Annotated in this window: 45 protein-coding genes, 4 pseudogenes and 1 riboswitch; of the genes and pseudogenes, 11 read left to right on the top strand and 38 right to left on the bottom strand. The window is 45.5% G+C overall.

Annotated features, from left to right (window positions below; all coding sequences use genetic code 11):
• Nucleotides 1–137: 137 nt before the first annotated feature.
• The 8 genes and pseudogenes from ACO9K6_RS19900 to ACO9K6_RS19865 all read right to left on the bottom strand — a co-directional run bounded on the left by ACO9K6_RS19900 (nucleotide 138) and on the right by ACO9K6_RS19865 (nucleotide 7,809).
• The gene (locus tag ACO9K6_RS19900) at nucleotides 138–1,118 is read right to left on the bottom strand and encodes a stalk domain-containing protein (protein WP_424769284.1); all 981 of its coding nucleotides are present in this window, start codon (nucleotides 1,116–1,118) and stop codon (nucleotides 138–140) included.
• Nucleotides 1,119–1,145: 27 nt separating this feature from the next.
• A complete protein-coding gene (locus tag ACO9K6_RS19895; protein ID WP_424769283.1) occupies nucleotides 1,146–1,973 on the bottom strand; it encodes a hypothetical protein in 828 nt (275 codons plus the stop codon).
• 25 nt (nucleotides 1,974–1,998) lie between these two features.
• Entirely contained in the window at nucleotides 1,999–2,154 is a 156-nt protein-coding gene (locus ACO9K6_RS19890) for a hypothetical protein (protein WP_424769282.1), read from the bottom strand.
• Nucleotides 2,155–2,201: 47 nt separating this feature from the next.
• Nucleotides 2,202–2,286, bottom strand: a riboswitch (cyclic di-GMP riboswitch).
• 565 nt (nucleotides 2,287–2,851) lie between these two features.
• The gene (locus tag ACO9K6_RS19885) at nucleotides 2,852–3,127 is read right to left on the bottom strand and encodes a hypothetical protein (protein WP_424769281.1); all 276 of its coding nucleotides are present in this window, start codon (nucleotides 3,125–3,127) and stop codon (nucleotides 2,852–2,854) included.
• A 447-nt stretch (nucleotides 3,128–3,574) separates the two neighbouring features.
• Nucleotides 3,575–4,600 (bottom strand): GDP-mannose 4,6-dehydratase, encoded by a 1,026-nt coding sequence (locus tag ACO9K6_RS19880; protein ID WP_424769280.1) that lies wholly within the window; start codon nucleotides 4,598–4,600, stop codon nucleotides 3,575–3,577.
• Nucleotides 4,590–5,951: a UDP-glucose dehydrogenase family protein gene (locus tag ACO9K6_RS19875; protein ID WP_424769279.1), complete on the bottom strand. Its 1,362-nt coding sequence runs from the start codon at nucleotides 5,949–5,951 to the stop codon at nucleotides 4,590–4,592. Before ACO9K6_RS19875 ends, ACO9K6_RS19880 begins: the two co-directional genes overlap by 11 nt.
• Before the next feature lie 31 nt (nucleotides 5,952–5,982).
• Nucleotides 5,983–6,317: pseudogene (locus ACO9K6_RS19870) on the bottom strand (GDP-mannose 4,6-dehydratase); the annotation flags it as partial.
• 52 nt (nucleotides 6,318–6,369) lie between these two features.
• Complete coding sequence (locus ACO9K6_RS19865; RefSeq protein WP_424769278.1) at nucleotides 6,370–7,809, bottom strand: MATE family efflux transporter; 1,440 nt, start codon at nucleotides 7,807–7,809, stop codon at nucleotides 6,370–6,372.
• Nucleotides 7,810–8,060: 251 nt separating this feature from the next.
• Between ACO9K6_RS19865 and ACO9K6_RS19860 the strand changes: the two are divergent.
• Nucleotides 8,061–9,209: pseudogene (locus ACO9K6_RS19860) on the top strand (transposase); the annotation flags it as partial.
• 82 nt (nucleotides 9,210–9,291) lie between these two features.
• Here ACO9K6_RS19860 and ACO9K6_RS19855 read toward each other — a convergent pair.
• The 19 genes and pseudogenes from ACO9K6_RS19855 to ACO9K6_RS19765 form a co-directional block, all read right to left on the bottom strand.
• Entirely contained in the window at nucleotides 9,292–10,410 is a 1,119-nt protein-coding gene (locus tag ACO9K6_RS19855; RefSeq protein WP_424769277.1) for an EpsG family protein, read from the bottom strand.
• A gap of 13 nt (nucleotides 10,411–10,423) precedes the next feature.
• The gene (locus tag ACO9K6_RS19850; RefSeq protein WP_424769276.1) at nucleotides 10,424–11,419 is read right to left on the bottom strand and encodes a WaaS/CpsH family glycosyltransferase; all 996 of its coding nucleotides are present in this window, start codon (nucleotides 11,417–11,419) and stop codon (nucleotides 10,424–10,426) included.
• A gap of 25 nt (nucleotides 11,420–11,444) precedes the next feature.
• Nucleotides 11,445–12,404, bottom strand: a complete 960-nt coding sequence (locus ACO9K6_RS19845; protein ID WP_424769275.1) for a GT-D fold domain-containing glycosyltransferase — start codon at nucleotides 12,402–12,404, stop codon at nucleotides 11,445–11,447.
• A gap of 48 nt (nucleotides 12,405–12,452) precedes the next feature.
• A complete protein-coding gene (locus ACO9K6_RS19840) occupies nucleotides 12,453–13,619 on the bottom strand; it encodes a glycosyltransferase (protein ID WP_424769274.1) in 1,167 nt (388 codons plus the stop codon).
• 39 nt (nucleotides 13,620–13,658) lie between these two features.
• Nucleotides 13,659–14,258, bottom strand: a complete 600-nt coding sequence (locus ACO9K6_RS19835; protein WP_424769273.1) for a DapH/DapD/GlmU-related protein — start codon at nucleotides 14,256–14,258, stop codon at nucleotides 13,659–13,661.
• Nucleotides 14,255–15,391, bottom strand: a complete 1,137-nt coding sequence (locus ACO9K6_RS19830; protein WP_424769272.1) for a glycosyltransferase family protein — start codon at nucleotides 15,389–15,391, stop codon at nucleotides 14,255–14,257. The genes ACO9K6_RS19835 and ACO9K6_RS19830 overlap by 4 nt, the downstream gene beginning before the upstream one ends.
• Nucleotides 15,391–16,260 carry an NAD-dependent epimerase/dehydratase family protein gene (locus ACO9K6_RS19825; protein ID WP_424769271.1) on the bottom strand — a complete coding sequence of 290 codons (870 nt, stop codon included), beginning with the start codon at nucleotides 16,258–16,260 and terminating at the stop codon, nucleotides 15,391–15,393. The genes ACO9K6_RS19830 and ACO9K6_RS19825 overlap by 1 nt, the downstream gene beginning before the upstream one ends.
• Nucleotides 16,257–16,886, bottom strand: a complete 630-nt coding sequence (locus ACO9K6_RS19820; RefSeq protein ID WP_424769286.1) for a sugar transferase — start codon at nucleotides 16,884–16,886, stop codon at nucleotides 16,257–16,259. Before ACO9K6_RS19820 ends, ACO9K6_RS19825 begins: the two co-directional genes overlap by 4 nt.
• A 548-nt stretch (nucleotides 16,887–17,434) precedes the next feature.
• A pseudogene (locus tag ACO9K6_RS19815) lies at nucleotides 17,435–18,249 on the bottom strand (UTP--glucose-1-phosphate uridylyltransferase).
• Between the two features lie 294 nt (nucleotides 18,250–18,543).
• Entirely contained in the window at nucleotides 18,544–19,164 is a 621-nt protein-coding gene (locus ACO9K6_RS19810; protein WP_424769270.1) for a hypothetical protein, read from the bottom strand.
• 32 nt (nucleotides 19,165–19,196) lie between these two features.
• Entirely contained in the window at nucleotides 19,197–21,020 is a 1,824-nt protein-coding gene (locus ACO9K6_RS19805) for a polysaccharide biosynthesis protein (RefSeq protein ID WP_424769269.1), read from the bottom strand.
• Between the two features lie 36 nt (nucleotides 21,021–21,056).
• Nucleotides 21,057–21,749, bottom strand: a complete 693-nt coding sequence (locus ACO9K6_RS19800) for a CpsD/CapB family tyrosine-protein kinase (protein ID WP_424769268.1) — start codon at nucleotides 21,747–21,749, stop codon at nucleotides 21,057–21,059.
• The gene (locus ACO9K6_RS19795) at nucleotides 21,730–22,497 is read right to left on the bottom strand and encodes a YveK family protein (protein ID WP_424769267.1); all 768 of its coding nucleotides are present in this window, start codon (nucleotides 22,495–22,497) and stop codon (nucleotides 21,730–21,732) included. Before ACO9K6_RS19795 ends, ACO9K6_RS19800 begins: the two co-directional genes overlap by 20 nt.
• Nucleotides 22,498–22,655: 158 nt before the next feature.
• Nucleotides 22,656–24,767 (bottom strand): S-layer homology domain-containing protein, encoded by a 2,112-nt coding sequence (locus ACO9K6_RS19790; RefSeq protein ID WP_424769266.1) that lies wholly within the window; start codon nucleotides 24,765–24,767, stop codon nucleotides 22,656–22,658.
• 126 nt (nucleotides 24,768–24,893) lie between these two features.
• Entirely contained in the window at nucleotides 24,894–25,679 is a 786-nt protein-coding gene (locus tag ACO9K6_RS19785) for a tyrosine-protein phosphatase (protein WP_424769265.1), read from the bottom strand.
• Nucleotides 25,680–26,000: 321 nt separating this feature from the next.
• Nucleotides 26,001–26,483, bottom strand: a pseudogene (locus ACO9K6_RS19780) (diaminopimelate dehydrogenase); the annotation flags it as partial.
• Nucleotides 26,484–26,670: 187 nt separating this feature from the next.
• Complete coding sequence (locus ACO9K6_RS19775) at nucleotides 26,671–27,621, bottom strand: DMT family transporter (RefSeq protein WP_424769264.1); 951 nt, start codon at nucleotides 27,619–27,621, stop codon at nucleotides 26,671–26,673.
• Between the two features lie 156 nt (nucleotides 27,622–27,777).
• Nucleotides 27,778–30,015, bottom strand: coding sequence for a YhgE/Pip family protein (locus ACO9K6_RS19770; RefSeq protein WP_424769263.1), 2,238 nt, complete (start codon nucleotides 30,013–30,015; stop codon nucleotides 27,778–27,780).
• Between the two features lie 119 nt (nucleotides 30,016–30,134).
• Nucleotides 30,135–30,710, bottom strand: a complete 576-nt coding sequence (locus tag ACO9K6_RS19765) for a TetR/AcrR family transcriptional regulator (protein ID WP_424769262.1) — start codon at nucleotides 30,708–30,710, stop codon at nucleotides 30,135–30,137.
• A 191-nt stretch (nucleotides 30,711–30,901) separates the two neighbouring features.
• On the opposite strand from ACO9K6_RS19765, the gene ytxJ reads away from it, so the two are divergent.
• Entirely contained in the window at nucleotides 30,902–31,240 is a 339-nt protein-coding gene (gene ytxJ / locus ACO9K6_RS19760) for a bacillithiol system redox-active protein YtxJ (RefSeq protein WP_424769261.1), read from the top strand.
• 81 nt (nucleotides 31,241–31,321) lie between these two features.
• Here the strand turns inward: ytxJ and ACO9K6_RS19755 are convergent, their stop codons facing one another.
• The 8 genes from ACO9K6_RS19755 to ACO9K6_RS19720 form a co-directional block, all read right to left on the bottom strand.
• A complete protein-coding gene (locus ACO9K6_RS19755) occupies nucleotides 31,322–32,704 on the bottom strand; it encodes an amino acid permease (RefSeq protein WP_424769285.1) in 1,383 nt (460 codons plus the stop codon).
• Between the two features lie 180 nt (nucleotides 32,705–32,884).
• Nucleotides 32,885–34,516, bottom strand: a complete 1,632-nt coding sequence (locus ACO9K6_RS19750; RefSeq protein ID WP_424769260.1) for a putative bifunctional diguanylate cyclase/phosphodiesterase — start codon at nucleotides 34,514–34,516, stop codon at nucleotides 32,885–32,887.
• Nucleotides 34,517–34,681: 165 nt separating this feature from the next.
• The gene (locus tag ACO9K6_RS19745; RefSeq protein ID WP_424769259.1) at nucleotides 34,682–35,926 is read right to left on the bottom strand and encodes a pyridoxal-phosphate-dependent aminotransferase family protein; all 1,245 of its coding nucleotides are present in this window, start codon (nucleotides 35,924–35,926) and stop codon (nucleotides 34,682–34,684) included.
• Nucleotides 35,923–37,209, bottom strand: a complete 1,287-nt coding sequence (gene allC, locus ACO9K6_RS19740; protein ID WP_424769258.1) for an allantoate deiminase — start codon at nucleotides 37,207–37,209, stop codon at nucleotides 35,923–35,925. Before allC ends, ACO9K6_RS19745 begins: the two co-directional genes overlap by 4 nt.
• Nucleotides 37,210–37,238: 29 nt before the next feature.
• Nucleotides 37,239–38,609 (bottom strand): allantoinase, encoded by a 1,371-nt coding sequence (locus ACO9K6_RS19735; protein WP_424769257.1) that lies wholly within the window; start codon nucleotides 38,607–38,609, stop codon nucleotides 37,239–37,241.
• A 379-nt stretch (nucleotides 38,610–38,988) separates the two neighbouring features.
• The gene (locus ACO9K6_RS19730; RefSeq protein WP_424769256.1) at nucleotides 38,989–40,086 is read right to left on the bottom strand and encodes an ABC transporter substrate-binding protein; all 1,098 of its coding nucleotides are present in this window, start codon (nucleotides 40,084–40,086) and stop codon (nucleotides 38,989–38,991) included.
• A 70-nt stretch (nucleotides 40,087–40,156) separates the two neighbouring features.
• Complete coding sequence (locus ACO9K6_RS19725; RefSeq protein WP_424769255.1) at nucleotides 40,157–41,041, bottom strand: ABC transporter permease; 885 nt, start codon at nucleotides 41,039–41,041, stop codon at nucleotides 40,157–40,159.
• Nucleotides 41,038–41,802, bottom strand: a complete 765-nt coding sequence (locus ACO9K6_RS19720) for an ABC transporter ATP-binding protein (protein ID WP_424769254.1) — start codon at nucleotides 41,800–41,802, stop codon at nucleotides 41,038–41,040. The genes ACO9K6_RS19725 and ACO9K6_RS19720 overlap by 4 nt, the downstream gene beginning before the upstream one ends.
• Nucleotides 41,803–42,021: 219 nt before the next feature.
• Between ACO9K6_RS19720 and ACO9K6_RS19715 the strand changes: the two genes are divergently transcribed.
• Nucleotides 42,022–43,728, top strand: coding sequence for a PucR family transcriptional regulator (locus ACO9K6_RS19715; protein ID WP_424769253.1), 1,707 nt, complete (start codon nucleotides 42,022–42,024; stop codon nucleotides 43,726–43,728).
• A gap of 98 nt (nucleotides 43,729–43,826) precedes the next feature.
• On the opposite strand, the gene ACO9K6_RS19710 is transcribed toward ACO9K6_RS19715, so the two are convergent.
• Entirely contained in the window at nucleotides 43,827–44,198 is a 372-nt protein-coding gene (locus tag ACO9K6_RS19710) for a hypothetical protein (RefSeq protein WP_424769252.1), read from the bottom strand.
• Nucleotides 44,199–44,442: 244 nt separating this feature from the next.
• The gene (locus ACO9K6_RS19705) at nucleotides 44,443–44,679 is read right to left on the bottom strand and encodes a DUF6953 family protein (protein WP_424769251.1); all 237 of its coding nucleotides are present in this window, start codon (nucleotides 44,677–44,679) and stop codon (nucleotides 44,443–44,445) included.
• Nucleotides 44,680–44,903: 224 nt separating this feature from the next.
• On the opposite strand from ACO9K6_RS19705, the gene ACO9K6_RS19700 reads away from it, so the two are divergent.
• From ACO9K6_RS19700 to ACO9K6_RS19690, 3 genes are all read left to right on the top strand, one after another.
• Complete coding sequence (locus ACO9K6_RS19700) at nucleotides 44,904–45,353, top strand: MarR family winged helix-turn-helix transcriptional regulator (RefSeq protein ID WP_424769250.1); 450 nt, start codon at nucleotides 44,904–44,906, stop codon at nucleotides 45,351–45,353.
• 55 nt (nucleotides 45,354–45,408) lie between these two features.
• Nucleotides 45,409–46,386 carry an aldo/keto reductase gene (locus ACO9K6_RS19695; RefSeq protein ID WP_424769249.1) on the top strand — a complete coding sequence of 326 codons (978 nt, stop codon included), beginning with the start codon at nucleotides 45,409–45,411 and terminating at the stop codon, nucleotides 46,384–46,386.
• A 178-nt stretch (nucleotides 46,387–46,564) separates the two neighbouring features.
• On the top strand, nucleotides 46,565–47,059 hold the full coding sequence (locus tag ACO9K6_RS19690) for a glutathione peroxidase (RefSeq protein WP_424769248.1): 495 nt from the start codon (nucleotides 46,565–46,567) through the stop codon (nucleotides 47,057–47,059).
• Nucleotides 47,060–47,102: 43 nt separating this feature from the next.
• On the opposite strand, the gene ACO9K6_RS19685 is transcribed toward ACO9K6_RS19690, so the two are convergent.
• Nucleotides 47,103–47,498 carry a winged helix-turn-helix transcriptional regulator gene (locus ACO9K6_RS19685; protein WP_424769247.1) on the bottom strand — a complete coding sequence of 132 codons (396 nt, stop codon included), beginning with the start codon at nucleotides 47,496–47,498 and terminating at the stop codon, nucleotides 47,103–47,105.
• A gap of 168 nt (nucleotides 47,499–47,666) precedes the next feature.
• On the opposite strand from ACO9K6_RS19685, the gene ACO9K6_RS19680 reads away from it, so the two are divergent.
• The 5 genes from ACO9K6_RS19680 (at nucleotide 47,667) to ACO9K6_RS19660 (ending at nucleotide 51,360) form a co-directional block, all read left to right on the top strand.
• Nucleotides 47,667–48,539, top strand: coding sequence for an SDR family oxidoreductase (locus tag ACO9K6_RS19680; protein ID WP_424769246.1), 873 nt, complete (start codon nucleotides 47,667–47,669; stop codon nucleotides 48,537–48,539).
• A gap of 157 nt (nucleotides 48,540–48,696) precedes the next feature.
• Nucleotides 48,697–49,341 (top strand): TVP38/TMEM64 family protein, encoded by a 645-nt coding sequence (locus ACO9K6_RS19675; RefSeq protein WP_424769245.1) that lies wholly within the window; start codon nucleotides 48,697–48,699, stop codon nucleotides 49,339–49,341.
• A 72-nt stretch (nucleotides 49,342–49,413) separates the two neighbouring features.
• Nucleotides 49,414–50,082 carry a peptidylprolyl isomerase gene (locus ACO9K6_RS19670; protein WP_424769244.1) on the top strand — a complete coding sequence of 223 codons (669 nt, stop codon included), beginning with the start codon at nucleotides 49,414–49,416 and terminating at the stop codon, nucleotides 50,080–50,082.
• Nucleotides 50,083–50,187: 105 nt separating this feature from the next.
• Nucleotides 50,188–50,706 carry a DUF6143 family protein gene (locus ACO9K6_RS19665; RefSeq protein WP_424769243.1) on the top strand — a complete coding sequence of 173 codons (519 nt, stop codon included), beginning with the start codon at nucleotides 50,188–50,190 and terminating at the stop codon, nucleotides 50,704–50,706.
• Nucleotides 50,707–50,937: 231 nt separating this feature from the next.
• Complete coding sequence (locus tag ACO9K6_RS19660) at nucleotides 50,938–51,360, top strand: DUF4395 domain-containing protein (protein WP_424769242.1); 423 nt, start codon at nucleotides 50,938–50,940, stop codon at nucleotides 51,358–51,360.
• The last annotated feature ends 106 nt before the right edge of the window (nucleotides 51,361–51,466 follow it).

The following is a 51,466-nucleotide window of genomic DNA, read 5'->3' as shown; positions in this document are numbered from 1 at the left end:
CCTCACTCCTCTTCCCTGTATCTCGATTAAAACACAAATGACCCACAAGAGGGTCACTTTTTTAAAGTGTCCTTCTTGTGGGTCACAGTTCAAAAAGGACAGGGGTTATTTTTACGCTTGCTAATTTGCCAAATGAATTAAGACAAGCTTTCAGCTATCGCTCTTCCCGCTTCCAGCTCTGCACTGAAAGCAGCGCGATACTCGGCAATGATAGCTGTACTATGACCGTTCGCCGTAAGCTTCGCACTTATACCCGTCATAATCACTTCAAAGTTAGCCGAACAGATGTTCAGCTCTTGCAGCCCTTGCGCCTTCAGCTGTACTTTGCCGGCATCGTCGGCACCGACATATAGCAGCGCAATGTTCAATAGTTTCGATTGGCAGCCGTTTCGCAGCACTTCCAGCTTCGCTTCAGCCTCCGCTGTAATTTGCACATACGTAAGGACCTCTGCACTGCCTCCGGTATCGCCTGGCGTCGTACCTGTAGATCCTTCGCCTGTACCCGGCGTGACTCCGCCACCGGCTTGCTGCTCGGCCCGATAAGCTGCAGATTCACCGCTAACCGTCTTCGTTACCGAATCCCAGCCAATTTGCGTGCCTACCGACTCCGACAAGAACCGAAGCGGCACATAAATAGAGCCTTTATATCCGAATAGCGTCTGGCCTGCCGGCATGGCTTCCATTTTCCCATCAAACTCAAGCTTCGCCTTTACCGGCTGAATATGAATGTCAACACTTGCCTGCGGCTTCGCATTACCTTTTGTCACGCTTTGCAAATGCTTCTTCAACGCGGCCAGCTGCTGCTCTGTTGGTTCGGAGACAGAAGCTTTGGCGCCATCCCAGTTCACCGACTTTTGAAGAGCATAAGAGATGTAACGAATCGGGACATATGTACGGCCTTGATAAATGAAGGAATACTGCCCATCCGGAAGCTTCAGCGCTTGTCCGTCAAACACGAGACTGATCGGCTGGGTTTTGATTTTCACGGTCGTTGTCGCTTTTGCTGCAACCGAGACAGGTTCAACAGGCTCATAGGTTCTTGCAGATGCGGTGACAGAGAATAAAGATGAGAATAATGCGGCGGCAAGAAGAGTGGATAATACACGTTGTTTTTTCATGTGACCTCCTAAGAATAGTGGAATGAACTAATTAAGCGAGTTGGCAATAACAGCAAACGCATCGGCTCTAGCTTGAGCCTTCGCACTCTCGTATTGCGAGCTCCAATCAGGCAAGGCTTGATTGCCTAGGTCGGCTGCCTCATACTCGCTCTGGGCATTTCCTACTAATTGATTAAACCTAATATCACAATCTGACTCAGCCGAAAAAATTTCGTTCAGATACTTGCTCTGAATAGTCGCAAGCGTCGCATCATCATCCGCGCTAAGCTCTTGTGCAATTTGCTGAACCAAGCTATGGCTCGCTGCCTGGCAAGAGGCTCTCAATTGCTGCATTTCTGCTGTAATCGCTGCATCAATCTCTTGTTTCTTCCGTGCTTTTTCTTCCGAAGTACTAGATTCATTCACTAGCTTCTGATCCTTGTATACGTTATCAGACTGCTGTTCTGATGTCAAAGTTGCAGTTGGCGACTGTTGCGAAACGTCAACCGGCCCGAGCGACGGCTCAGGCTCAGGTTCCGATGTCTGTTCCGCCTTATCGGCTTGCTGGTCCTTGCTTTCCTTAGATTGCTGGCCTGCATAGGCCGCAGCGGCTTCTTCTAACCGTCCATTTAATTCATCAACTTGATTGAGTTTCGAATACAAGCTCATACTGCCAAAAACGACAATGCCAATAACAATAAGCGCACTCGTTATCATGATCAACGTTTTATTTATTTTTTTCATCGTTTCGTTACACGGGAGCAATAAACAACCGGATTGCCGCACATGATTCTCCTTCGCTTTATTATAAATAAAATAAGCTGACGCTTCATTTGATCGGAGCGTCAGCTTGCGGTTATACATATTCAATTCCAACACTTGCACACCACAAGCAAACTCATCATAAAGTGTGACCTAATAATTTGTTGTTGTGATAATTAATTTTCAAGCAGATCTCCATGCGCTTCTCTTCATCCAAGCAGCCATCCAACAGCAATTCATGAAATACAACACAGAGCTGATGCCACTCACGTACAATGTTTGCGCGCACGATCATAAGAAGAACCCCCATGTTCCACATAAACCACGACGGGAGGCACGATATTCGATAGCTGGCTGGCGTCCTCTCTCGAGCTTAGCCCCTATAGCTTTGCGTCGCCACTTTTCAATGGCTTTGCCATTATCGTACGATTTATGAGGTTAATTTGTTATTGTTATAGTAACAAATTAACAGTAGGATGTACATGATATATTCGACCTAAAATAGGCAATTCAGCATTATCCGAGTCGCATTTCGACAGCATCGACAGAGTCTTCTGACCCAAATTTTGCATATCAACACACCGGAAAACGAAACAAAATGGAATCAGGTAAGCCGCAATCATAACGACTCCTGACATCTTTATGCCGCCCATATTTACATGCTTAGCATAGATGTCGTTGCCATTCATAAATATTTTTCCACTATTGGCTACCTTCCCGTAAATAATCATCTGATCTAGTAAATGGCACGGTTACTCCAGATAATACGGTCACGATGGCATTGGGTCCAATGATCAGCGGTTAATATACAGGCTAAAAAGGAACCTTTTCTTCTACTATTCCTCAATTGTTTCTTCCCCCAAATAAAGATTCAAAATCCACGGCATATGGTTCACTCCGTCTATTGAAATGTATTCACTAGTTATTTCGAATCTTCCTGTAGGCTTTGGCTGCCATCACTTTCGCTCCGACTTCTGCTACTACAGCTTTGTCTACCAAGGTAATCGTTGTTGGCAAGCTGCAATTTGTTGCGATCGCCGCTCCAATGGAAGCTCCTTTTTCAGGGCTATGGGATGGAATGATCCAGCAGCGATGGCCTTAACGTCTGAAAGTCCTTCCGTATGAACAGGGCTTACTTCTTTTTGATTTCCTCCATTGCTCATCTGACCATATTCATTACTTCCAGAAGACCATTGGTCACCGTTCTCCGTGATTATAAAGGTGTGATAGTCACCTCCGCCTCCGCCTATTGACGTGATGACAGGCATTCCGCTGGCTTGCGTTACATGTGTGCATCCATAATCAGCATTACGAATAGGAAAACTCCTGTTAGCAAGCTCATTTTTTTATGTTCAGCATCGTCTTGATCCCCTTATACAGCTGCATTTTCCGCCTCTCCATTCAGAAGCCATTCACCGATAAACGATTGACATACAGTTGATCCTCCCTCCTCGTTACCGGGAATTTAGGATACAATAGCAGTAAGCAATGATAATATATATGAAATCGGGCTTAAATATCCTCCTAGATTGTTACGGTTAAAAATTACTGCAATGTTTATTGATTTAGATGAGGGGAAAATTATCGACGAACAGATATTAAATTCATAAAAAAATTAAACATGACAAATATACCCGCCGTGCATTAAGCCCATCGGGTAATTGGCATTGGATTAATATTTTCTACTCTTTTTGAAATATCGACATGTTTAGAATCTATTTCACTTTATAATAATCTACATACCAATCTGCAAATTTCTGCAGTCCTTCTTCAATCGTAGTTTCCGGTTTAAAGCCTACAGCTTTCTGCAATTGATCTGTTGAAGCATAGGTAGCTGGAACATCACCTGCATTAATAGGTTCAAAGATCTTTTCAAATTGAACTTCTTTGCCTAGAGATTTACTTAGAGCCTTTTCTAGCGTTTCAATAAACACCATCAGTTTCTCAGGGCTGTTATTTCCGATGTTGAACACTTTATGTTGAACCTCACCTTCAAGTGGGTTACTTAATAATCGTTCAATCCCCTCAACGATGTCATCTATATAAGTAAAGTCCCGATAAAGATCATTTTTAAAATCCCCATTATTAAATATCTTAATTGGTTCACCAGCAAAATAATTATCAGTAAATCCAAAGTAAGCCATGTCTGGTCGTCCCATTGGACCATAAACCGTAAAGAACCGAAGTCCAGTAGCTGGAATCTTATAAAGATGACTATAGGTATGAGCCATTAACTCATTGGATTTCTTAGTAGATGCATAAAGTGATACAGGGTTGTCTACAAAATCTGTTTCTTCAAATGGAACCTTTTTATTAGCTCCGTAAACAGAACTAGATGATGCGTATACAAGATGGTCAACTGGATTGAATCTACATGCTTCCAGGATATTATAAAAGCCGATGATATTACTTTGAATATAGACATCCGGGTTCTCTATTGAATACCTTACTCCTGCTTGAGCAGCTAGGTTTACTACAACATTAGGCTTATACTCTTCAAAGCTTCTCATTACCATATCCTTGTCTGATATGTCTCCTTTAATAAAGGTAAACTTCTCATAAGGCTCCAGTTGAGCCAAACGAGTATGTTTAAGGTTTACATCATAGTAATCATTGACATTATCAATACCAATCACCTGGCAGCTCTGTTCTAGTAATTTTTTAGATAGATAGAAACCAATAAATCCTGCTGCTCCAGTGATTAGGTATGTTTTACTAGGATCAAGAGTTTTATAATTCAAGATTTTTCGACTCCTTAACAGCTTCTCTAATTGCAGGTTTTCTTCCGATTGAGTGATACTCTACTCCTGCTTCTTGCATATCTTCAACACGATAAATATTTCTGCCGTCATATACTAAAGGAGTTCTCATAAGTTTTTTATAAATTTCAGGCTTTACTTCCTTAACCTCTCCCCATTCTGTAAAGATAAAGCAAACATTTGCACCTTCTAAGGCATGCTCAATGTTGGAAACATAAGTGATGCTTCCTTTGCCATTCTTACCCTCTGGATGAACTTTGGCAAAGTTTTCTGCTCCAACTGGATCATATGCATGAATAACTGCACCTTGTTCTAGCAATAAAGGTACATTCTCAAGAGATGCTGCCTCTCTTAAATCGTCCGTTCCAGGCTTAAAAGTTAATCCTAACACCGCAACCTTAAGACCGTTAAACGTAATGAGTCTTTTGCTAGCTTTCTTATAAAGCATTGTTTTTTGTTCTTTGTTTACATCAATAGCTGCTTTAACCGTTTTGAGTTCATAACCGTTCTGTTTAGCAATATACTCAAGCGCTTTTGTGTCTTTAGGGAAGCATGATCCACCAAAGCCAATCCCTGCATTTAAGAACTTACTTCCAATACGCTCATCGTAGCTCATTCCCTTAGCTACATCCTGAATATCCGCTCCAACCAATTCACAAAGATTAGCTATGTCGTTCATATAAGAGATTTTTAATGCAAGGAAGTCATTGGACGCATATTTTATCATTTCTGCCGATCTTCTATTTACTGAAACAATCGGTAAATGAAACGGTTCATAAATTTTCGTTAACAAATCTTCAGCCCATTTACTTTCTGTTCCGATAATGATTCTTTCAGCTTGAAGAGTATCATGAACAGCAGATCCTTGTGCTAAGAATTCTGGGTTTGATGCTACTTCTACTTTCACATCTTTGACTAAAAAGTCCTGAATAAACTGTTCCACTTTATCATTCGTTCCAACTGGAACTGTTGATTTAACTACTAATAGACAATCTTTTTCTATCGATTCAGCAATTTGTCTAGCAACTGTAGCAATGTATGATAAATTTGCAGAACCATCAGGTTGCTCAGGTGTTCCAACACCAATAAAAATAGCATCAGCATCTTTGTAGGCTGAATTAAAGTCAGTTGTATACTCAATTCTTCCAGCAGAATAATTTTTTTTCATTAACTCTTCTAAACCTGTTTCATAAATTGGAGAAACTCCAGATTTCATTAATTCTACTTTTTTTTCATCTATATCAACACAGGTTACTTGATGGCCCACTTCAGCAAAACAAACACCAGCTACTAAACCAACATAACCTGTTCCAGCTACTGCTATTTTGAACATAGACAGCCTTCCTTTCTTAACAGTAGGGGCTTTATATATTGTACTGTTTTTCGAAATAATTTTGATATTCCCCACTAATAATTTGCTCCCACCATTCTTTGTTATCAAGATACCATTGAATAGTTTGTGCAATACCTGTTTCAAATGTATATGTTGGTTTCCAACCTATTTGTTCTAATGTAGTTGGATCAATAGCATACCGTTTATCATGGCCAAGACGATCCTGTACAAACTCTATTAATTCTTCCGATTTACCTAATGTACTAATAATCGTAAATTTGTACACTCATTATGTCCACCAACATTATATACATCACCGTTCAAACCCTTGTTCATAACAAGATCAATTGCAGCACAATGATCAATATTTAATCAATTACAATGTCATATGTTAATATAGGCACTTTTTTTCAATGGATTAAAAAACATCTTTGCTTTCCTTTTTCCTTAATAATTGTCTAAGATCATTTAGTGTATATAAAATCTCTTTTTTCTTAATTAATAAATATAAACTATATGCAATTAAATAGCAGACTAACCCGACGACTGAGGTCAAAAACCAGCCTGTTAAAATGAATATTAGTGTCATAACCAATTCAAGTGAAATGTCTCTATAGACTGAAACTTTAATAATCCTTGATAATAATATTTCTGCTAAAACACATCGAAAAGCCAAAAGGGCAACAATCGATACAACCGCCAATGATAGATGTTTAAACACTAACGCGATCAATGTGGTGAGAATAAAACTCAACATGACTGATGCTATATTAATAATAAGCATCATCTTCTCTTTGCGCAGTGTTTTTAGATAAGTATTAATTAACAAAGCCATTTTTCCTTCATAAACACACATTGGAAAAAGAAGTGCCATATAAATTAAACTCTCCGTATATTCAGGAAGCCATGCTGATAAGACTGTCTTCAATGGATAGTAAAGAAGAAGTATACCAAGTAAGGGAACTATTAAAAAGTTCTTCATAGTTAGATAAATTGTAGGAAGTCTGTCTACATTTGTTCGTCTCAAAACAGGGAACATGATTATTCCAATAGCATTGATAAACACCATTATGAGATTAGAAATACTCAAGGTTAAAGAAACTTTACCAAATGTTGAGATATCCCATGAACGTTCAATACCAAACCTAATAATTCCTATGATTAGCATGTTTGCAAAATTAGCCAACATTAAATTTATTCCTACGCTTATATTTTTCATTGTTTCATTAAACGTAAAATAAAATGAGCTAATTCTATTAAAGACAATCTCTCTACATAGAAACATGGAATATAAAAGCGAAAAAAGTTTACCTAATAAATCAGCAAGAACAAGTATCTTATAATTATTAATACCCGCAAACAAAAAAATTACAACTAGAGTAATAAACGATACTCTATCATACATGGTAATACGAGCATACTCTCTAATTCTATTTGTTATCTGAAGTATATATAAGAGTATTATTCTTGTATTTACAATAATCATTGATAAAGCAACCATATTTATAATAAATATCCGTTCCAGATCTGAAAGAAAAATTATAGTTAAAACCGACATCAGAATTCCAAAGATAATTTGGGTACTAAATAACATGACAAATTGAGAGAAAAATAATTTTTTATCTAGTTCGCTATACTCTGCTCCACCATACCTTAAATAAATACCATCATTCCATCCCAAATGGAAAAAACCTACATATGCACAATAAAATAAATACAATTGCAAATAGCCATAGTCTTCTACACCTAATATTTTAGGTATTATCAAAATAACCAAGGTTGATATGGTAAGGGATATTAAATTTGAAGATATAGCATATGACATGTTTCTAATAAAACTCGTTGCATTCCTATTCAATTTATCAACTCTTTACTCTCTAATATTTTCAGAAAAACCTTTATTATTTTTAGCATTATAATATTTAGATACCTTTCGGTAACTAATATTTTTTAGATTTGAATCAATTTCATAATTCTGAGCCCATCCCAGGCACGGCTTTCAGCCAATAAAAAAAGGAGTACCTTCCCAAATGTCGAAAAGAGTAAGTAACGACACAAACTATCGAGATCGGAGGAAGACTCCCTATGCCTATTATACGATAAGAAAACCTGTTTGACCTGCAAGAATTATACGATTTATCACCTACCCAGCGTTTTGAAGCTGTTTTTTCATCCATTGATATAGAGACAATCTTCGATGTGGTGACGAAGAAATCCCATTTGGGACGCCCAGTCCAGCTGAATTATGCGGCCATGATTTATTCACTGATCGCTCGGATCACGGAACGAATTCCCTTTATCAAGGATCTGGTTTCGCGCCTCCATTATGATTTGATGTTCCGCCTGGACTGCGGGTTCCTTGTGTCTGACGAAGTTCCATCTGAAGCTGCTTATTCCCGCATGATCACGCTTATTAGTGAATCCAATGCGCTTGAGCAAGTACAAGAACAGCTTTTGATTCAAGCGATGACAGAAGGATTCATTTGTGACGATGTGATTGCGATCGATGCGACCCATATCGAGGCGCATGACCGGGCCCCTGCGAAGCAGGAAAAACCGAAAGCACCCCCGAATAAACGCGGGCGAAAAACGAAAGAAGAGCAGGCCCAGTGGGAAAAAGAACAACAAGTAGCCAGTACATCCTTCAGTCTCTGTTTTCGTCCGGCAATTTGAATGATGGAAAGGCAGCAATCCCTCTGTTAAAAGATCTTGAAGAACGCCTTCCGTCCCTTTCTGTCCGGGTGGCCACCATGGATGCAGGCTATGATCATCTGCCGATTTATCAGAAGGTACACAAAATGGGCGCTCATTCTGTCATTGCCTATAATCCTCGAAACGAGCAGAAACCGGACCGATTTGATGAACACTTGCGCCCACCTGCGTGCGTGAGCATTCGTACCGTTACGACAGCTACGATCCGAAACATCAGACACTGAAATATACGCGTCCAAAGGAATGCCGGGAATGCCTACTTGCCGAGGACACCCTCTGCCATACAAAGTCAACATCACAAATGACCTGCGCCTGTACAGTGCACCTGCAAGAGGCTCAAAGAGCTGGAAAATGCTATACAAAGAACGGACAGCCGTGGAACGCGTCAATGCGTACTTAAAGGAATTTTTTCAGCTAAACCATATCCGCTATCGGACAGGAAAGCGGGCAAAAGTCCATTTCGATCTGGTTCACCTTGTCTATAATGCCACCCGCTTAGCTATTGATCGCCTAAATGACAAAAAAACGCGGAACAAGCAGCCTCCTGATGTAAAATTTTTGACCAGATGCCTATTCCAGACGTCTGAGTTATTTTATGAAGAGCTATTATGAAATTGATTCGATTTCATTAAAAATTAAAATAAATGTTTTCAGTAAAAAATGGAACCAACAATGCCTCTGCTGAAGTCGTTATAAACAAATCCACAACAATCCATAATATGACACTATTCCAAACCATAAATGCAAATAACTTTCTTTTACTAAAACTTATTTTCTTTGATATCCTTATTTGAGAATAAACAAAGTAATTAATTATTAGAAGGTTTCGTGCTAAACGATAAAATGTCAGTTGTAACATGAATAATGGAAAAAATAGTACAACAAGCAAATTTAGCTTATAAACATTTCTTATAATTTGAATAGTTTCATTATCCTTTGAATCGACAGTTAATCTCAAAGCCCATAAGGTTAATAAAATAGACGATAAATGTAATACAAAAGGATATAGGAATCCAAAATTAGTAGATTGATTCATATACACAATAACTTTATAATTATTTATTGATTCTAATAATTGAGATAGACCAGGTATTTGATTATTATTCAGAAAAATAATGAAACAGAATAAAAGTGTTAAGCTTACAATAATTTTCTCTCTTATACTTTTTCGCGAAAAATCACTTAGTAGGAATATAAAATAAACTAAAAAAGAAAAGTGAATAGTTGAAGCTAAGAGTAAAAAACAACTAAAAATCACTTTTTTATGTCTATAATTTGAATATAAAAGAATTAAAAGTCCAATCACAAAAATAATAAATGCCAAAAAATATCTAAGCTGTTCTGAACTTAATATAACCAAATAAGAACTAAACAAAGCAATGACATAATGTGGACTTGGCGCCCACTTACGTATAGACCAAAATAAAAGCAACAAAAAGATTCCAATTATCATACTTCTGAATGTATAAAAATCCTGAGTAAATATCCCTCCTACTTTCATTAATAAAACATAGCCAATTTCATAATTAGAAACTAACCCATTAATGATATTTTTGTATTCAAGTTCAGTATATAATAAGTCATTAGATAATCCCGATGTATTTCTATAGCCAGACATTAATAGAAATACAATAATAAAAGATAAAAATAAGATTAAGGGATTAGTATTAATCTTTATGTTGTTACGGTATTTTATACCAGCAAAAATATTTAAGAATATTACTACTCCGTAAAATAATAAAGTCATAGAATAACCTACTTTACTTGTTTTCAGCTAAATAATTCTCTATTAATTCCAGAAAACGCACAGGAGAATTTTCGCCTTTATAATTATATCGAACTTGATTTTTTTTAGATATAAAACTTGGTTCAATCTCATCCACAGATGAAAAATAGTGCATATATAAAGGATTATAAAACATACTTTTTTGCACATAGGGGTAGTTAGTAATGAGTTTTTTATCGTACATTACAGACTCCCAAAACCTAAGTGTGGATCCAGCAGTATTGGTATCAAGTATTTCCAAAATTGATTTTGTAGATAAAGTACGGCCTAAGTATTCTTTAAATGGCATACCCTTCGTACTATAATATATCCCTTTATCATCTGACTCACGTTCAGCACTGTTAGACACAACATAAAAATAACAATTCAAGCCAGCATTTGTTAATTTATCATAGGCTCGCTTAATTTCTACTAACCTATTTCGTGCTGCACCAATAAACAAAACATCCACTTGATCAAATCGAGGTAAAGATTCGAGCCATGATTGTGGCATTTTTGAATAATATATAGACGTGTACTTCAAATTATATTTCTCAACATCTTGTTGATTATATGATAGAACTAAATCGAAGTTTTCTTTTAAATACGTTATATCTAACGAAGGCATTACTTTCAACTTAGATTCAATAGTATCACTAAAGTAGAATACAAACTTACTAGACTTATACCTTTTTTTTAAATACTCGATAAATTCAGGATAATACCACCCTGGTGTAAATACAAAACAAAGTTTATCATTATCAGAAAAGTCATTCTTAAATAATGTTTTGTTCCAAATCCATTTAAACGGTAAATTTATCTTTTTATTTACTCTATGAGATAAGTGTAATTTACAAAGGAAATTAAGAAGCTTGGACCTAAATAACCTATCTCTCTTAACAATTTTTACATTACTATAATCTTCGATGTCTAAGAAAAATAATCTATCTAATTCCTTAAAACTATCATTATAAAATACAAAGTTATACAATTAACAAGCGCCCCTCATAATTAGTTTATACTACATACTTTATAATCTCTGATTTGTATACCTCTAATAAAGTTTCTGGCATTTCAAAATTAGGTGGCCCACCTGCTTCATTAACATACTTACCAATTACTGGTTTCTTTTTAGTTGCACCAGATAAATACCACTCATACTCTATGTCTAGGTGACCGATATCAATAGCCTGACTTCCATAAATTCCGATATCATAAGCTAACACTGTGGCTGTAGGTCCTAATGAAATTATAAACATCGTATCTTCTGATATAAATTCTTTTGAAATACTTAATATTTCATCATATCTTTGAAATGCATTTTCTGCAGGAGCAATAATCCTTCTAACACTCCGTACATTAGCTAACAAATCATTCCCTACACCAAATCTTGTTTGACTACCCTCAATAACTATTACATTTTTATCATTCCAAACACTCTTCCAGTTATCAAACATGTATCGACTTCTATTGTCTTTTAGACCATGGTATACCCTGGTTATTAAAGCATCTGCATAAACTCTTTTAGAGTCTAATAATTCCATCCAACGTTTATAATATTTTGCTAAGTGTGTATTTCTAGATTGTCTACGCTTTTTAGAATACTGATCTAAAGAACCAAAAAAGTTTGGTATTCCAACAAGTATATTCTTATTATCTGATAATATAATATTTCGCAATCTATCACTTAGTTCTTTTGAATTCTCCTGACTAAAATACCCTTTTGAATCCCTATAAATCCAAGAAATTTCTCCATCCCCAAATCTACACAAAGACTTTTTTTCTAATTTTATCATGTTAAATGTTTCTTTATCAGAATAAAATCTAATATGTTTGATTTTGTTTTTTATTAAATAGTACTTATATGAATAGACTTTAGCTAATGGTTTAGCCACCATATAATGGTATACCTTAATAGTAAAACGCCCAACTACTGTTTGTGTAAGTTGTTGTTTAATTTTAATAAGCGTCGTCATCTCCACCCCCTAATATTCGCCTTTTAAGTATTTATTTTTTAAGTAATTTTAAACCACTGAATTGCTGTACTGTTCATAAATCTCATTTCGTTTTCTATCTAAATGTACTAATTCAAACTTCTTGGCCTTTTCAAAATTTTGTTTTGCTATTTCACATAAGTCAGTAGTAGATAATCTCTTTAGTAAATTACAAATATGTGTTATATTTCCTTTTTCAAATACCGTTTCAGGTTGAAGTAATTCTGGAATTCCTGCAGTTGTTGAACCAACGGCTGGACACGCCCTACTTAATGCTTCAATTAGAGCTCTTGGCAATCCTTCTTGTTTACTAGGCTGAGCATATATATCGATTGAATCTAGCCATTTAAATACGTCATTTCGTAACATTAGTCCTTTAAACCTAACCTTATCTTCCACTCCTACACTTTTAGCTATTTTTTTTAAGTATGAGTTATCTCCACCACCAACTAATTCATATTCAAGATTATATCCTTGCTTATTTAGTTCAGAAATAGCTCTAATAACATATTCCTGTCCTTTATACCTTACATTTACTGCTGCTGTTGTACCTATTATAGTTGGGCTATTTCCACCTTTTGTCTGTATTTTTTTTAAACGTTGTTCTAATACAGACTCCTCTAGATCTTCCAAATAGACATTTGATGCTGAGACAGATGGACAATTGCATGGATAACGGTTTTGTAGCCATTTTTCAGTTACATATGACGCAAAATTAGCATTCTTCACTCCTTTTACTTCGTTAAAAAACATATATGGAGCAACTAATTTACCCATTAATCCATGATTCCAATAAGCATCCCAAGCACAACCACCCACTTCAACCATATATTTTTTTTTCATCTTTATTGCAAAATGAATAGTTATATCACTTATAACACTTGGCATTCTTACAAATAGCAAATCAGCTTTTTCTACCTGTTCTTCAATTACCTTTTTATATTTTCGTTTATCTATTAAAAACCCACTAATAGAATTTAAATTAGGTATTTCAATAAATTCAAGCCCACTTAATTCTACTTTTTTTAAATTTGCTTCCTCATAAGTCTTGTCTAAATGCAATGTACGAATAACAACTATTAATTTATCAACTACATGGAAATAACGTGAAAACATTTCAGAAGTTATTGTTGTATTACAATACACACCATTACAATCTCGAAACATCGGTCCATCAAAACTAAATAATCCAATCATTATTTTCCCTACCTCTATCAAACTTATTTATTAAGAAATTTAATTATAGATACTTCTCCAGGTATTAGTGTCTTTTTCATATTTCTTAATAACTTTAGCCGGAACTCCGACGGCTATGCAGTTTTCTGGAATATCCCTATTTACAACAGCATTAGCCCCTATTACGCACCCATTACCAATACTAACTCCTGGTAAAACGCACACATTATCCCCTAACCATACATTATTGCCTATTGATACTGGCTTTGTAACTAGGGGTCTTTCATCTGGTGGGGTATTAGGATTTGAAGCTGTTTCCAAACCAGAATAATCACCGTGACTAATATCACTGATATAAATTTTTGAAGCAAAAAGACAGTTTTTACCAATAATAACTTTTTCACCAGCAGCAATATGGACATAGTCACCAATTTTACAATTTTCGCCAATCTCTATCTTACTACCTTTACTAGGATAAACATCAAACATCTCAATTCTACAGTTATAACCCGTAGTAAACCCTTCTCCATAACTTAGAAACTTTTTCCCCCGCACATAAATAGGTGTTCTGATTAGCCTAGCACCTTTAAAAAAAATTTTAGTGTAAACTAATGAAATAAGATTCTTTATTGATTCTCCTAATCCATAACTATTCTTCATATATTTATGTGCTCCTTATATACGGATTCAACTTTTTTAAAATATGCTTCGATAGAGAACAGCTTTTTATAAATAACTAAAGTTGTTTTTCTCATATCTATTATTGCTTCATTGTTGAGGCTAATTATTTCTGATAAAGTTGCTCTTAGACCTTTGCTATTATTGATATTAACCCCTACTCCAAACTTTTCAACAATCTCGGCTGTATCTGCTGGAATATTATTTATTATTGGAAGCCCGTGTTGGAAATAGTCAATTGACTTCATCGTCAATCCAACACAAACGTTTTCTTTCATTATATTTAAGCCAAAATGGCATCTATCAAAAATATCTTGTTTCTCTTGTGGGTCGTAGATTTTACCATGATATTCTACTACCCCACCTGCAGATTTCACTTCACCTATCAACTCTTGTTTACTTTCCCCATCACCAATTATGTGTAAAGTTACAGGCTTAAATTCACTAATAACTCGAATGATCTCTTTAATTTTTAGAATATCAATTATATTGTTAATTGACCCTAAATATGCCAAATTAATTTCATCTTCACTTAGTTTTGGTTCACTAGTTACTTCAATCTCTTTCTTTGCTAAATGTACAGTTTCGGTCTTAATACCTTTTATGGCATTACCTAAGACTGTTTGATACAAGTTGCACTCTGTAATGAGTAAATCTGCATACTTAAAACTTTGATCCCTCATCGCTCCCCAATACGTAAAAGGGGGGAAGTTCTTAGCCTTACCAATTGGCATGGTTTCAGGCCATAAATCTATTAAATCGTATATAAGTTTTATATTTTTATTCTTTTGCTTGTATTTAGCAGCAAATTTTGCTAAAGAATTAGGCGGTACAAATACATATAATAAGTCTGGATTGATGTCTTCAACAATTTTGAATGCATCATTAGCATATTTATAATGAGAAGTTAAGCGAGCTACAGATAAATTCTTATAGTATGGATTCGACTTAACAAAGATGAAATCTTCCTTCATATCTTCCCTGCGCACTTTTTTAAAATGCCTAAAATCAGACTGTATGACTGTGACATCATATCCTTTTCCTTTAAAAAACTCGTGAATCAAATCAACTCTATCTTCATAAGTATCAAAGCAATTAATTATAGCTGCTCTCATCACTTTCCACTCTCCAGTTCCGTCAACTCAATAGATTCTCTAAAGCTTCTAATTTGGTAATTCACCCTATCATAATTACTCATAGACTTTTCATAAATCAAGTTTCCGAATATCTTGTTTACAACCCCGACACCAAACATTAATTTAATCATAGGATTAAATAACCTAGTCATCCATATATTCTGATCATGAACTTGAGAAATGGTCTTAACAAGTTCACTCGTCTTTACATACTCTGCGTTTTGTGGGAAAAACAGTCCTGTCTTTTCCTCATCAATCATTACCTTAATGAATTCGCAGAGATTATCTATATGGAGCATGCTTCGCTCATTGTCGATGTCTGGAAATACAATTGTTTTCTTTGCAAGTGTAGCTAACCTTGAATAGTTCCCTTTTGACCCTTTCCCATAAATCATCGGTGGTCTAACAATAACAACTTTGAATATATCACTTTCTAAAGGCTTAATACCCTCTTCTGCTTGCAGTTTACTATTACCATAGAAGTTACTTGGAGTAGGTACTGTTCTTTTATCGATAATTCTCTTATTACTAGTACTATCTCCGTACACAATAATGCTACTCATAAAAATAAACTGTTTCACACCTTCAGCCTTTGCCTTTTTAGCAGTTTCAATTGTAAGATCCCTATTTACTCTATAATACAAATCCTCCATTTGGGGATCAGATGAGACATGGGCAATTCCTGCAACATGAAACACAACATCATATCCCGAGAAGTCCTTACCTTTCCAAAAGTCATCTCTTAGACTTACGGTATTAATGGAATATTTATCAAAATAATTGCCAAGCCACTTCTCAAGGCTCTTTCCTACATAACTGTTTTTTCCTGTAATCAGTATATTTTTCATTTAGAAATGCTCTCCTTACTACTAGCAACTTCTTTCTTAGAACCAGTTCCACCTTCTACAACCCCATCACTCTTAACAACACTAACAATCGTTCCAAAGAAACACTTAACATCCATCCAAAGGCTAATCTTCTCAACATACTCTCCATCCAGCTTAGCCTTAACATCTATAGGAAGCTCATCTCTACCATTAATCTGTGCCCAACCAGTTAATCCAGGTGGTACATCATTAGCACCATACTTATCCCGTTCAGCAATCAGATCATACTGATTCCATAGTGCTGGTCTAGGCCCAATAATACTCATCTGTCCCACAAATATATTCCAAATCTGCGGAAGCTCATCAAGTGAGGTTTTTCTCAGGATTTTACCCATCTTTGTGATATACTGTTCTGGATTATCTAATAAGTGAGTTGGAGTCTCCTTCGGCGTATCTATTCTCATGGTACGGAATTTCAAAATGTTGAAATGTGTCTTATTAATTCCTACACGCGTTTGCTTAAACAGAACTGGTCCTCTTGAATCAATCTTAATAGCAATAATAAGAATTAAAAAAATTGGTGATAAGACAATAAGTCCTATTAAAGAAAGAATGATATCTATCAATCTTTTTATCTTCATATAAATACAGCTACACTCCTTAAACTTTGTTCTTTAGTAAATTAGGATTTAATTGGAACTTTATTTTCATTTTCCAACCAACTACTAGGTTACTAAATAAATCTACTTCTGATAGCCATTTCGTAATATCTATTCAATCTACCTAACGAATACGAAATAGATATTTACCCACAATCACTTCAAACCGAGTTTCTTCCTATTATATAAACCATTCCAATCAATCTATAATTCTCACTAAAAACGCCTCAAACCCTTATCCTGCAAGGCTTCAGCATCTTATCTGATTACGATACTCAATTCCCTCTTAGCATCTAAACAGATTAATTAGTTATGTCTATATAAATTTAACTTGTAGCTGTTCAGCCGCTCGCATGCCCGTTTGATAGACAGAAAAATATGAAAAAATAAAAATTGCTTTCATAAAAAGATGGCAGAATCGCCTTTGCGGCTTAGTTGGTTATGATTTCCCTAGCAAACTATTCAACTCTCTACAACAACAGCCCCTAACTACATAAATATCATTTAATGAGTAGGAGCCAGCGTTATTTATTTTTCTATTTTATTTTTTTAATAGCTTCCTCAAGAAAGGTGAATAATTCAAATCTTAATTCATTATTTTGCAGCGCCATCTTAATCGTCGTTTTTATAAACCCTAATTTCTCCCCCACATCATATCTCTTGCCTTTGAAGTTGTACGCATAAACCGCCTCAAATTGATTTAACTCTGCGATCGCATCGGTCAACTGAATCTCTCCACCTCTGCCCCAGGTTTCTGATGATCGATTATTTCAAATATCCTTGGGCTCAATATATATCTTCCCATGATCGCCAAATTAGACGGAGCATCCTCCGCCTTCGGCTTCTCAACTAAATTACTGACACTATAAAACCTCTCATGGATCTCTTTCCCATCTACAATTCCATATCTAGAAACTTCGTTCTCAGGCACCCGCTGTACACCGATAACCGATGACCTATACCGATCATACTGCTCGATCATCTGCTTTAAACAAGGCTTGTCCGCTTGTACGATGGCATGACCTAAACCCTTTGCTTCCTTTTGACGGATATAATGAATATCTACCATTTTTGAAGACTTCTGCACTTCATTTAAGAGCTCCAACTCCCCCTTTTCCAAAAGGATTTGTTCAAGCTCAAAGGAATTATCAAAGTGATCTTCAATGGCTCTTTTTCCTTTACCCGTCACAATAATAATATCTTCGATCCCTGATTCTATGGCTTCTTCTACTATGTATTGAATCGTTGGTTTATCTACGATGGGCAGCATTTCTTTAGGCATCGCCTTTGTTGCCGGGAGAAACCTTGTCCCCAGTCCCGCAGCTGGTATGATTGCTTTGCGTACCTTCAATTTATAATTCCCCCCTTATCCTAGTGAGTCCGTCAATCGCCAACAATCCGCAAAATAGAAATTAAGAGGATATCATCGTAAATAGAGATAACAGTCTATTCTCTGCTGTAAACTTTATGCACCTGGGGGGATGAACGTTGATGTCCAATCTTATGGCAGACCATTATTCTCGAGGAATCGGCCGATTTACTCAAACGGGCAAGCTTATACTCATCGCGGTCCAATACGAAGATAGTGAGTCTAGATCCTATCTTGTTGATTCGGTTGGCTGCCCTATATTCGTGTCAATGAATGCTACTTTTCCTTAGAAACCTCTTCATACGATTTGCCTTGGCTTAGCCCATATTTCTTTGCTATTTGAATCAGTTCATCATATTGATCAGCCGATAGCCTCTCAAGGATAATCGTGCGGGCTTTCTTCTTCTCCTCTGCACTTAATCCTCCGCTGGCGAGCTCTTGCAGCTCTTTCATATCGGACATATTAAGCTCCTTCAAGAGCACGGATGTAACCTGCGCTTTCTCAGACACGGTTATTTTTTCTTGAACAGTCTTTGCTTTCTCGATTGATACCTCTGCACGGTAACCTTCTTCATTGGACTTATCTTGTTCGTCCGCTCCAGCCGCTTCTTGTTCTACCGATTTATCTGCTTCTTGTTCCATTGGAACTTGGCTAGCAGGGTCAGACTCGTTGGTCTCTTCCGTTTCCGTTTCTTCGGCCGGCGGTTCTTCGCCATCAGGAGCATCAACCACCTCCGTAGGCTGGACTTCGGTAATATGCTCTGTCTCCAAATCTGCCGCTAAGGTCGAAATCAGTTTATTGACCGCATAATTAGCTGCAAACAGACCGCCAATACCTATTAGAACAATAACGCTTACAGTCCAAATTAATATTTTCTTCCATTTCCTCTTACGCATATCGTCATTCCTCCATTCTCGCAAGCAGGGTGTCAGGATACGTGTGAATAAAACGGAACCAAATGCTCAATAACATCTCTTACTGATTTATGATTTTCTCCTATTACCTTCTCAAACCGTTTGAATTGGAGCTCAAGCTCTGTTCGATTGATTTGTGCGGGTTTGCCGATATAGATACGTTCATGTTGGGTTGCCGACACCGCTTCCGTGTCTGTGAGCAGTTCTTCGAATAACTTTTCACCCTCACGCATACCGCTAAAGTTAATATCAATATCCACATTGGGCTCATACCCAGACAATCGGATTAAATCCTGTGCTAAATCTAAAATACGAACCGGCTTCCCCATATCCAAGATGAAGATCTCTCCACCCTTGGCAAAGGCTCCGGCCTGGATGACAAGCTGTACGGCTTCCGGTATCGTCATGAAATATCTAACCATCTCCGGATGTGTAACCGTCACTGGTCCTCCGGCTGCGATCTGCTCCTTGAACCTCGGAATCACACTTCCTCGACTTCCAAGAACATTGCCGAATCGAACGGCTACGAATTGCGTTTCACTTGTTGTATTTATGCTTTGTATGTACATTTCTGCAATGCGCTTGGTAGCTCCCATAATACTCGATGGGTTTACAGCCTTATCCGAAGAAATCATAACGAATCTCTCCGCTTTATATTTGTCGGCGGCATCAGCTACATTTTTTGTACCAAATACGTTATTTTTCACAGCTTCGGATGGATTCCGTTCCATGAGCGGAACATGCTTATGCGCTGCTGCATGAAATACGACCTGCGGCCTAAAGCCGCGGAATATTTCATCGATGCGGCTGCGGTCTTGAACATCTGCGATAATCGTCTCCAGGTGTACTTCAGGAAATTTGCTTCTCAGCTCCATCTCAATGGTATAGATGCTGTTCTCTCCATGTCCCAGAAGCATTAAGCTAGAAGGCTTGAAGGAGGCAATCTGTCTCGACAGCTCGGAACCAATCGATCCCCCTGCTCCAGTTATGAGAACGACTTTATTCGATACATATTCAACGATTCCAGCCATATCTATCATGACGGGCTCTCTGCCTAATAAATCCTCAACCTCAACATTTCGCAACGCATTAACGGCTAACCGGCCATTAATAAAATCATTGATTGCAGGAATGATCTTTACCTTAGCCCCTGTCAGCTTACATATATTGATAATATCCGATATGTGCGCACGCTTAGCGGACGGGATCGCGATAATAATGTCATGAATATGATGCTGATGTACAAGCTCTTCGATTTTCGAGCGGTTTCCCATGACAGGCAGACCGAAAACTCTTAAATTGCGTTTCTGCGGATTATCATCAATAAAACCGACTAAGCGGCAGCTCGTGAAGCTTTTGCTTGTCATGATTTCTTTCGCGATAAACGCTCCGCAATCTCCTGCCCCTACTACAAGAACATTCGTTTTCAATTCTGTTTTTTTTGTTCGGTTATTTCGAATTAATCGCCATGCGAAGCGCGAACCTCCAATAAAGAGAAGCATAAGCTCAAGTGTTCTAGAAGCGACAGATATAGGAATTCTTTCTCCGCTTAATAAATAAGTGACCAGATAAGATACGGTTATCCCAACCAAGATGGCCTTCACCAGCTCAACAATCTCACCGATGCTCGCGTATTGCCACAGCCTTCGGTACATGCGGAAATAAAATAGACTTCCCCCACATAAAACAGTGGATACACATGCAAATATCAGCAGTTGCTTCTCGTAGAACAGAGGGATATTTCCGTTAAATCGAAAAAGATAGGATGCTGCAATAGCTACCCATATAATGCTAATATCTAGTACCAACAAAACTATCATCCGAAGCCTATAGCTCACGTCATTTACCCCTCCAACAAACTGCCGTTCTACGTTTCATTTGTCTTGTACACCATAATAATAGTAATAACCCTCTTCATTTGCCTTGTGTTTGACGTTGTTCAGAACGACGCCAAGAATGCGGGCATTGACGTTTTCCAGGTTCTTCACGGCTTTCATTGCGATATCCCGCTTAACTCTTCCCTGATCGACGACTAGAATGACGCCATCGCTCTTGGTGGCAATGATTTGGGCATCCGTCACAGCCAGCAGCGGCGGTGTGTCAATGAGAATGACGTCATACATCCCTCTTAATTGCTCAATGAGCGATGTCATCCGCTGAGAGGCCATCATTTCCGCCGGATTTGGCGGTATTGCACCTGATGTGATGACATCCATGTTCGGAATATCCGTCATCTGAATGACCTCCTCCAAGGAGCACTGCTTCGAGATGACGGAGGACAAGCCCCACCGATTAGAGATTGAGAATGTTTGGTGAGCGGTCGGCTTGCGAAGATCAGCATCAATAAGCACGACGGAACGATCGGATTGCGCGAAGGTGATGCCCAGGTTCGTAATCGTTGTTGATTTCCCTTCACCGGGACCGGCTGAAGAAACCATCAGCACCTGCAGCTTCTCGTCAATGGAGGAGAAATCGATATTCGTCCGTAACGTACGATACGATTCAGATATTGGAGACCTGGGATTCGTGATGGTAATGAGTTGACGTTTATTTTTCGATCGAGACACGCTCTAGCTCACCTGCTTTGTAGGATTGTTTTGCTCTGCTTGTTTGGCCCTTGCCTACATCCTCAGGCGAAATCTTAGCGATCATCGCCAGCGTCGGCTGTCCCAAATATTCCAGAACATCGGCTTCCGTCTTAATCGTGTCGTCCAAATATTCCAGCAGGAACGTAATCCCCACGGCCAGCATTAGCGATACCACAAAGCTGATGGCAACGTTTAAAGGAACGTTCGGCGATACGGGAGCAGGCTCCGCGGTTACAACCGCCTCATTAAGGATGGACACGTTCTCCACCTTGAAAATATACACAATTTCTTCCTTAAACACGTTCGATACGGCATTGACGATTTCAGCCGCCTTCTTATAATCCTCGTCCTGCACGACTAATGTCATCACCTGCGTATTATTAACGGAGCTGACGGTGATCTTGTCGGCAAGCTGCTGGGCCGTTACGCCAAGCTGCGGGTATTGCTCAACGACCTTATCCAGGATAGCAGGCGTTTTAATAATTTCCTTGTACGTATCTATCATTCGAATATTTGTATTAATTTGATTAAGGTCGAGCTGACCGGTCGCAAGCTGCGCGGTCGTCTGATTCACAATAATTTTGGTAGAAGCTTCATAGATCTTGTCCGTAAAGAACAAACTAATAATCGCAGATGCCGCGGTACATAAGAGCACGAATAATAGGATTAGTCCTAATCTCTTCCTAATGATCGTCATGTACTGTCGCAAATCTAGTTCGTTAGACACCTCGTTAATTCCCTCCATTGTCCTATGCCGATTCCATATCTATATCTTAAGATATACCCATCTTTCACAATAACTGATAAACCATCACAATTTTACGAAAATTGTTAAAAAATTTTCCTCCCATCTGCATGAGAGGAAAATTTTGTTTTATTATTTTACTATTCGAAATTAACCGCTCTGTAAATAATGACTGCCGCCTCAGCGCGAGTCGCGTTGTGGTTAGGCAGGAATTTACCCGCATTGCCGATGACGATTTTGTTGCTCGCAGCAAATGCTACGCCCGCTTTAAGCGTCGGGTTAATTTTGTTGGCGTCTGCGAATACTTCGAGTGCCGCATCTGCGTTTGCTGCATCTGCAGCCCCGCTCGATACCTTCAATGCGCGAGCGATCATTGTAGCCATCTCGGCGCGTGTAATCGTCGCATGAGGATCAAATTTCGTTGCTGAACGGCCGTTAATGATTTCAGCCTTCGCTGCAGCAGCTACGTAAGGAGCAAACCAATCGCTTGCATTCACATCCGAGAAGCCTTCTGTTGCAGAGCCATTCTCAAGATCAAGCGCGCGAATCAGCATTTTCGCGAATTCAGCGCGGGTTACATTATCCTGAGGAGCGAATACGCCTGCCGCTTTGCCTTCGATCGCGCCTTTCGCAGCTATGACGGAAATTTGACGGCCCGCCCAAGCTTCAACGGATGCAATATCGCCGAAGGATACTTTATTTTCTACAACAACGTAAGAGGAGAACGTATCGCGAGATTCAACAATTGTGTTGCCGGATACGCGGCCGCCTTGGAATTGAAGCTTGCCGTCTACGATTTTCGCTACAGACAGCAGCTCACGGTCAATACCGGTTAAATCGCCAAGCGGAATACTGATGATGACCGGCTGCGAGAATGAAGTCGTTGCCGTTCCGCCGATCGATAGATCAAAGTCATACACCTTGGATGCCGAATTCAGTCCACCTGTCACTTCAGCGCTTGCATCAGAGGTGTGGATTTTAAAGTGGATTTCTGAGGAGAACGCGCCGCCAACCGGGAGCTCTACGTTCAAGCCATTGACTTTCAGGTTGAGTGCTGCAATACCTGCATTTACCGCTTGGGCCATGATTCCGTTCGACAAATCGATGACAGCTGTGTCCTGCGTTACGCTGCCAAGATCAATCGTAAGCTTTACCACCGGAATCGGCGCACCCGGAGCCGCTGCCTTCAAGCCAGCTTGAACAGCTGTAATTCCGGCAATGGCAGCAAGCGTCTTATTCTCGTCCAATTGAAGGACAGCCTCTCCGTTAATTACGGATACGGTGTTCGGAATAACCGCAAGATTGTTAACAAGCGTTTGCGCTTCCTTCACAGCTTCTGCAATAAGAGCGTCTTTCTCAGTACCGGTTGCATTAGCGATCGCATCCTTCAACGCATCGATCTTGCCGATGAACTGATTTACATCCTCTGGAAGAGCAATGACAGGATCAACAGGAGCAGGTACTCCGCCGCCGATCGGACCAGTTCCAGGGTCAGTTCCTGGATCAACCGGATTTGCAATTTCATAGGCTTTTTTCATCGCGATCAAAGCATTGAAGCCAGTCAAAATATTTATTTCAGGACTTGCCTGCAGCTTCTCGTACACCGGTACGAAGTCTGCTGTTGCGATGCTGTAACTAGCTACTACCGCCTCGACATTAGCATTTGTCTGAACAGCAGATTTCATCGCTGCGCGAAGCGAGCCCGCAAGCGTTGTATCGATCTCAGGCGGAGCACTCAAACCAGCCGCAATGGAAGCGATGTTCGTCTCGAGCGCCAGCACGACCTGCGCGATATCATCAATCGTTAGCGTTACGCCAGCGGACTCGGACAACTCCTTCAAGAATGGAGCATGCGTTGTACGCATTCCTTCCAGATCCGTCTCCCATTCGGAGCCGAGCTGAACGGTTAACAAGTTAGTAACCACATCTCTGAAATCTGCTTGCTTGTCGCTTGGAAGCTTGCCCACGATGGAATCCAAAATCGTGGCATCCGCAGAAATCGCCGCAGCGATTTCACCGCGGAATGCATTCACGTTGTCTACGCCTCCTGGTACGGTTAGCAATGCATTGTAGAATGCTCTTGCATCCTCCAGGAAGGAAGTGTACGAACCTGTTGAGGCAGCTGCATAAGCAACCCCATTTACGCCGAGCTTCTCCGCCAGGCCTTTATTGCTAAGCGGAATTCCAGCAAATGCGGACATAGCCACGCTTGCTGCGATTGTGGTTACTACTAGTTTTCTTCTTAATGTCACTCTCTCTCACCTCTATAATAGATAGTTGCATTCACCGTAAAGATGAACGACTAGTAAATCCTGTACATTTTTTCTTTATGTAATTTTTTGTACTGCCCGATACCTCATACTCTACCACTACCCGCTCTATCTTTTTTGAAACAAAGAAAGTAAGCGCTTTACAACACCTATGGATGATGAAATAACGATGGGCTGATCACAAAATGGCTTGTCCGCTGCAACACACTGGGCATTGCTCTTCAAAGCTTCGACCCATTGCTCTCCCATCCGGCTTTGAATCACATCGTAAGCTTCACGCATACGAAAGCCGCGACGCTCCATATGATGCGCATCGGAAGAAACAACATGGATAAGGCCGCTCTTTAGAAGCGTCCAGGCAGACTGCTCGATTCGCTTGCCGAATCCTCCTAGTAGCGAATGGGAAGTGACCTGTGCGAACGCCCCGGCTTCTACCAGCTCAGCTAGTCTTTCCGGGTGCTGCACAACCTCCGCATTTCGTTCGGGGTGAGCAATAATTGGCTTTAGCCTTAATACGCCGAGCTCATGAATGAGCTCCATCATCGATTTCGGTATACGGGAAGAAGGCATCTCTAGCAGTACATATTTTGATCCGGCTAAGGGAAGAAGCTCTCCCCTATACCAAGCGTCGAGCAGCTCATCATGTACACGAATTTCTTGTCCGCCCACAATAGTAACAGGCACACCTGCGTCCATTAACCGTTGATTAATGGTACGGGTGTGCTCAGCTACGTCTGCCGCTTCATTGAAATAGGTCCCATTGGCGTGATGCGGAGTTGCAATGATCGTTGTTATTCCCTCTGAAACGGCTGCCCGGGCCATATTCAAAGTATCATTCCAATTCGCTGCACCATCGTCCAATCCGGGTAAAATATGAGTATGGATGTCTATCATGCTGATCTCACTTCCTAGTAAAATTTGACCAAATGCTCCTGATAGGCACTTCGATCTAATTCTATCATATGAAAGAGCAATATTCATCAATTTAAGGTATATTTCGACGATTTTCTTCGTAGGTCCTATTATAACTTACAATTCCCAATGCAGTAAGGTAATATATGCAAATTACGAATCTCTTTTTTATTTATAAATATTTAACATAACTACTTTTCCTATATAAAGATAAAGCACATACCGTCTATTTAGAAATAGGACGGTATGTGCTTCTATTAGCGTAACTCCCAGCTTGCCTTTAACCGCAAACCATTTTCAAAACTACAGCAGCTCTTTCCGCAGCTCAGCCGCAGATTTTGGCGAAAGAAGGCCGTAAGGAATGTCGAACACCGTTTTTGCGCCGGCTTGCCCTTCTTTGGCCAGCTTATAAGCCGCACGGGCATAAGCCACAAGAACGCTTGCCGTAAATTCCGGATTGCTGTCCAGCTTCAAGCCAAACTCAATAATTTGCGTGCTGCTCTCACCAGTCTTGCCGCTGCGAAGCACAAGGCCGCCATGCGGCATCGATTGATGCTCAGCCTTCATCGTCGCTTCGTCGATGAAATTCACCGTCGTATCATAGTCAGCAAAATAGTTCGGCATCGTCCGGATTTCTTCAGCAATCGCCGCTTGATCAGCGCCTTCTTCAGCTACAATGTAGCAGACGCGAATATGCTTCTCACGCGTAGTCAGCTCTGGATTCTCGCCACCACGAACACGCTCCACCGCTTGATCGCTTGGAATCGTATATTGTACGCCATGCTTCGATTTTCGCTTTGATGCGTTCTGCATTCGCAGCGCCAATGATGGCGGGCGAAATAAAGTACTTATTTTCGTTGACCGTGATAAGCAGCAGCCGCATGACCCATGTTTACAGTATATAGTTTACGTTCGAAGTAAGGTTCTAGCTTATCCACATATTTTACGCCATCAATTTGCGCATAACCATCGATCATCGCCGAGTTAATGCAGCTCGCCCCCGGGGATCGTTCAATGGAGCTACCGGTTTCTTCGGCCGTTTCCGCTCGATACTGATCCAGATCAGACCCGCAGCCATACAGCCGGCGCCGCACATTTGAAGCAGCGTGATCTTCTCGCCGAACATGAAGAAGCCCGCAATGACCGCTGCTGCCGGTACGGCATAACGGAAGAAGTTGGACCTTGTCGCGCCAACTTTAAACATACAAGCATTCCATACAACAAAAGCAAGTGCCGTACAAATGAGGACATTGTAGGCAATCGCGAGATAGTGCCCCGCTTCAAGCGCGGACCAATTCGTCTGGCCCCAAGCCCCTATCGTGAACGGAAGCATGAACAACGAGCCAAAGGCAATTGTCCAGGTGCTTACGCGCAGCGCCGAATATTGCTTCATCAGCGACATCGAGCTCAGGTTGAACAATGGGCCGATCATGCTGACGGCAAGCGCCATCGCATTGCCTAGCATATGCTCGGAGGAAAGGGTGAAGCCTTCGCCTCCGCCAAGGATGACGAAGCATACGCCCACAATCGAAATTCCACCGCCCACCACGAGCCTGCGCGTAATCGACTCGCGCATGAACAAAGGCGCGAACATGGCGGCGAAAATTGGCCATGGCGCTACATTGAGCAGAGACGCATTCGCCAGCGTCGTGTACTTGATCGAATACATGACCAGGATCTCAAGCAGCGTAATGCCGACCAGGCCAATGATCGCCAGCCTTGGGACGAGACGCCATGGAATGCCGATACTGCCCTCCGTAAGCTTCAAAATCAGAAAAAATATCGGAACGGCCAGCCCGAACCTCAAAACTGCAAATACAATCGGATGAAATGATTCCAACGCTAAGCGGGCGACCCCAAAGTTCGCCCCCCATACGACCGCGATCAGCACCAGTCCGCCATAATTCAACCACTTTTTATCCATTCTCTACGCTCCGTCTAGGTCAGCTTCTTCATTCATACGAACCCTAATCCATCATAGAGCATGAGCCAAGGATAAAACAGTCGCTGGATTTGGTTATTTCTTATGCATTTTAAACTACAGCATTCCCGAAGGACGGCAACAGAAAGCTTCATTGCCTTATGCCGACGCAGCCGGTATTCCCTCGCTGTTGTTCTCCCTTGCCTTGCGGTGCGACAGCGTGAAATAAACATAGGAAAGCGTGCCGAAAAGAATCGCAATGCCCCCGAGAGTCGCCGCATAACGGCCAACCGAGCTAAAATCTCCGCTGGATATAATATCTCTCAGACCCGCGACGGAATAGGTCATCGGCAGGAATGGCGATATTCGCTGCAGCCAGCCTGGCACAAGCTCGATCGGGAACGTGCCTGCCGAGCTTGTCAACTGGATGATCAGCAGAATGACGGCGATGAACCGGCCTGGGTTATTCAGCGTCGCAACCAAAAATTGAATAATCATCATGAAGGTGATGCTCGTCAATATCGTAAAGGCCAGGAACAGCCCCATGCTCTGAACCTCGAGCTTAAGCACATAGAGCAGCGCCGCATCCGCAATAAGCGCTTGAATCGCACCAATCGTGATCAGTGTGAGCGCCTTGCTCCAGAACCAGCTCCAGCCATTAACCGGCCGAACGGCCGGCTCGCGAACCGAGTACACGATGGTAAGCAGCATTGCACCTACGTACAGACCAAGCGACAGAAAGTATGGCGCAAGACCTGTGCCGTAATTGTCCACCTCTGACATCTTCTCTACATCAAGCTGCACCGGATCCGTGAACATATCAACCGTTTCGTCAGACAGGTTCAAATCAGCCGTTTTCTTGGACGCTTCTCCCAGCTTGCCGGAGAGCTCCTGTGTGCCGTCCTCCAGCTTAAGCAGGCCGGATGCCACCTTCTCTGCGCCATCCTTCAGGTCAGAGGAGCCGTTCACGAATGGCGCTACGTTTGCGGACAGCTGATTAAGGCCGGCTGCAAGCTTAGCAGAGCCGTCATTCAGCTGCTTAGCGCCTGCGGCAAGTTTCGTCGCTCCATCAGCTGCTTCGGACAGCTTCAAGCCGAATTGCGCCATACCGCCGCTAAATTCACTTGCGCCCGCCGCAAGCTTCTCCCCTCCGGTGCCAAGCTCCTTGCCGCCGGCTGCCGCTTCCTGCAGCTTGCCGCCGAAGGCGCCCAGACCGTCTGACACCTTCTGAAGTCCGGCGTTCAATTCAGAAGCTCCGCCGCTAAGCTTCGCCTGCCCAGCCGCGGATTGCGCCAAGCCTGCGGCCAGCTCCTTGCTTGCGGCCAGCAGAGCGGCATAGCTGTCGCTTTGCGCCAACTCCGCATCAGACTGTCCCAGCTTCGCTAAGCCCTCAGCGAGCTGAGCCGCGCCCTGCTTCAGCCGCTCCTCGCCCGCGGCTGATTGCGCCAGCCCGCCGGCCAGCTGCCCCGCAGCCTGCTGTGCGCCGGAAGCTCCCTCCGCCAGCTGCGCGCTCGCTCCGGACAGCTGCGCAAGGCCGTCGCTCAGCTTCACCGCTCCTGCCCCAACCGAACCCGCGCCGTCGCCGAGCCCCTTGGCTCCTGCGGCAAGCTGCTGCTGCGCCGCTTCAAGCCGCGTCAGGCCGCCAGCGAGGCTGCCAGCGCCAGCGCCAAGCTCGCCGCTGCCCTGTAAAACCTGCTGTCCGCCAGCGCTAAGCTTGGCGACACCCTCCTGCAGCGTCAGCGATCCGCTGACGAGCTTCGCCAAATTTTGCTCGATGAGCACAGCTCCATCCTTCGCCTTCACCGTGCCGTCGGCGATCTCGCCTGCGCCGTCGCTAGCCGCGCCAACGCCGTCAATCAGCTGCTCCATTTGCTCGAACACCGTCCGCGTATACGCAGCCGTCACTTCCTTATTCAGCTCAGCCTTCATCGTATCGACGGCCTTGCTGCCGATCTGTGAGGCTACGAAGTTATAGCTCTCGTTAGCCAGATAAGTAAGCTGCGCCGGAGTCGGCGTATCCGACGTCAGCGTCGTCGTTTTCTCCGAGAAGTCTGCTGGTATCTCAATCGCCATATAGTAGGTGTGATCCGCCAGCCCCGACTCCGCCTCCTCCTTGCTCACAAAATGCCATTCAAACTTCTCGTTTTCCTTTAACTGTTCCTCAAAGTCATCGCCGATATGCAGCATTTCATCATTATTTTTATAGCCTTGGTCCGCATTAACGACAGCTACCGGCATTTTGTCCAGATGTCCATACGGATCCCAGAAGGCGCCGAGAAACATCGATGAATACATGACAGGAATCAGCAGCACGCCGATCACGGAAATAAGCAGCATTTTATTGCGGGCGATGCCCGACAGCTCCTCACCAAACTGCTTTAAGCCTCTAAACTTCAAAACGTTCACTCTCCCTAATTTTACTAACTGACTATTTTTCTCATATGGTCATTTATTGACATAAAAAAACTCCTCCCGGAGTCTGAATACAGCCTTTCCTTCCCCTGTGCACGTACCGTTTATGCCGGTGCCAATCCTTCCTGCATATAGATCCGCAGCCGTTCCGCGACCGCTTCCTTGCTCAGCGGCTCATGCGTTTTCTTCCAATCCACCGTAAGCGCCATATACAGCTTCAGCATGACAAAAGCGGTCATTTCCGGATCGCATGGCTTAATCTCGCCTTTATCGATAGCGGTCTGCACCTTCTGCCGAATGTAGCCGACGACCGCCTTCTCAATTTCCTGCATGCCCTCAAGCGCCATCGGCGTGCCAATCTCACGTATCTCATGCGACAGCTTCAGCGCCAGCTCATGCTCCTCGCGGAAGTCCAGCAGCTGCTCCAGCACGGCATTCAAATTATCAAAAAACGACCTCTCCGAATTATAGACCCGCTCCGCGACCTGTTTCATTTCGTCAATGAGCCGTTTCATAATTTCCTGGAACAGCTCTTCCTTATTCGTAAAAAACGTATAAATTGTACCTTTGCCCACATTCGCGATCTTGGCAACCTGATCCATCGTTGTTGCTTTATAACCAAATAACGCGAACGATTTCGTCGCCGCATCTACAATCTGCTGTCTGCGATCTATCGCCATTCCATCACCTCTACCCCTCAAGTGACCACAAAACCAATTCAGTCATTTTGAATAAAATCATCATAACACGACCTTTTTACACTTGCAATACCCCACTTACTATATAAAGATGACTTACTTACAAAAAAGATGTATAATACTCGTACAATTACAACATCATCTGCCATGCAGAAAAAGGAGTGTAACCGCACATGTCATACAAAGAAATTACTTCCATGGAAGAATGGAACAACGTTTACGAAAGCTCTTCGAGCCGTCCGCTCGTCGTGTTCAAGCACAGCACAACCTGCCCGGTCAGCGCTAACGCTTATAAAGAGTTCAACAGCTACCTCAACGACAAGCCGAGAGAAGATGTAGATTACGTGCTCGTGAAGGTGATCGAGTCTCGCCCTATATCGCTTCAAATCGCTGAGGACACCTCGGTGAAGCACGAATCGCCGCAAATCCTATTTATCGATAAAAAAGCTAAAGTATGGACCGCTTCCCACTGGTCGATCACCAAAGCGCATATGACAGCCGTTCTGGACTAGAACGCCTTCATCGATACACAAACGCCCAGACCAGCCGCCGATGCGCGAAGGTCTGGGCGTTTTTTTGTTCATTCAGCCGCTTCACTCCTCCGGGTCGAGTCGGCACTCGGCCAGCGTCAGCATGCGCGTGCGGTGCTTCCACTTATGACCGAGGAAGATCGCAAGGAAAAGCGGGATGCCCACATAGGAGGCGATAATATAGGGCCAGTCGATTTGCCCGTTGTTCAAGCCTCCGACAAATTGGCCGCCAATGACGACAAGACAAAGCACCATCGCGAGAATGGGGCCAAGGGGAAACCATTTGGCCCGGTAGGCCAGCTCATCCAGTGACCGCCCTTGCGCAGCGTACGCCTTCCGAAAGCGATAATGACTTATCGCGATGCCTAGCCACACAATAAACCCCGACATGCCTGACGCATTCAACAGCCACACATAGACGACGCCATCGCCAAAAAATGAAGCGAGAAACGCGAGCATGCCCAGCGCCCCTGTCGCCAGCAGCGATAGAGCCGGGACGCCGCGCTCATTCAGCCGGGCGAGAAAGCGCGGCGCCTTGCCCTCCTTCGCAAGCACCCAAAGCATGCGGGTCGAGGCATACATACCTGAATTGCCGGCAGACAGCACAGAGGTCAGAATGACTGCATTCATGACGGAAGCGGCAACCGCCAGTCCAGCCTTTTCGAATATAATCGTGAACGGACTCGTTGCAATATCGCCGCTTGAGAGCTGTTCGTTCGTATGCGGGATGAGCAGGCCGATCAGCAGAATCGCCAAAATGTAAAACAGCAAAATGCGCCAAAAGATCGAGCGGATCGCCCGCGGGATATTTTCGCGCGGATTCTCGCTCTCGCCCGCCGCCACGCCAACCAGCTCCGTGCCCTGGAACGAGAAACCAGCTGCCATGAACACGCCAAGCACAGCCAGAAAGCCTGCGGGAAACGGGTTGTCCGTCAGATTGCGGAAGCCGGTTGTCTCGCCGCTCCATATCCCGATCACCATCAGCAGGCCGAGTACAATGAACACGATAACCGTCACGATTTTGATCATCGCGAACCAATACTCCGACTCCCCGTAACCTTTCACCGACAGCATATTGAGCCCCAGCAGCATCAGCAGAAACAACCCGCTCCACAGAATCGACGGACTATCCGGGAACCAATACTTCATAATGAGCGTCGCCGCCGACAGCTCCGCAGCGATCGTAATCGCCCAGTTATACCAGTAATTCCACCCGAGGGCGAAGCCGAGCGATGGATCCACAAAACGGGTCGCATAGGTGCTGAACGTTCCCGACACGGGCATGTAGGTCGCCATTTCCCCAAGACTGGTCATCAGAAAATAGACCATCACACCAATTAGCGCGTAGGCAAGCAAGGCGCCGCCGGGCCCCGCCGTATATATCGCTCCCCCGCTCGCGAGAAACAACCCTGTGCCAATCGAGCCGCCAAGCGATATCATCGTCATATGGCGGGCCTTGAGCCCTCTGCGCAGCACCGCCGCTCCCTTGTTCTCCTTGCTCAACCGAAACACTCCATTCTCGGCGCCGGGCTCTTAAGCCAAGCGCAAATGTCATGTCCTCAGTTTGCTAATTTTTACGTATTTTATCCGCGGCGCAAACCGGTCTTTCGAATGAACCAGCCTTACTCATGATTCCGCTATACACACAGGCACCCTTTCCTGCTCCACCGGCTTGCTTATAAAGTAGCCCTGCAAGCCCCAGCAGTTCATTTCCGCCAGGATGCTAAACTGATCGAAATCCTCCACACCCTCTGCAATGACACGAAGCTTCAACGCTTTTGCCATCTCAAGCACCGCAGCTATCAGATCTTGATTCATATCCCGAATAAACGACCGGTCGATCTTCAAATGATCAATCGGGAGCAGCGTCAGCATGCTAAGCGAGGAATAGCCTGTCCCAAAGTCATCGAGCGCGATCGTAAATCCTGCTTCGCGCAGGTTCCTCAACGTTTCCTGCACAGCTTGAATATTATGTATGAACGTGCTTTCCGTAATTTCCAGAACTACGGCCTGCGGCGCAACCTGTTCTTTCTCCAAAATCCGCAGGATGTTTTCCACAAAATCCTCTTCATTCAACTGCACCTTGGAGATGTTCACGGATACTTTAAACTCGGAACTGAAGGTCGTTTTGAATTTATGCCAATCCTGACAAGCCTTGCGGATCACCCAGTATCCAATCGGGATAATTAAGCCCGTTTCTTCCGCTACAGGTATAAAATCGGCAGGAGAAACAAGTCCTACCCGCGAGCGGTTCCAGCGCAGCAGCGCCTCCGCCCCGATAATTTTTTTTGTAGCCGGGCTGTAGACCGCTTGATAGCGCAGCTCCAGCTCCTCACGCTCAATCGCGTTCGACAGCGCAAGCTCATAAATGAAATTCTCTACATGATTATATTTGGAGCCGGCTTCATAGACATGATGTCTTCCTCTGCCTTCTCCCTTCGCCTGGTAAAGCGCGGTATCCGCCTGCTTCAGCAGCGTCTGTATGTCCTCATCCTTCACGCGAACAGCAACACCGACACTGACATGAAGATGCAACGGCCGATCATTCACAACAAAAGGTGTCCGGAATAGCTCATTCACGCTTTCCACCATCCGCTCAGGACAGCTCGCCTCGCTTGAGACGACAATAAACTCGTCCCCTCCCAGCCTGACAAGCTTATGATGGAAGCCGAATTGCTCTCTTAGCCGTTCCGCCACCTCAATGAGGATCGCATCACCTGCATTATGACCGAAGGTATCGTTAATATTTTTGAAATTATCCAAATCGAATAAAAAAACAGCCGCTGGCTCCACGATGTTCTCCAGCAGAAATCTGCGGTTATAAAGCTTCGTCAAATCGTCATGATAGGCGTAATAGCGCAGCATATTCTCATGCTCCTTGCGCTCGGTAATATCCCGCGTTACGCAAAAGACATATTCAATCTCGCCCTTCTCATTCATGATCGGCGTAAGAATATTTTCTCCGCTAATCCTGCCATCAGGAAGCACGAAGCCATCCTCATACCGTATCGTTTTTCTTTCCGTTAAAACGGCCGAATAGATTTCTTGCAAATAATTAGCCATCTGATTTGAAAACCGCTCAAAAAAGGTCTGGCCGACGGCAGCCATGGTCACTCCGCTCATTCGGGTGGCTGATTGATTAACATAATAATATTTGAAATTGTTGTTCTCAACCTTCATCACATAAATGGAATCTTCAATTTCATCCAACATCTGTGGAAGCAAACGCAAAAAATCTGTAGAATCTGCTGGATTCATCATTCTGACTCCTTTACCGGATCCCAACGCTCTCTAAGATGCAGCTCGAAGTGAAAGGGGCAATCTATATGACTATTCTTCAACTAAATTATATTTGAATAGTAATATAATATATCGGAGTCCTATTCCCTGAAATGTAGAGTAAAACAAAGATCGTGAAAACGTTTACGAACTCGCGGCCGCATTCATCCCGTAACGATCCATCGCAGCCTGCAGCGCCCTGCCAGCGTCAAGCTTATGACCATGGCGCAGCAGCACAGCCTCCAACGCGCCAAGGGTATGAAGCACATTACGCTTGCTGCAGCTGTAGCCCATCGTTCCGATGCGCCATATTTTACCCTTAAGCGGACCGAAGGAGCTTGCAATCTCGATGCCAAAATGATCAAGCAGCATTGCGCGAACCGATTCGCCGTCAACACCGGCTGGAATTTCGATACAGGTTACGACGGTCATTTTGCAGGCGGGGTCGCCATATAGACGGAGTCCCATCGCTTCTATGCCGGCAGCAAGCGCCGCCTCATGCTCGCGATGCCTGGCGAATCGCGCCTCCAGCCCTTCCTCAAGCACAAGACGAAGACCCTCGCGAAGGGCGTAAAGCATCGAAGTCGCTTCCGTATGATGATTAAGCCTCGCAGGGCCCCAGTAGTCCTGAAGCTGGCTAAGATCCAAATAATTGCTCTGTATTGGTCGCAGCAGCGGATCATCTTCGCCGCCCTCCAGCAGCAGTCCTCTTTCAATTTTTTTGCGGTTCTGCAGCTTTGCCTCCGCGCGCTTATTGTACGTAATCGGCGCCATTCCCGCAGGCACGGACAAGCATTTCTGCGTACCGCCGATCACCGCATCCAGCTGCAGCCGATCGGTTGCCAGCTCAATCCCGCCGATTGTCGCAACCGCATCCACGACAAGCAGTGCATCGACCTCCCTGCACACTTGCCCAATCCCCTCAAGCGGCTGCAGCCGTCCCGTCGACGTCTCGCCATGCACGATCGCAACCAGCTTCGGCTGATGCTTGCGAATCGCATCCACGATCTCTGCAACATCGAACACAAAGCCCCACTCCTTCTCCAGCGTGACCACCTCGGCGCCGCAGCGCTTCGCAATCTCTGTCAGCAGATGACCGAAGCGTCCGTAGATCGGCACCAGCACCTTATCGCCCGGCTCGATCAGACTGGCGAGCACCGCTTCAATCCCGGACCGCGAGGTGCCATCCACCGGAAAAGCCCACTCATTGTCGGTCTTGAACAGCTCTCGCAGCATGCCCATCGTCTCGTTCATAAGCGCTGTAAACTCCGGATCGAACTGTCCCAGAATCGGATAAGACATCGCCCTCAGCACGCGCGGGTCAACCTCTACCGGTCCCGGCGTCATAATCGTGCGCGGCGACGGCGACAAATCCTTATAAGTCTTCATAGTTCTTCCCCCTCATAGCCTAGTCGATATAGCAGCTCCGTTAATACAAGCACCCCGGTCGCAAGGTCGCGAGGCGCGGTATACTCCTCCGGCGAATGGGATATCCCGCTCCTGCTCGGAACGAAAAGCATCGCCGTCGGACAAGCAGATCCGAATATTTGGGCATCATGCCCCGCTCCGCTGACCAAATGCTTCGACGTGACCGACAGCTCCGAGCACACGTCATCCATATAAGCCTTGAGCTTATCATTCATCAGAACCGGCTCCTCGCTGAACCACTCCGCGCTCTGGATCGCCAGCTGTCTCTCTTCCGCAAGCTGAGCAAACGTCCGCACCATCCACTCGCAAAACCGGTCAAGCGCCTGCCCATCCGCATGCCGGGCATCGACTGTGAACACGACCTTGCCCGGCACCACGTTCGGGACATTCGGCTGGACCTGCAGCCTGCCTATCGTCGCAACGAGCGGCGGGCCAAGCCTGAGCGCCTCCTGCCGCAAAGCCTGAATCATGGCACTGACACCATCCAGCGCGTCTCTTCGCATATGCATAGGCGTTGTGCCCGCATGATTCGATTCGCCATGGACCTCGAAGTTCATGCGCCGCTGGCCCGCAATCGCATCCACAATACCAATGGTAATTCCCTCCGCCTCAAGAACAGCTCCCTGCTCAATATGAACCTCGACAAAAGCACCAATATCGGTACGGCGGCTGCTCCTTGCTTTCCCTTCGCCAAAGCCGCAGCGCGCCATCGCGTCTGTGAAGAACATATCCTGCGAATCCTGCAAATGAATGATTTGCTCGAAATTCCGTTTGCCGACAATGCTGCCGGAACCCCAGTAGGCCATCGGAAAACGACTGCCCTCCTCTTCGCAAAGCGAGACCACCTCAAGCGTGCGCTTCGGCTTGCCGAACTGCTGCTTCAGGTAAGCAAGCGCCAGCAGGCCTGCCGCAATACCATATGCGCCATCATACTTGCCGCCCTGCACAACCGTATCAATATGCGAGCCCGTTACAATCGCATGCGCCGATAAATCCTCGCCCTGCAGCCTGCCGAACAAATTGCCCACTTCATCAAATTCCGCAGCAAGGCCGCAAATGGTCATTTTGGCCATTAATGCCCGCTGCGTTTCTAACCAGCCATCGGAATAGAGCAGCCTCGTAACGCCCGCTTCCGCATCAGCACTATATGCCGCGAGCCAATTCAAAAGCTCCATAATATGTTCCTCAAAATAACGCAGCAATCGCTCCTTCTCCTGCGGCCCGGAAAGCACGCTTCGCCCCATAGCTCCCCCTCCTCTCTCGTCGGTCCGCACTATCGAATCCATCGGCCCTGCTTCTGCCCGCTCACGCCTAGCTCCGCATCATACACTTTGCTGCCCCGCAAATAGGTGGCCGCTATTTGGCATTGCATCGTTTCGCCCAGATAAGGAGTATGCTTGTGGCGATGATACAAATGATGCTCTTCTAAAATATACGTTTTGCCCAAATCAATGAGCACAAGATCCGCATCCGATCCGATGCGAATCTCCCCTTTGGTTTCCGCTAGTCCAAGGCGTCTTGCCGGACCGCTTGAGAGAAGCCGGCTAAGCAGCGTCAGCGGAATGCCGCGCTTCACATGCCCTTCGCCCACGACAAGCTCGACTGAGCTTTGCGCACCCGCAATGCCGCCCCATGCGTCAAAGAAGTTGTCCGCTTCCTTCATCGAAGCCGGACAAGGCGAATGATCGGACGTTATCATGTCGATGCGGCCGTCCGCAATTTGGCTCCACAGCCCATCAAGCTCCTTGCTGTCACGCAGCGGCGGCGAGCACTTGGCGACCGCGCCCTTATGCTCCAAATCAGTCACTGTTAAAGTCAAATAATGGGGACATGTTTCCACCGTCACATTCAGGCCGCGTTCGCGCGCCTCCGTGATTGCCTTCACGCCCGCTTCACTGCTTATATGGACAAAATGCAGCGCGCACCCGGTCTGCTCGGCATAGAACAACGCGCGGTTGATCGCTTCCAGCTCGGCGATGATCGGTCTCGACGCCGCGTAATCCGCAGGCTTAAGCTTCCCTTCCGCCCTGCTCGCTTGCGTAAGCCTCGAAACAATCGGCTCACTCTCGGCATGCAGCGCAAGTACTTTATTCAGGCTCGCAATGATCCTCATCCCTTCGAGCAGCGTATTATCGTCCACCTCGCGGAAAGCATCCTCGCTCGGATCTCCCGGCGATGACATGAACGCCTTAAAGCCAACGACACCCGCTTCGTGCAGCGGCTTCAATTCATGCAGCTTGCCGGGAACCAGCCCACCCCACAGCGCATAATCCACATGCGAGCGGTTTTTCGCGGCGTCCAGCTTCTGCTGCATGGCCGTCACGGTTACCGTCGGCGGAATGCCGTTCAGCGGCATATCGACATAGGTTGTGCAGCCGCCGGCCGCCAGCGCCGCCGAGCCGCTCTCGAAGCCCTCCCACTCGCCAAGCCCCGGCTCATTCAAATGCACATGCGCGTCGATCATTCCCGCCATAACCGTGAGCCCGGCCGCATCAACGATCGTCTCCGCATCATCAGCGTTAAGCCTTTGGCCCAGCTGTGCGATTTTGCCTTCTTTTATTCCAATGTCCAGCGTGCGCACCTCATCTCGCAATACGACGCTGCCATTTTGTATGATCAAATCCAGCCTATCTCGACCACTCATCCGGCTCCCACCTATCCTGTTTTATATTGACTACGTATGCTCACAGCACCGTTATGATGCCGTACCCCCTAGTGGATTTTGAGAAAATAGTGAGTCTAACCTCACTCGCCATGAAGCAAGCTTCACGGGGAATGAGCTTTCCCTCACAAATACCGTTTAACGCTTGCGGACCAGCCTTTCACCTTCAGATAACGAAACGGTGCAAGTGTCCGCCCCCTTTAACGGCAGCAGCCTTCGCACCCTGGCTATGCATTCGGGCCGCGGACTTCGAGGTCTGCGGCCCGAGTGATTAGCCATTTTTTATCCCTAGGCTCTAAGGATACTCGTCTTGTTATCCGATGGACGACAGCTCACTGCCGCAGCAGCACAACCGCCATCACTACTCCAGCTCCACGGAAATCAAGCTTGCATCCACTTCCTTCAGCAGGCTTAGGTCATGATAGGAAGCTGGCGCCGGCGCCGATTTTATGTTGCCTACCGACATCAGGTACTCCCCGACAGCAGGACCGTTGCTTCCATTCACATACGTGTCGTTTACCTCCATGGTATAAACGTTTCGGCTCATAATTTGTGTCAGCTCTTCTTCGCTAAGGTGCAGCTCAGGAGCCAAAATTTTGATCGCTTCTTCCCGGTTGTCATTGATGTAATCCGTCGCTTTCTTCAAGGCGCGCAGCACAGCCTTTAGCGTGTTCGGATTATCGGCAAGAAAGCTGTCGGAAACCTGAATCGTCGTATGCACGCTCATCCAGTTCACATCGCCCTGCTTCTCGGGAAGCTCGCTCTTCGTGCCGCTGAACAGAAACTTGCCGCCGCCTTGGATTGCCTTCGTAATGAACGGCTCCCAGGCAGCCAGCGCGTCAATGTCGCCTTTCTCAAGCGCAACGACCGCGTCGCTTGGCGCCAGGTTTACATATTTGATCTTGCTGGCATCCACGCCAAGCTCAGTGGCCATGTTGTTGATCGCGATCATCACGTCAGCGCCGCTTGGTATGCCGATGGTTTTGCCTTCAAGATCCTTCGCGCTTGTCAGCTCAAGCTTACTCGAGCCCACCACCGCTTGCGTACCGGCAATTTGGGCGAGCGGAGCAATAATTTTGACCGGAATATCTGTCGATTTGAGAATAATATCCATAAAATTCGTCTGAATGCTGACTGGCGCGCTGCCTCCTGCAACCATCGGACCGATGTCCGGGCCGCTTTCGATCAGTTGACTTGTCACGTTAAGACCCTCTTCCGTGAAGTAGCCAAGCTTATCGGCAATAATTTGCTGCGAGGAAATTTGCGCATCGCGAACGCCAACCAGCGTGAGATCAACCTTCTCCAGCTCTGTGCCCGCCTCCGCATTAGACGGCGCATTTGTCGCCGAGCCGTCATTCGTTGCAGCTGGAGCGTTATTATTGCCGCCGCAGGCGGCCAGCACGAACGTTAACGATAGTAATGTAATTGCCGACTTGAACCATTTTCCCGATTTCTTCATCGATAATCCCTCCACTTTTCTCTTTGTTTGGATTTCCCGCTTTGGTGAAGCTTCATCTCTCCATACCGCGCTATTTCTCGACGGCGTCACGAAGACCGCCCTTACGCCAAGCCATGACCCTCCTCTCAACAAGCTTCAACAGATACGAGAATAGGCTGTATTCTAAGCCAATCAATATGATGGCAACGAACATATTCGTAATTTTGAAATAGTTTCTTGCATCCACGATGATATAGCCAAGCCCCGAGTTCGCCCCCATCATTTCAGATACAATGAGTGCGGAGAACGATAAGCCTAGACTTACCTGCGCGCCGACAAGGAAGTTCGGAATAGCGGAAGGCAGCATCACCCGTGTGAAAATTTGTCTCTCGGTCGCGCCGAGACTGAGCGCTGAACGAATTAAGGTAGAAGGCACTGACTTGAAGCCATCAAGCGTATAGACAAGCACTGGAATAAATGTCGTCCAAGCGATAAGCAGCACCTTCGGAAATTCGCCAATTCCGAACCAAATGATGAACAAGGGCAGCAGGGCCAGCGCCGGAATCGGCCCTACCAGATTAAGTATGGGGGAGAACCAGCGCTCCACCGTCTTGAACTTGCTCATTACGACGCCAAGCGCCACCGCAGCTACGCTTCCAAACATGAAGCCTAGCAAAATCCGAATCGTACTTGAAATAACACTGTCCATAATAATGCCGGTCTTCGCCAGCTCCCAGCCCTCCGACAGCAATACAGTCGGAGCCGGCAGGAAGTTCGGATTGAAGAACTTGGCGCTCTCATTCACTTGGGAGAACAGCTCCCATAATACGAAGAACACCAGCGACGGCAGAATGTTATATTTTTGAATAAACCGACTGAATACCGACGATCGCTTCCCTTGCGCCCGCTTGATCGGAGCCTCCGGCGCGCCAGTTACTCCGACATCCTTCAGCGTTGACAATTTTGCCCCATTCATGAAGACCCCACCTTTACTGCGGCCAGCTCCAGATGCTCATCATCCATCAGCACACGCTCAATCCTGCTCATCATTTCACCGAAGCCCGCAGAGTGCGACGAACGGGGATGCTTAATGCCCACATTGAAAATTTCCGCGATCTCGCCATGCTTCATCACGACGACGCGATCCGCCAAATAAACAGCCTCGCTGATGCTGTGCGTAACGAACAAAATCGTTGGCTTCAGCTGACCGCAAATTTTCTGCAGCTCCACCCGCATCGTCTCCCGCGTCAATACGTCAAGCGCCCCAAACGGCTCATCCATGAGCAAAATATCCGGCTTGCTCGCCAGTGCCCTCGCAATGCCGACGCGCTGCTTCATGCCCCCCGACAGCTCTCCCGGATAGTGCAGCGCATATTCCGCCAGTCCGACCAGCTTCAGAAATTCCCTAGCCGTCTCTCTCGCCTGCGCCCTCGGAATCTTCTGCACCTCAGGACCAAACGAAATGTTATCCAGCACTGTCATCCAAGGAAACAGGGCATGATCCTGAAACACCATGCCTCGCGACTTCGACGGACCCTTGATCGCCTCGCCGTCCACCGTAATTTCACCCTCATCGGGCAGCAGATAGCCCGCAATCATATTTAACAGCGTCGATTTGCCGCAGCCGCTATGGCCTAATATGCATATAAACTCATGTGAGTGTACGGTGAGATCTACATTTTTGAGAATGGTCCTGTCTCCAAAACCTTTCCCAACCTGACGCACCTGCAATTTCATTTCTTCAACCCCAATCCATTTATTTGTTAGGTTTACTTACATGTATCGGCGGTGTATAGCTACATCATAAACAGATTCCCCCCCCTTGTCATTGTGCATGGTAGCTAAAAATATCCCCTTAACGTTGAATATTCTAGACAATCATGCATTTACAGTCGTTTAAATTAGTGTTATATTTGCGTTATATTAACTAACATAATTATTGAGAGTGGTGATATTATGCTGCTTAAAGAGCTCATTTCACTGTCTGTTTATTCGAACGCGAAGGTCGTGGCCGGACTTGCCGGCATGACAAATAGCGTCCAGTCGGTCAACATCATGGACGCTCCAGATATCATTCATTATTTAAAGCCGCAGGAGCTGCTGCTCACAACCGGCTATGCGATGAAGGATCACCCGGAAGCACTGCTTTCCCTTGTTACGAATATGGCTGCTGTAGGCTGTGCGGGGCTTGCGATAAAGACAAAGCGATTTCTGCAAGAGGTTCCTGAGGATGTGCTGAATCGAGCGGAGGAGCTGCAGTTCCCTATTATAGAGCTCTCGCTGGAGCAATCGCTAGGCGATATCGCTAACTTTTCGCTTAGCCATATTCTCGAGAAACGAACCGACGAGCTGCATTATGCGCTGTCGACACATAAGCAATTTTCGCAGATGATCATGCAGGGCAAGAGCACGCAGGACGTCATTGAAGCGCTCGCCCAGCTGATCGACTCGCCGGTCATGCTTATTAATCAGCATTCGGAGCTGCTCTTTCGTTCGGACGCCATGACGGATGAGGTGCTGTACGCGAGTCTGCTGCACCGGCTTCAGGAGGAGCTTCGCTCCGAGCCTACGGCAGACGGATTTTCACCAAGCTCAGTCACGATTCCGCTCTCATCAAATGCGGATGCAGATGAGCAAGGGTTCGCACGGAAGCAGACCGCCGCCGAGCTTCACCCGATTGTCACCTTCCAGCTGGAGGGCTTCTTAGTGGCGCTGACCAATGATACAGACAAGCAGCTGAACAACCTGACGAAACACGCCCTTGAGCAGGCCGCTAACGTCATCGGTCTTGAGCTGATGAAGAAGCAAGCCGTGAAGGAACGGTCGAGACGGTACAAAAACGAATTTTTCTCGGACTTTGTCGATGGTCTAATCACCTCGGAGCAGGAGCTCCTTCACCGCAGCAAAAACTACAATCTGCTCCATCATCCTGCCTATATCAGCGTTGTGGCGAAGCGCGACACCTCCTTCGACCAGCATCGCTCACCAAGCGCACTGGAAACAGACGGCCGCTTTATATCCGAACGCGACCGTCATTATGCCCTGCTGAAAAGCGAGTTCGCGAAGCTCGATCTGCGCTTTGTGCTGTTCACGAAAAACGACTATTTTTGCTTTCTCATCGCCATGCGCTCCAATCAAGATGTGACCAAAGACAAGGGCAGCCGGTTTCTCGAGCAGCTGAAGCAGATCGTAGGCAGCCTGAGCGAAAAGCATGGCATACCCGTCTCAGTCGGTCTCGGCAACCCCGTCTCCGAGCTTTCGGATATACCGGTATCCTACCGGGAGGCGGTCGAGGCGCTGCAATCCGGCTATGACGCGCGTAAGAAGCAGTTCGTACAGCCCTATCATGCCAAAAACCTTACTCATTTGCTGCGATTGATTCCGAAGGAGGAGCTGAAGGAATACTACGAGGAAACGTTCAAGGATTTACTGCGTATCGAGGGAAAGGAACGCACGGATTTACTGAAGACGCTCAATACCTTTTACGAGACGCATTGTCAGCTTGCAGAAACGGCCAAGCAGCTTTTTGTTCACCGCAATACCGTCACCTACCGTCTAGAAAAATGCGAACGTCTCACCGGCCGCGATCTCCGCGATCCCGTCGAGAGCCTTCGCTTCCGCACCGCGTTCTCTCTTGAGCCTTTGGTGCATGGGGATTCCTAATGAGTGATTCAACTGGCCTTAGCAACTATGCGCAAACAAAAAATGACGCACAAAACGGTTGTCCGTTCATGCGTCATTTGTGCTTTATGAAATATATATTATCGACCTACTGATCCCAGTCGGTTGTGCGGAAAAGAATTGGACCGCTGTCTGCTTCCTGTTGCGGCGCGATCGCCAACGCTCGATTCCTGCGCACCCGTCAGCTCCATGAACCATGCCTCATCCCATGTCGCTAAAGCCATGTCGATTAAATTTTGGGCAAGCTGGGCATCCTCTAACGTGATGTCAGGAACGCGTCTCAGCCAGTTCTCGCGAACAGCTACAATTTTACCAATGATAACCTCGTTATCTGATTTTACGACATTCACGGTCACGATTCCTTGCAGGATATCGATCGTTTCGATAAAACCGTGAATGAGCTCACCCTCATGAGTTTTACCCTGCACCCAGTCGCTTACGTTCAATTTCATCCTACAACACCACCTATTCATAAAAGTAAGATAACCCGACTAACTGTAACAAATACTTATACACTTTGTGTAAAAAAGTAGACGATACATTTTTATTATACGTACCGTCCAGCCGCTAGGTTTCATACTGTAAGTTTAATAGTTACAGTTAGGTTTGTCAAGCCGTGTTGCCGTATGCGGAGATATGCGCTGATATGTATCGGATGAATGCGGAAGGTTCAGCCAGAAGCTGAGCGAGCTCTGGCTAGCTCCAGCCCCAGAAGAAGCCGTCTCGTTCCCAGGCTGCTCTGCCGCGATGCAGCTTGCGGAAAATTTTCTTCACTTCTTTGTCAATGGATTGGTTACCGTGTTCATTCACATATATAAACGACTCGCCATAATGGCTTCGGATATACTCAACGGCCGCGCTCTGATGCAAAATCCCCTTATCCTTCACTTCATTCAGCATCCACTGAGCCACATCTTCAGCAGTATGAGACACTTCACTCACTCCTTCATCAAATAAATGTTGTAACTATAGCACATTCCGTCCGCTTTCTTCAACCTTTCTCGAACGTATCTCGCGCGTTGACCGAACGATGATCCGGGCTCCCTATCACATTGACAGCTGTTTGCCATTCCAACTATATTATATTTATCACAATTTAATTTACTAAAATACAGCTTCACCTTACAAACCAAATCACTCTCCTATGGAGGCTATACATGGATAGCAATGAAGCTTTAAAGCTCGACAATCAAATATGCTTTGCCTTTTATGCTTGCTCTCGTGAGATCACGAAGCTATATCGGCCAATGCTGGAGGAAATCGACCTTACCTATACGCAGTATGTTACGATGCTCGCCTTATGGGAACAGGACCACGTGACGGTTACCGCGCTTGGCAACAAGCTGTATCTCGATTCAGGCACCCTCACCCCGCTGCTCAAAAAGCTGGAAGCCGCCGGACACGTTACGCGTACACGCGATCGCAACGACGAACGAAGCGTTATTGTCGAGCTAACTGAGCAGGGCAAGGCGCTGAAAGAAAAAGCCGTCGATATCCCTGCACAAATCGCCTGCAAGCTTGACGGCAATCCAGAAGAAGGCGCGGCTCTTCTAAAGCAAATGCATGAATTTCTCCATCGGTTGCAGCAAAGCACCGCCAAAGGGTAATTTTATACGCTTATACACTCAGCAACCGAATCGTTACATTAGGAGGTAATAGACAATGTCACAATCCTTGCTTCGCCCTTTCGGCACAACGAATTTGCGTCTATCTCCACTTGGTCTAGGCTGCTGGCAATTCAGCAACGGCAGTGGACTTGTCGGAAAATTTTGGCCTGTGCTCCAAGGACAAACGATCAACGATATTGTCAAAACAAGCTTCGAAGGCGGCATCAACTGGTTCGACACCGCCGAAATTTATGGCAACGGCCAGTCCGAGCAGCTGCTCGCTCGCGCGCTGCGCGAGACGCTGCCAGCGAATGCTCCCGCCTTGATCGCCACCAAATGGTGGCCGATGTTTCGCACGGCAAGCAGCATCAGCAGAACGATCGATGAACGAATCCGGCTGCTCGAAGGCCGAACCATTCACCTGCACCAGGTGCATCAGCCCTTCTCCTTCTCCTCAGTCAGAAGTGAAATGAAGGAAATGGCTAAGCTTGCGGCGGCAGGCAAAATTCAAAATATCGGCGTAAGCAACTTTTCTGCCAAGCAAATGCGCGAAGCCGATCACATTCTGCGCGAGCATGGGCTCCGCCTTGCTTCCAATCAGGTGAAGTACAGCCTGCTCGATCGACGCATCGAGCAGAACGGTATTTTGGATACGGCGAAGGAGCTTAATATCGCCATTATCGCCTATTCCCCTCTGGAGCAAGGCATATTAAGCGGTAAGTTTCATCAAAATCCGGAGCTCGTCAAGGCGATTAAAGGCCCGCGCAAATGGAGCTCCGCTTTTCGGCCGGAAGGGCTTAATCGCTCAAGGCCGCTCATCGAAACCATTGAGCAAATCGCCCACCATCACGACGCTACAGCGACTCAGGTCGCGCTGAACTGGCTTATTCACGCGCATGGGGATACCGTTTTTGCCATTCCAGGCGCTTCCAAGGTTCATCACGCCGAGCAAAATGTGAAGGCGATGCGGTTCAGACTGACCGCAGATGAAATCACCGAAATGGATAGGGTTGCTCGCTTTGTAAGCCGTTAGCACCTCGATATACACCAGTCTGATAACGATCTTGTTCAGCTATAATCTACAATACTAGCTTCTCTGCCCTGTGGTTCAGGTGCAGCGAAGCTTTTTTTGATTCGTTTGACACTCCTATTTGAATTGAGTACAATTAAATTAAATAAAATATAAAATGAATTACAGGAGGTTATTCCTTATGCCTTTGTATAATATTGAAGTAAAAACGAATAAAGGTGACGTCCAGACGCTGGCGCCCTACAAAGGCCAGGTGCTGCTCATCGTCAATACCGCAACCAAGTGCGGCTTCGCCAATCAATTTACTGGACTCCAAAAGCTTCATGACACATACAACAAGCAAGGCTTTTCCGTATTAGGATTCCCTTGCGGACAGTTCGCTAACCAAGAGCCGGGAAACGACAAAGAGGTAGCCGAGGCCTGCGAGCTGAATTTCGGCGTCTCCTTCCCTCTTTTCTCGAAAATTGATGTGAACGGCGGCAACGCCCATCCTTTGTTCCAATACTTGACCTCCGAGGCGCGCGGCTTTCTAGGAACGAAGAGCATCAAATGGAACTTCACCAAATTTCTGATCGATCAGAAAGGCAACGTGCTCAAGCGCTTCGGCTCCACAGATACGCCTGAGCAGATCGAAAAGCATATCCAAAAACTGCTCAAGGTTCCGACGCACGCCTGAATACGAATAGGGGCTGTCCCCAAAGGTGATAGAGATGAGAATGTTATTCTACACCGATTTTCGCACCAGCCCACCGGGATGAATCAAGCTCACTGTTCTCAAGGCTAAGCGTACCTCTTTGCTCCATGTAATCCGTTCCCCAACCAAGAAGCAGCTTCAATACTGGTATGAGCTTCTCGCCGATAGGCGTAAGCCAGTACTCGACCTTCGGAGGCACCTGGCGGTACACCTCCCGGTGAACCAAGCCGTCCTTCTCCAGCTCGCGCAGCGTATTGGTCAGCATCGACTGTGTTACCTCAGGCAGCACCCGCTGAATTTCACTGAAGCGTTTTGGACCGTCGTGAAGCGTCCATAATATGAATACCTTCCATTTGCCGCCGATTAAGCTTTGGGCCGTGAACATGGGACATTTCAAAAACTCTTTGCCGTACTTCGCCATATCCTTATCCCCTCCAATAGTATTATTTTTGATACTATCTATTAAAAATAAGAGTACTTGTTATTATATTGAGTATTAAATATATTTGTAGTGTAGCAAATAATAGCCGGGTCGTACATCTTTATTACACTTGGCATTTTAAACCATATATGAAGGGATGATTCAATCATGTCAATCGTTATTACTGGAGCAACAGGTCAACTCGGAGGTCTTGTCGTTAAGCATTTGCTGGACAGAAAGGTGCCGGCTAATCAAATCGTAGCGGTAGTCCGCAATGTAGAAAAAGCATCCGCCCTCGCTGAGCTTGGCGTAGAGCTTCGTCAAGGAGACTATAACGACCGTGCGTCTTTGGAGAAGGCATTCGCAGGAGCTTCCAAGCTGCTCTTTATTCCTAGCCCAGACGCTCATGATGAAACGCTTCGCATTCTTCAGCACGCGAACGTTGCGAAAGCTGCGAAGGACGCGCAGGTTGGACATATCGCTTATTACGGCTATGCGTTCGGTGAAACCTCCAAGCTGCCGCTTGCAGCTACTCATATGCTGACAGAAGGCATTATCCGCACCACTGGCATTCCTTACACCTTCCTTCGCAACCCACTTTACACCGATGTATTCATCAGCCCGCAAAGCGTTGGCCCTGCCGTTCAATTCGGCGCTTTGGTCGCTAACGCGGGATCAGGCAAAGTGCATACAGCGATCCGTCATGATCTGGCGCTTGCAGGCGCTGTCGTTCTGACTGAGGACGGTCATGAGAACAAAATCTATAACCTTGCAGCTGATACAACTTGGACCTTCGAGGAGCTCGCTCAAACCATTGCAAAGGTTTCCGGCAAGCCCGTTGCATACAATGCGATTTCGTTCGATGAGCAAAAAGACCTTCTGCTGGGAGCAGGCCTTCCTGAAGGCGTTGCGATCATGATCGCAGCGATCAATCAAAGCATAGCAGAGGGCGAGACAGCGCAGACGTCCCCTGATCTGAAGAAGCTTATCGGCACGCTGACACCGCTGGAAGAAATCGTGAAGCAATCTCTGCAAGCTTAACAGCAAGCAGGCAAAGCATCCGTTATAACAAGCTTACTAAAGCAAGGGCTCGGTTCCGCCATGGAATCGAGCCCTTGCTTTTTTTGACACAACTAATTGGACGAATGCTTTCCCAGACATGGTACGATAGAATGAACTACATTTTAGGAGTATGCATATGCTCAAAAAAATAAGCTTAGCCGCTTTATATGTTGGTATTGCTTTTCTCATTTATCGTTACGGCGATGTAATTCTGACGTGGTTCCAGCAATCGGACAACATTCCTCTGGTCGTCCTGATGGCAACGCTGATGGCGCTATTTCCCGTCATTCCGTATCCCGTTGTCGGAGGCGTTATCGGTGCAGCCCTCGGCCCTGTATTAGGTGCGGCTGTGACCTGGACAGGCTCTGCGGCAGCTTCCATCGTAATGTTTTTATTTATTCGCTACGGCTACCAGGAGTGGGGCATGAAGGCACTGCACCGCTACCAAAGCATCGGAAAGCTGACGGAGATGTTCGAGCGAAATGCTTTCCTCACGATCCTGTTCGCGCGGCTAATTCCGTTCATTCCATCCGTTGTAGTCAATATGTATGCGGCGCTGAGCCGCGTATCCTTCGCGATGTACGCCATCGCTTCATCTATCGGCAAAATTCCGTCCATGCTGCTGTTCGCAATGGTAGGCGACAATCTCATGACGGACCCGAAAAATATATTGACTACCGTCGGGATCTACGGCATATTTCTAGCTTTGTCTCTGTATGCCTACCGCCTCTGGAAGCGCAAGCAGATGGTTGGCGGACAGGGGCCAAGGCAGCAAAATTAGCATTCAAATTGAGCAATATGCTATTATACTTTATGGATTAACTTCAGTATACGTATAGGAGGATATATGAACATGCTTCGTAGGAACAAACGTTTTGGCGTCATGCTGCTCCTTATGCTCACTCTGCTCGTCATCGCCGCTGGCTGCGGCGCTAACAAAGCAGGCTCCGGCAATACAGGTGAAACGCCTGTCGACGAAGGGCCTGAGCTGCTAGGACCGGACAAGCACCCTGTTGTCACCATTTTGCTTAGCAATGACAAAACTATTAAGGCGGAGCTTTACCCCGAGGTAGCTCCCAATACCGTCAGCAACTTTATTTCACTCATTCAAAAAGGCTACTACGACGGTCTTATTTTTCACCGCGTTATTCCAGGCTTCATGATTCAAGGGGGCGATCCAGATGGTACCGGTATGGGTGGTCCCGGCTATAGCATCGCAGGCGAATTCGCGGGCAACGGCTTCGAGAACAAGCTGAAGCACACGCGTGGTGTTCTATCGATGGCGCGGTCGCAAGCACCGGATTCAGCAGGCTCCCAGTTTTTCATCATGGTAGCAGAAGCCCCTTCGCTCGATAATCAATATGCTTCCTTCGGAAAGGTAACGGAGGGCCTGGAAGCGGTAGACGAGATCGTTAATCAGGAAAGAGACGGTAACGACAAACCGATTACCCCCATCTCCATGAAAAAAGTAACGGTAGATACACTGGGCATGACGTTCGAAGAACCAAAAAAGGCAGAGTAAAAGAGAAGGGCCGCGCCCTTCTCTTTTTTTACGTCCTATTATTGCATGATCCTGAATTCCGGACATATGGTGGAATATAAGCATGCCACGAAGGACGGTGAAGCGATGTATCCACACATGCCTGTGAACGTTGTGAATGTTACCAATCCGCTTATCAAATCGTTGGAGGGCAAATATTTCTTGGGGGAGACCGACCAGCTTAATCCGACCGACTCGAATCGGACCTGGGGTGCGCTGATCAACCCGCCACATTCAGGCGTTAATCTCTATTTGGATATTTATGTGCTCAGCAATTTGTCTGACGACCATCTTGTCTCGCAAATCTGTTTTTGCTCCAGTCTGCCCACACACGCCCAGCAGTCGCATGAGGTTTCCACCTCGAATCTGACGCTGCAGCCTAAGCCGCTTTCCCGCGGACAGGTCCAGTTCGGCAGCAGTCTGGACACGACCGCCCTGGCTGCCACCCCCGTATCCACGCGAGTGGTTCCCGCTTACTCCAGCGTTTCCAGCAAGAAAGCTGGACACTGGATATTCGGACCGGGCCAGGCCATTCTCTTCACCCTGACCAGCTCAATGAGCCACCCCGCCCCCGCGGTCATCTCGATCGGCTGGTGGGAGGAATAGATGCAACAAAAGAACTGCCCGAAGGCTACCAGCCTCCGGGCAGTTCTTTTGGATTATTGCGTTCGCTGCGAGATAGTTGTCGAAAGTGATCTGAAAAGAAAATAGTAATATAAATAGAGGCTGCCCCTATTTCACAACCAATTCCAGCTTTCAGCTCATTGCTAATGTGCTTGCATTCCTCTACAATAAGAAGAAAGTATGAAAATCCAATGCGAAAGGTTGGTTTTATAGATGAAGGAAATTCCGATCCCCCTCGTCCGCAGCAATCAAGTCGGCATCGTGATCACACTTTTGCTTGCGATTACGCTGCAGCAGCCCTGGCTCATCGCGCTGCTCTGGATTGTTCAGCTTGTTGGACTTCTGCTTGGTCCCAAGGGCAATTTGTTTATTACCATCGCTCGTCCTTTTCTGGGCCGCTTCCTCGCCTCGCCCAATACGGAGGCAGCAGAGCTGCAGCGGTTCAACAATTCGCTTGGCGTAGGCTTTCTTACCGCATCAATGCTCAGCTTCGTGCTTGGCTGGCAGGTGCTAGGCTATATTTTTGCAGGCATGATGGGGGCTGCCGCGCTTAGCGCCATACTGGGCTACTGCATTGGCTGCACGATGTACTTTCAATACAAACAATTCCGTGCGCGCAGACTAAATCGGAGCTAATAGAATTCGCTCCACGCCATAAACACAAAGGGGCTGTCCAATAAGTCTCTAAAACAAAAAAAGTTGTGCGGAAAAACGTAATGTTTTCCGTCCAACTTTTTTTTGC

Origin of the sequence: Paenibacillus praedii (genome assembly GCF_049725345.1) — a bacterium.
Classification (GTDB): domain Bacteria; phylum Bacillota; class Bacilli; order Paenibacillales; family Paenibacillaceae; genus Pristimantibacillus.
The sequence above is the reverse complement of the archived record's forward strand: the minus strand, read 5'-3'. Positions and strand labels throughout refer to the sequence as shown.

Bases quoted from the DNA above. Each gene is read 5' to 3' on its own strand.
- ACO9K6_RS19730 (WP_424769256.1), bottom strand. From the start codon at position 40,086: ATGAAGAAATCGGGAAAATGGTTCAAGTCGGCAATTACATTACTATCG.
- ACO9K6_RS19855 (WP_424769277.1), bottom strand. From the start codon at position 10,410: ATGACTTTATTATTTTACGGAGTAGTAATATTCTTAAATATTTTTGCT.
- ACO9K6_RS19700 (WP_424769250.1), top strand. From the start codon at position 44,904: ATGGATAGCAATGAAGCTTTAAAGCTCGACAATCAAATATGCTTTGCC.
- ACO9K6_RS19845 (WP_424769275.1), bottom strand. From the start codon at position 12,404: ATGACGACGCTTATTAAAATTAAACAACAACTTACACAAACAGTAGTT.
- ACO9K6_RS19830 (WP_424769272.1), bottom strand. From the start codon at position 15,391: ATGAGAGCAGCTATAATTAATTGCTTTGATACTTATGAAGATAGAGTT.
- ACO9K6_RS19660 (WP_424769242.1), top strand. From the start codon at position 50,938: ATGAAGGAAATTCCGATCCCCCTCGTCCGCAGCAATCAAGTCGGCATC.
- ACO9K6_RS19720 (WP_424769254.1), bottom strand. From the start codon at position 41,802: ATGAAATTGCAGGTGCGTCAGGTTGGGAAAGGTTTTGGAGACAGGACC.
- ACO9K6_RS19900 (WP_424769284.1), bottom strand. From the start codon at position 1,118: ATGAAAAAACAACGTGTATTATCCACTCTTCTTGCCGCCGCATTATTC.
- ACO9K6_RS19735 (WP_424769257.1), bottom strand. From the start codon at position 38,609: ATGAGTGGTCGAGATAGGCTGGATTTGATCATACAAAATGGCAGCGTC.
- ACO9K6_RS19840 (WP_424769274.1), bottom strand. From the start codon at position 13,619: ATGATTGGATTATTTAGTTTTGATGGACCGATGTTTCGAGATTGTAAT.
- ACO9K6_RS19885 (WP_424769281.1), bottom strand. From the start codon at position 3,127: ATGCCTGTCATCACGTCAATAGGCGGAGGCGGAGGTGACTATCACACC.
- ACO9K6_RS19810 (WP_424769270.1), bottom strand. From the start codon at position 19,164: ATGCGTAAGAGGAAATGGAAGAAAATATTAATTTGGACTGTAAGCGTT.
- ACO9K6_RS19725 (WP_424769255.1), bottom strand. From the start codon at position 41,041: ATGAATGGGGCAAAATTGTCAACGCTGAAGGATGTCGGAGTAACTGGC.
- ACO9K6_RS19765 (WP_424769262.1), bottom strand. From the start codon at position 30,710: ATGGCGATAGATCGCAGACAGCAGATTGTAGATGCGGCGACGAAATCG.
- ACO9K6_RS19745 (WP_424769259.1), bottom strand. From the start codon at position 35,926: ATGAAGACTTATAAGGATTTGTCGCCGTCGCCGCGCACGATTATGACG.
- ACO9K6_RS19675 (WP_424769245.1), top strand. From the start codon at position 48,697: ATGCTCAAAAAAATAAGCTTAGCCGCTTTATATGTTGGTATTGCTTTT.
- ACO9K6_RS19785 (WP_424769265.1), bottom strand. From the start codon at position 25,679: ATGATAGACATCCATACTCATATTTTACCCGGATTGGACGATGGTGCA.
- ytxJ (WP_424769261.1), top strand. From the start codon at position 30,902: ATGTCATACAAAGAAATTACTTCCATGGAAGAATGGAACAACGTTTAC.
- ACO9K6_RS19680 (WP_424769246.1), top strand. From the start codon at position 47,667: ATGTCAATCGTTATTACTGGAGCAACAGGTCAACTCGGAGGTCTTGTC.
- ACO9K6_RS19875 (WP_424769279.1), bottom strand. From the start codon at position 5,951: ATGTTCAAAATAGCAGTAGCTGGAACAGGTTATGTTGGTTTAGTAGCT.
- ACO9K6_RS19775 (WP_424769264.1), bottom strand. From the start codon at position 27,621: ATGGATAAAAAGTGGTTGAATTATGGCGGACTGGTGCTGATCGCGGTC.
- allC (WP_424769258.1), bottom strand. From the start codon at position 37,209: ATGGGGCGAAGCGTGCTTTCCGGGCCGCAGGAGAAGGAGCGATTGCTG.
- ACO9K6_RS19665 (WP_424769243.1), top strand. From the start codon at position 50,188: ATGTATCCACACATGCCTGTGAACGTTGTGAATGTTACCAATCCGCTT.
- ACO9K6_RS19685 (WP_424769247.1), bottom strand. From the start codon at position 47,498: ATGGCGAAGTACGGCAAAGAGTTTTTGAAATGTCCCATGTTCACGGCC.
- ACO9K6_RS19890 (WP_424769282.1), bottom strand. From the start codon at position 2,154: ATGATCGTGCGCGCAAACATTGTACGTGAGTGGCATCAGCTCTGTGTT.
- ACO9K6_RS19835 (WP_424769273.1), bottom strand. From the start codon at position 14,258: ATGAAGAATAGTTATGGATTAGGAGAATCAATAAAGAATCTTATTTCA.
- ACO9K6_RS19670 (WP_424769244.1), top strand. From the start codon at position 49,414: ATGCTTCGTAGGAACAAACGTTTTGGCGTCATGCTGCTCCTTATGCTC.
- ACO9K6_RS19695 (WP_424769249.1), top strand. From the start codon at position 45,409: ATGTCACAATCCTTGCTTCGCCCTTTCGGCACAACGAATTTGCGTCTA.
- ACO9K6_RS19715 (WP_424769253.1), top strand. From the start codon at position 42,022: ATGCTGCTTAAAGAGCTCATTTCACTGTCTGTTTATTCGAACGCGAAG.
- ACO9K6_RS19755 (WP_424769285.1), bottom strand. From the start codon at position 32,704: ATGACGATGATATCGCTTGGCGGCTCGATTGGCACAGGGTTGTTTCTC.
- ACO9K6_RS19825 (WP_424769271.1), bottom strand. From the start codon at position 16,260: ATGAAAAATATACTGATTACAGGAAAAAACAGTTATGTAGGAAAGAGC.
- ACO9K6_RS19690 (WP_424769248.1), top strand. From the start codon at position 46,565: ATGCCTTTGTATAATATTGAAGTAAAAACGAATAAAGGTGACGTCCAG.
- ACO9K6_RS19710 (WP_424769252.1), bottom strand. From the start codon at position 44,198: ATGAAATTGAACGTAAGCGACTGGGTGCAGGGTAAAACTCATGAGGGT.
- ACO9K6_RS19750 (WP_424769260.1), bottom strand. From the start codon at position 34,516: ATGAATCCAGCAGATTCTACAGATTTTTTGCGTTTGCTTCCACAGATG.